We start from the raw sequence: 57,671 nt of genomic DNA, 5'->3' as shown, positions 1-57,671 counted from the left end.
CAAAACTGGAAGACATCTGGAACCAGTACTACGCCAACGTGAACCTCACCACTCCGTTCGGTGGTGACACTTCGCTGAACACCGACTTCAACATCTACCGCACCACCGACACCGGTAGTGCCGAAGCGGGCGACATCAGCAACACCACGTTCTCGCTGGCAACCGCTTTGTCGTTCCTCAAAGCGCACACCTTCACCCTGGCCTTCCAGAAGGTCAACGGCGACACCCCGTTCGACTACATCGGCGTGGGCAAGAACAACCGGGGTGGCGACTCGATCTTCCTCGCCAACTCCATCCAGTACTCTGACTTCAACGGCGCAGGCGAGAAATCTGTTCAAGCCCGTTACGACCTGAAAATGGCCGAGTACGGCGTTCCTGGCCTGAGCTTCATGGTTCGTTACGTCAAAGGTTGGGATATCGACGGCACCAACACTCCAGCGGGCAGCGCTTACGCCGGTCTGTATGGTGAAGATGGCAAACACCACGAAACCAACTTTGAAGCCAAGTACGTTGTTCAAAGCGGCCCGGCTAAAGATCTTTCCTTCCGTATTCGTCAAGCTTGGCACGTTGCCAACGCTGACGAGGGTGAAGGTGATGTCAAAGAGTTCCGCCTGATCACCGAGTACCCACTGAACATCTTGTAATTTGTCAGTGGTTAGTTTGGAAGCATAAAAAAAGGCCCATCTTGCGATGGGCCTTTTTTATTGCCTGTCACTTGCTATAAATGCCTGACCAACAAGTCAGGCATTTAATTAGCAACCTATCATTGTGCTGCCGATTCCTGAACCACGCGAATTACGCGCTGTGGAAAAGGAATATCAATACCGGCAGTCTTTAAACGGTCTCGCGACTGTTCGTTAAACATGAACATCACGTCCCAGTAGTCTGCAGTTTTAACCCACACACGCAGGGAAACAGTGATCGAACTGTCGCCCAAGGTCGAAATGACGGCCTGTGGCGCCGGATCCTGCAACACGCGCTCATCCTTGGCCAGATCCAGCAGCACCTGACGGGCCTTTTGCAGATCGGCTTCGTAATCCACACCCACATCAAACACGACCTTGCGGGTCGGCTGACGGTTGGTGTTGGTAATGATGCCGTTCGACAGGTTGCCGTTGGGCACGATGATGGTTTTGTTGTCGCCGGTACGCAGCACGGTGTGGAAAATCTGGATGCTGTCGACCGTACCCGCCACGCCTTGCGCTTCGATCCAGTCACCGATACGGAACGGACGGAACAGCAGAATCAGCACGCCGCCGGCGAAGTTCGCCAGGCTGCCCTGCAAGGCCAGACCGATCGCCAGACCGGCGGCACCGATCGCGGCAACGAAGGAGGTGGTTTCCACACCGATCATCGAAGCGACGCTGACAATCAGCAGCACTTTAAGAATGATATTCGCCAGGCTGCTGATAAAGCCTTGCAGCGCCAGGTCGGCGTTACGCAGCGCGAGCAGACCGCCGAGTTTCTGCGTGACCTTGTTGATCAGCCACCAGCCGATGGCCAGGGTAATCACCGCCAGCAGCACGCGACTGCCGTATTCCATGATCATTGGGATCCACGCCTGGGATGCCTTGACCAGGTTGTCCACCTCAGCATTCAAATCCATGTTCTATCTCCTGATTTCCGGCTTCCCGGGCTGTAAAAAATCAGCGGCAGAAAGACCGAACCCGCTGGGGCTCAATCGTTTCTGCCGTTGCTTGGGCCTCGGACGCTGAAAACGCCGAGAGGTTCCCCGACCGAAAAGCTTAGTCGCGGAAGTTGTTGAACTGCAGAGGCATGCCGAATTCCTTGGCCCGCAGCGCTGCGATGGCCTCTTGCAGGTCATCGCGCTTCTTGCCGGTCACGCGCACTTGCTCGCCTTGAATGGCGGCCTGCACTTTCAACTTGGCTTCCTTGATGTGGCCGACGATCTTCTTCGCCAGCTCCTTGTCGATGCCTTCCTTGAGCACGGCGTCCTGCTTCATCAGCTTGCCCGAGGCGAAGGCGTCCTTGACCTCAAGGCACTGCACGTCGATCTTGCGCTTGACCAGCGCCAGCTTGAGGATTTCGATCATCGCTTCCAGCTGGAATTCGGCTTCAGCGGTCAGGCTGACGGTGAGGTCTTTTTCCTTGAACTCGAAGCTGCCTTTGCCTTTCAGGTCATAACGACGATCGAGTTCCTTCACGGCGTTCTCGACCGCGTTGGTGAGCTCGTGTTTGTCCAGTTCGGATACCACGTCGAACGACGGCATGTAATCTCTCCAATAAAAAGGCGCGCTCGATGTGGATGGAGCGCGCTTGGCTTGCGGTTAAAATCGGGCTCATTATAACGGGTCTTTTCCCACCGACACGGCGAGCCGCACATGCCTGAACGCAATCGAGCAAAAAACTGATGTCCACTACCTGGCATGTACTCGGCGCCGGCAGCCTCGGCACGCTGTGGGCCACCCGCCTGGCTCGCGCGGGTCTGCCGGTCAGGCTGATCGTGCGGGATGCCGAGCGCTTGCGCAGTTATGAAGCCGTGGGCGGACTGACGCTGGTCGAACAAGGCCAGGCCAGCACCTACGCCGTGCCCGGGGAAACGCCCGACAGTCCCGAGCCGATTCGTCGTTTGCTGGTCGCGTGCAAGGCCTACGACGCCGAAAGCGCGGTCGCCCGCCTCGCCCCGCGCCTGACGGCCGATGCCGAGCTGATCCTTTTGCAAAACGGCCTTGGCAGTCAGGACGCCGTGGCCACGCGGGTGCCCCAGGCGCGCTGCATCAGTGCCTCGAGCACCGAAGGTGCGTTTCGCGATGGCGACTGGCGCGTAGTGTTTGCCGGCCATGGTTTCACCTGGCTGGGTGACGCTGGCCATCCAGTCGCGCCGGTCTGGCTGGACGATCTCGACGCGGCGAAAATTCCCCACGAGTGGAGTACCGATATCCTCACGCGGTTGTGGCGCAAACTGGCGCTCAACTGTGCAATCAATCCGCTGACCGTGCTGCACGACTGCCGCAATGGCGGATTACAGGAACATCATTGCGAAGTCGCCACGTTGTGCGCTGAGCTGGCCGAGTTACTCGAGCGTTGCGGCCAACCCGCCGCCGCCGACAATCTGCAGCAGGAAGTCGAACGGGTGATCCACGCGACCGCTGCCAACTATTCGTCAATGTATCAAGACGTGGCCAACCAGCGTCGCACCGAAATCAGCTATCTATTGGGCCATGCCTGCAAAGTCGCCGCGCGCCACCAGTTGAACCTGCCGCACCTCAATCAGTTGCAGCAGCGCCTGATCACCCATCTGCGCAGCCTCGGATTGCCCAGCGACTGAGCAGCGGCTACGCTGGCCACTTGTTCCTTTGTTGCGATAAACCTGATGCCATTGCGCCAGCGTCTCGAAAACCTGCCGGTCGGCCAGAAACTCCTGGCCGCCCTGCTGGTGCTGTTGACCACGGTCCTGCTGGTCGCCAACCTGACCTTTATCAGCGCCGCCTATTACATCTCTCAGGAAAGCATGGCGCCGCAGGCCTTGCAGACCATCGGCCGGCTGATTTCCAACCCGAGTCTGGTCAGCGAAGCCCTGCAGTCACCGCAAAGCGCCGAGCGTCTGCTCAAAGAACTCGACAGTTACTCACCGCTGCGCGCCGCCGCCCTTTATGACGGCAAGGGCGAACGCCTGGCGCAAGTCCAGCGTGGCGATAAACTCAACCTGCCGGAACGTTATCGGCACGTCGAAGCCTGGCAACTGACCGAATTTCGCAGCAATCAGTTGATCACCCTGCCCCGCCCCGGCACTGCACCGGGCCACCTGCTGCTGGTGGCCAGCAGCGAGCTGCCGATGGCGTTCTACACCGGCACCCTGACCGCGAGCCTCGGCATCCTGATTTTCAGCGTGCTGCTATGGCTGGTGATTGCCCGGCAGATCAAACGCCTGATCACCCGGCCGATTCATCAGCTTGAAGAATTGTCGCGCCAGGTCACCCGCGAAGAGAACTACGCCCTGCGCGCCTCGCGCGGCAATCATGACGAAATCGGTAGTCTTGCCGAGGCGTTCAACACCATGCTCTCGCGCATCGAAGCCCGCGAGCAGCAACTCAAGCGCGCCCGCGACGATTCGCAAGCGGCTTACGATCAGGCTCAGGGACTGGCAGAGGAAACCCGTCACACCAACCGCAAGCTGGAACTGGAAGTCCAGGTGCGCAGTAAAATCGAAAAGAAGCTCACCGGTTTCCAGAACTACCTCAACAGCATCATCGACTCGATGCCCTCCGCGCTGATCGCCCTCGACGAGCAGCTTTACGTTACCCAGTGGAACCAGGAGGCCAGCGCCCTTTCCGGTACACGGCTGGACGAAGCACTGAACCAGCCGATCTTCCTCGCCTTCGAGCCGCTCAAGCCGTTTCTGCCGCAACTCAAGCAGACCGTCGAGCAGCACACCGTGGCGAAAATCGAGCGAGTGACATGGCTCAAGGATGATGAGCCCAAGCATTACGCGCTAACGTTCTATCCGCTGATGGGGGGCGCCGGGCGTGGTGTGGTAATCCGTATCGACGACATCACTCAGCGACTGTCGCTGGAAGAAATGATGGTGCAGTCGGAAAAGATGCTGTCGGTCGGTGGCCTGGCCGCCGGCATGGCCCACGAGATCAACAATCCGCTGGGCGCGATCCTGCACAACGTGCAGAACATCCGTCGACGTCTGTCCGCCGATCTGCCAAAGAACCTCGAAACCGCCGAGCAATTGGGCATCGAGCTGGACGCAGTAAATCGTTATCTGCAGGGCCGCGAAGTGCCGCAACTGCTCGACGGCATTCAACAGGCCGGCGCTCGCGCGGCGAAAATCGTCACGCACATGCTCAGCTTCAGCCGCCGCAGTACCCGGCAAATGGCGCCGTGTGATCTGCCGGCGTTGATCGATCAAGCCGTGGAAATCGCTGGCAACGACTTTGATCTGGCCATCGGTTTCGACTTCAAGGGCCAGGCGATCATCCGCCAGTTCGACCCGGCGCTCGGCCCGGTGCCGGGCACCGCCAACGAACTTGAGCAAGTGCTGCTCAACCTGCTGAAAAACGCCGCGCAGGCCATCCACCAGCGCGAAGACGACAGCGAGCCGGGACGAATCATTCTGCGAACCCGACTCAATCCACCGTGGGCCGAGATCCAGGTCGAGGACAACGGCATCGGCATGAGCGAGAACGTACGCAAACGCACCTTCGAGCCGTTCTTCACCACCAAGGAAATTGGCCAGGGCACCGGGCTGGGCTTGTCGGTGTCGTACTTCATCATCACCAACAACCACAAAGGGCAGATGGAGGTGCAGTCAGCACCGGGCCAGGGCACCTGTTTCACCCTGCGCCTGCCGCTGACGCAACCGCTGCCCATTGCAGCCGAAACCAATTCATTATCGAGGTAACCCATGGGCTTTCGCCTGTCGAAAATCTACACCCGCACCGGTGACAAAGGCGAAACCGGCCTAGGCGATGGCCGCCGTGTGCCCAAGGACCACCCACGCATCGAGGCCATTGGTGAGGTCGATACGCTGAACAGCCAGATCGGCGTGTTACTGGCCGGGTTGCTGGCCGAGCGCGACACGTTTGCGGGGCTGAGTGAACTGATCGAGGTGCTGGCGCCTTGTCAGCATCGGCTGTTCGACCTGGGTGGCGAGCTGGCGATGCCGGAATATCAGGCGTTGAATACGGCGGAAGTCGAGCGCCTGGAAGCAGCGATCGATGTATGGAATGAGGAACTGGGGCCGCTGGAGAATTTCATTTTGCCGGGCGGTTCGATGCTGATTGCGCAGGCCCATGTCTGTCGCAGCCTGGCGCGCAGTGCCGAGCGGCGTTGTCAGCATTTGAATGCGCTGGAACCGTTGGCCGGGGTTGGGCTGGCGTATATCAATCGGTTGTCGGATTTGCTGTTTGTGGCGGCGCGGTTGATTGCGCGACGGCAAGGGATTGCAGAGATTCTTTGGCAACCGGCTGCCAAACCTTAGATTGGCAGTGATTTGACGGACGCCTTCGCGAGCAAGCCCGCTCCCACAGTTGACCGTGTTCCTTCAGTTGGAATGCAATCAAATGTGGGAGCGGGCTTGCTCGCGAAGAGGCCAGTAACCTCAATACACAATCATGCCTCAGGCCAGAACGCGCGAATCCCCGCCACACCTTGAGCTCCGGAACTCCAGGCCTTGTCCCGCTCAGCCGGGCCAACCCCGCCCAACAGAAACACCGGTTTGCTGAAGCCCTCGATCAATGTCGAAGCCTGCTCCCAGCCCAACGGCTGCGCATCGGGATGGGTCAAGGTCGGTTGCACCGGCGACAGCGTGACGAAATCCACGCCCATCTGCTCGGCCAGCTTCAGTTCTTCAGCGTTGTGGCACGACGCCGCCAACCAGCGCTCCGCTGGCAACGGACGCCCCGCCGCTGCGTATTTGCGCAATTGTGCAGAGGTGATGTGCCAGCCGGCAGACGGGAAATCACCGAGCCATTCGAACGGCCCTTTGATCATCAACTGCGCCTTGCCCGCACACAGGCCGGCCGCATCAACCGCCAGATCGCGATACTTGGGGTCGTAACCGTTCGGTGCGCGCAGCTGGATCAGTTTGATCCCGCCGGCAATCGCCTTCTGGATCCCGCGCAGCAGCGCCGGCGTTTCCAGGTCGTCCGGGGTAATCAGGTACTCCGCCGGCAAACGCGCGGCAGCAACAATCGGCTGGTTGGCGGCCGGGAACTCGTAGTTCGCCAACTCTCGGGGGGTCACCCAAGCCAAAGGCTGACCTTCGGCACCGTGCGGCTCGCCAGTGAATGCCGACACTTCCCAGACATCCAGCAACACTTGTTTGTCCGGGTAATCGTGGCGCACTTTGATCAGCGGGCGGGCAGCGCCAACGACGATACCCAACTCTTCGTGCAGCTCACGGGCCAGCGCGGTTTCGACCGACTCGTCCGCCTCGACCTTGCCGCCGGGAAATTCCCACAGACCACCCTGGTGCTGGGTATCGGCGCGGCGAGCGATGAGGATTTTGCCACTGTTGTCACGAATGACCGCAGCGGCGACGTGTACACGTTTCACGGATTCAACTCCTCCAGTCCAGCCTTTTGCCATGCCTTGAAGGCCGGCCATTGGTAGACGGTTTCTACATAGGCTTCGTCGACGGCCGGCAGCGTCACCTGATACGTGCGCAACCGCACGGCAATCGGCGCGAAGAAGGCATCGGCCAGACTGACGCGCCCAAATAGATAGGGACCGCTTTCGGTGGCGGCAGCACGGCACTCGGCCCACAGCGCGAGCATGCGTTCGATGTCGACCTTCACTTCCGGCGGCACCGGGTTCAGCGGCGCGTCATGGTTGAGGTTGAACGGCATGTGATTGCGCATGGCAAAGAAACCGCTGTGCATCTGAGCGCAGGCAGATCGGGCCTGAGCGCGGGCAAAAATGTCGGTCGGCCAGAGTTGTTCGGACGGGAACTGTTCGGCGAGGTATTCGGCGATGGCCAGAGAATCCGCGATGGTGCCGCGCGCCGTTTTCAGCAGCGGTAACTTGGCGGTCGGCGAGTGTTTGAGCAGCTGTTCGCGGGTGTCAGGCTTGCCGAGCTTGATCAGCTCTTCGCTGTAGGGTGCGCCGGTCAGCTCAAGCGCCAGGGCGGCGCGCAGGGACCAGGAGGAAAGCAGTTTGTCGCCGATGATCAGGTGCAGGGACATGGGTGTGGCGCCTTTTCGTCAGAGGGGAAAACTTTGGGCTTGCAGCGTCTGAACCGACGTATTCGCGGGCAAGCCCGCTCCCACAGGTTTTGCTGGTGTACACAAAATTTGTGTACAAACTCAATCACTGTGGGAGCGGGCTTGCCCGCGAAGAGGGCGGCCCATTCAACATTGATGTTGCCTGAAACCCCGCCATCGCGAGCAGGCTCACTCCTACAGGGAATTTGTGCATGACACAGATTCCTGTGGGAGCCAGCCTGCTGGCGATGCAGGCGACTCGGTCCCAGGTTAGATCAGGTGCGGTATTCCGCATTGATCTTCACGTACTCATGCGACAGGTCGGTGGTCCAGATGGTTTCGCTGCAATCGCCGCGCCCGAGTTCGATACGGATGGTGATCTCTTCCTGCTGCATCACCGCCGAACCCTGGGCTTCAGTGTAGGTCGCCGCGCGGGCGCCACGGCTGGCGATGCACACGTCACCGAGGAACACGTCAATCTTGCTCACGTCCAGGTCCGGCACACCGGCGCGACCCACGGCAGCCAGGATGCGGCCCCAGTTCGGATCGGAAGCGAACAATGCAGTCTTGATCAGCGGCGAGTGCGCCACGGTGTAGCCGACGTCGAGGCATTCCTGATGGTTGCCGCCGCCATTCACTTCAACGGTGACGAACTTGGTCGCGCCTTCGCCGTCACGCACGATGGCCTGAGCCACGTCCATGCACACGTCGAACACCGCTTGCTTCAGTTTGGCGAACAGTTCGCCTTCAGCGCGGGTGATTTCCGGCAGTGCAGCCTTGCCCGTGGCGATCAGCATGCAGCAGTCGTTGGTCGAAGTGTCGCCATCGATAGTGATGCGGTTGAACGACTTGTTGGCGCCGTCGAGCATCAGGTTGTGCAGCACGTCGCGGGAGACTTTGGCGTCAGTGGCGATGTAACCGAGCATGGTCGCCATGTTCGGGCGGATCATGCCGGCGCCTTTGCTGATACCGGTCACGGTGATGGTCACGCCATCATGTTCGAACTGGCGGCTCGCGCCTTTCGGCAGGGTGTCGGTGGTCATGATCCCGGTGGCGGCGGCTTCCCAGTTGTTTTCCGAGAGGTCGTCCAGCGCCGCTTGCAGTGCGCCTTCGATCTTCTCGACCGGCAGCGGCTCGCCGATCACACCTGTGGAGTACGGCAGGATCTGGTTGGCATCGACACCCGTCAGCTCAGCCAGCTTCGCAGTGGTGCGCTCAGCGGCGGCCAGACCAGGCTCACCGGTGCCAGCGTTGGCATTGCCAGTGTTGGTCAGCAGATAGCGCACAGCGTTCTGCACGCGTTTTTTCGCCAGAATCACCGGTGCCGCGCAAAACGCGTTCAACGTGAACACACCGGCCACGGTCGAACCTTCGGCACAGCGCATCACAACGACATCTTTGCGCCCGGGGCGCTTGATGCCGGCCGAGGCAATACCGAGTTCAAAACCGGCAACCGGGTGCAACGTTGGCAAAGGACCAAGACCAACAGCCATGAATGCGCTCCTTACTCAATGATGTCAGCACCGTCACTCGCAGCGACGGTGGTTTAAATGGCAAAACGCCGCGACGGCAGGAGCCGGTCGCGGCGCGGGTATTTCAGCGATTGAAACGGGTTTTACTGAATCTGCCCGTGGCAATGCTTGAATTTCTTGCCCGAACCGCAGTAGCACAGTTCGTTACGGCCCAGCTTCTGATCGTTGCGCACCGGCGCGGTGGCGAGGGCAACATCGACCTCTTCGCCCACCAGCGCTTCCGGTTGCTCCAGACCAGGAGCTTCGGCGTGTTCGAACTGCATGCGGGCAGCCAGTGCTTCGGCTTCCTCACGCAGACGTTGCTCCTCGGCTTCCGGATCTTCGCGGCGCACCTGGACGTGCGACAGCACACGGATCGAGTCGCGCTTGATCGAATCCAGCAGCTCGGAGAACAGCGTGAACGACTCGCGCTTGTATTCCTGCTTCGGGTTCTTCTGGGCGTAGCCACGCAGGTGGATACCGTGACGCAGGTGATCCATGGTCGACAGGTGGTCTTTCCACAGGTCATCCAGTACACGCAGCACGATTTGCTTCTCGAACGAGCGCAGTGCTTCGGCACCGGCCTGGTCTTCTTTCTCGTTGTACGCCGCCATCAGCTCGGTCATGAGCTTCTCGCGCAGGGTTTCTTCGTACAGGTGATCGTCTTCGTCGAGCCATTGCTGGATCGGCAGTTTCACGCCGAAGTCGCTGGCAATCGACGCTTCCAGACCGGCCACGTCCCACTGCTCTGGCAGCGATTGCGGCGGAATGTGCGCGCTGACGGTAGCGTTGAGCACGTCCTGACGGAAATCGGCGATGGTTTCACCGATGTTGTCCGCAGCCAGCAACGTGTTACGCATGTGATAGATCACTTTACGCTGTTCGTTGTTGACGTCATCGAACTCGAGCAGTTGCTTGCGGATGTCGAAGTTACGGCCTTCTACCTTGCGCTGCGCCTTTTCGATCGCGTTGGTCACCATGCGGTGTTCGATCGCTTCGCCCGGCTGCATACCCAGGGCTTTCATGAAGTTCTTCACCCGGTCAGAGGCGAAAATGCGCATCAGGCTGTCTTCCAGCGACAGGTAGAAGCGGCTGGAACCGGCATCACCCTGACGGCCGGCACGGCCACGCAGCTGGTTGTCGATACGACGGGATTCGTGACGCTCGGAGGCAATCACCTGCAGACCGCCCGACTCCAGCACTTGCTGGTGACGTTTCTGCCAGTCGGCCTTGATCTGGGCAATCTGCTCCGGGGTCGGGTTTTCCAGCGACGCGACTTCGACTTCCCAGTTACCGCCCAACAGGATGTCGGTACCACGACCGGCCATGTTGGTGGCGATGGTCAGGGCGCCCGGACGACCGGCCTGCGCGATGATTTCGGCTTCCTTTTCGTGGAACTTGGCGTTCAGAACCTTGTGCTCGATGCCTTCCTTCACCAGCAATGCGGACATGTGCTCGGAGGTTTCGATGGTGGCAGTACCCACCAGCACCGGACGACCGGCGGCCATGCTTTCCTTGATGTCCGCCACGATGGCCGCGTATTTCTCTTCGGCCGTCAGGAACACCAGGTCGTTGTAGTCTTTACGCGCCAACGGCTTGTTCGGCGGAATGACCATGACCGGCAGGTTGTAGATCTGGTGGAATTCGAACGCTTCAGTGTCGGCGGTACCGGTCATGCCGGACAGCTTGGTGTACAGACGGAAGTAGTTCTGGAACGTGGTCGACGCCAGGGTCTGGCTCTCGGCCTGGATGTTCAGGCCTTCCTTGGCTTCGATGGCCTGGTGCAGGCCTTCGGACAGACGACGGCCGGGCATGGTCCGACCGGTGTGCTCGTCGACCAGCACGACCTGACCGTCCTGCACGATGTATTCAATGTTGCGGTTGAACAGCTTGTGCGCACGCAGACCGGCATAGACGTGAGTCAGCAGGCCCAGGTTGTGTGCCGAGTACAGGCTCTCGCCTTCAGCCAGCAGGCCGACGCGGGTGAGCATGTCTTCGATGAACTGGTGACCGGCTTCGTTGAGTTCGACCTGACGGGTCTTCTCGTCAACGGTGTAGTGGCCAGCCTTGGTGACTTCGCCTTCGACTTCTTCAACGTGCAGTTCCAGCTGCGGGATCAGTTTATTGATCTCCATGTACAGCTTGGAGCTGTCCTCGGCCTGACCGGAGATGATCAGCGGGGTACGCGCTTCGTCGATGAGGATGGAGTCGACTTCGTCGATCACGGCAAAGTTGAGTTCGCGCTGGAATTTTTCTTCCATGCTGAACGCCATGTTGTCGCGCAGGTAGTCGAAACCGAATTCGTTGTTGGTGCCGTAGGTGATGTCGGCGGCGTAGGCAGCGCGCTTCTCTTCCGGCGGCTGGAACGGCGTCACGACGCCGACGGTCAGGCCGAGGAATTCATACAACGGGCGCATCCAGTTGGCGTCACGGCGGGCCAGGTAATCGTTCACCGTCACAACGTGCACGCCCTTGCCGGACAGTGCGTTGAGGTAAACACCCAGGGTCGCCACGAGGGTTTTACCCTCACCGGTGCGCATTTCGGCAATCTTGCCTTCGTGCAAGGTCATGCCACCGACGAGCTGCACGTCGAAGTGGCGCATGCCCATGACGCGCTTGCCGGCTTCGCGGGCGACCGCAAAAGCTTCCGGCAGCAGCTTGTCGAGGGTTTCCCCTTTGGCGATGCGGGCTTTGAACTCATCGGTCTTGGCGCGCAACTGATCGTCCGAAAGGGCCACCATTTGCTCTTCGAAGGCATTGACGAGCTGCACCGTCTTGAGCATGCGTTTGACTTCACGCTCGTTCTTGCTTCCAAAAAGTTTCTTTAACAAAGGCGCAAACATATCGGCAGGATCTTCCACACTAAAGGGATGGAGGGCGGCCCCGTGAGCGTCGCCCGTGCAGCCCTCATGGCCGCATGCGAACGAGCATTCTACCCGGAAACGGAAGTGAGGAAAGTGGCGATGTTCCACGATGCTGGCACTGCGCTTTGACGGGGCTCACTTAAAATAGGGGCGTTTTGCTCAACTTCAAGTCATACAAGGAAGAAGTTAGTCGTTGATTTAATGGGCAAAGCAGGGGCAAAAGCAATGGGCGAGTGAAATGGGTGCTTTCTGCTACCATGGCGTTTCTGTTACTTCAGGTGTTCGAACATGGCATTTCGCCCTCTTACGGCCAGAGCACCCGCCGTTTTGCTACGCGAAGCCAAGCCGCTCAAGGCTATCCTCGGCCATGCCCAACGACTGGGCCATTTGCAGCGCCTGCTTGAAAGCCAACTGCAGCCTGCCGCCCGCGAACACTGCCATGTGGCGTCGTGGCGTGAGGGTAGTTTGCTGTTGATTGTCACCGATGGCCACTGGGCCACACGCCTGCGTTATCAGCAAAAACGCTTGCAGCGCCAGTTGCAGATGTTCGATGAGTTCGCCAGTTTGACGCGGATTCTGTTCAAGGTGCAGCCGCCGACCGTTCAACGCGGGGCCACCGGGCACACGATGGATTTGTCGACGGATGCAGCGGCGACGATTCAGGCCACGGCGGACGGCATTACTGATCCGGGTTTGCGCGCGGCGCTGGAGCGGCTGGCGGCGCACGCCAAAAGCAAATCCTGACTTCTAGATAAATGTGTACGCATTTCCAATGTGGGAGCGAGCTTGCTCGCGAAGAGGTCGTGTCAGACGACATCAATGTTGGATGACAGGCCGCCTTCGCGAGCAAGCTCGCTCCCACAGGGTTTAGCGGCGTTTGCTGCCACCGAGCAATGAGCCCATCAAACCGCGCACCAACTGCTTGCCAAGGTTATTGGCCGCCTGGCGCATCGCTGATTTCAGCGCCTGCCCGGCTGCCGTCCCGAGAAACTCCCCTGCCCTGTCGGCAAGGCTCGGCTCTTCAGGTGCAGGTTTACCGGCCGGCACGTCAGCCTCCGGCGCCAGCCCTTTGCGCCCCATCAGAATTTCATAGGCCGACTCGCGGTCAATCGGCTTGTCATAGCGCCCCTTGAATGGCGAGCCGGCGATCAGCACTGTGCGCTCGGTTTCGCTCAACGGCCCGATCCGCGATTGCGGCGGCGCGACCAGCACGCGCTGGACCATTTCCGGCGTGCCTTTCTCGGTCAGCGTGCCGACCAGCGCCTCGCCAATCCCCAGCTCCGTCAACACCGACAAACTGTCGAACGCCGGATTCGGCCGGAAGCCGTCGGCCACCGCGCGCAGGGATTTCTGCTCTTTGGCGGTAAACGCGCGCAAACCGTGCTGGATGCGCAAACCCAGCTGCGCCAACACGTCATCCGGCAAATCCGCCGGCGATTGCGTGACGAAATACACGCCAACCCCTTTGGAACGGATCAGGCGCACCACTTGCTCGAGCCGCTCCTGCAAGGCTTTGGGCGTATCGCCGAACAACAAATGCGCCTCATCAAAAAACAGTGCCAGCAGCGGTTTGTCAGCATCGCCGCGTTCCGGTAACTGCTCGAACAGCTCGGCCAGCAGCCACAACAGGAACGTCGCGTAAACCTTCGGCGCCTCATGCACCAGACGACTGGCGTCGAGCAAATGAATGCGCCCACGGCCATCGGCGGTCGGTTGCAGAATGTCTTCAAGTTGCAGTGCCGGTTCGCCGAACAAGGCTTCAGCGCCCTGCTGCTCGAGGATCGCCAGGCGACGCAACAGCGCCTGACTGGAACCGGTCGTCATCAGCGCGGCGTCTTCGCCCAACAGCTGCGGATTGTCCTTGAGGTGATTGAGCAGCGCTTTCAGATCTTTCAGATCCAGCAGCAACAGGCCTTCGCGGTCGGCGACTTTGAAGGCTGCGTAGAGCGCCGATTGCTGGCTGTCGGTCAGTTCCAGCAGGCTGCCGATCAATAGCGGGCCCATTTCACTCAAGGTGGTGCGCAACGGATGACCGGACTCACCGTGGATATCCCACAAGGTCACCGGATACGCCTGCGGCTTGTGGTTGAGCCACGGCATCCCGGCGATACGTTCGGCCACTTTGCCCTGCGGGTTGCCGGCAGCGCCGAGGCCACACAGATCACCCTTGATGTCAGCGGCAAATACCGCGACCCCGGCGTCACTGAACGCCTCGGCCAAACGCTGCAAAGTCACGGTTTTACCGGTACCGGTGGCGCCAGCGACCAGTCCGTGGCGGTTCGCCAGGCGCATGGCCTGAGCAATCTGTTGCCCTGCGAGATCAGCGCCGATTACGAGTTGCGAGGAGTCAGGCATTTTGTCACCCAATGGTTAATCTTTGATTACGCATGGCCGATACAGAAGAGTGAGAGACCCGACCACCAGTCAGGCCGGACATTTCCCTAAGGAGAGACGGAAATATCAGCTTGTTGTCACCCTTGCCCATTTTGCGCGCTTCTATAAAAGCACGCCCGGGACATTAAGACCTTAGCGGAACCCCAAGCCATGAACAAAAATCTGCGCTTCAGCCATAAAATTTTGCTTGCCGCCGCCCTCATCGTCATCGCCGCCTTCGCCTCGTTTACGTTGTACAACGACTGGTTGCAGCGCAACGCGATCCGCGATGACCTGAACAACTACCTCAACGAGATGGGCGAGGTCACTGCCGGCAATATCCAGACGTGGCTCACCGGCCGCATTCTGCTGATCGAGAACGCCGCCCAGAACATCGCCATCAACCCGGAACAGACCAACGTCGCCAGCCTGCTGGAACAGAAAGCCCTGACTTCGACGTTCATGGCGTCCTACCTCGGTGACGCCACCGGCCACTTCACCATCCGCCCGGATGCGAAGATGCCGGACGGTTTCGATCCACGGGTGCGCCCTTGGTATAAAGGTGCCGAGAGCAGCAGCACCTCGACCCTGACCGAACCGTACATCGATGCCGCTACCGGCCAGTTGATCATCTCCATCGCCACCGCCTCGAAAAGGGCCGGCCAGAGCGTTGGCGTGGTCGGTGGTGACCTGAGCCTGCAATCGCTGGTCGACACCCTCGCCGCCCGGGATTTCGATGGCATGGGTTATGTGTTCCTGGTCAGCGCCGATGGCAAGATCCTCGTCCACCCGGACAAGGCCCTGGTGATGAAATCACTGAAGGAAGCCTATCCGCAGGATACCCCGCGCATCAGCAGCGACTTCAGTGAAGTGACTGTTGATGGCAAGACTCGCATCGTCACCTTCGCGCCGATCAAAGGCCTGCCGTCGGTGAACTGGTACATCGGCCTGTCGGTGGATAAAGATCAGGCGTTTGCGATGCTCAGCCAGTTCCGCACCTCGGCGGTGATTGCCACGGTGATTGCGGTGGCGATCATCATCGCCCTGCTCGGCATGCTGATCCGTATTCTGATCCAGCCGCTGCACGTGATGACCCGCGCCATGGAGGACATCGCCGACGGCGAGGGCGATCTGACCAAACGCCTGACCATCGTCAATAACGATGAATTCGGCATCCTCGGCACCGCTTTCAACCGTTTCGTCGAGCGCATTCACGGCTCGATCCGCGAAGTATCGTCGGCCACAGGCCAGGTCAACGAAGTTGCCCTGCGCGTGGTCGCGGCGTCGAACTCGTCGATGTACAACTCCGATCAGCAAGCTTCGCGCACCAGCAGTGTTGCCGCGGCGATCAACCAGCTCGGCGCCGCGGCGCAGGAAATCGCCCGCAACGCTGCCCAGGCTTCGAATCAGGCCAGTGACGCGCGCGGTCTGGCTGAAGACGGTCAGCAAGTGGTGGATCGCAGCATCAAGGCGATGAATCAACTGTCGAGCATGCTCAGCGCGTCGAGCAGCAACATCGAGTCGCTGAACAGCAAAACCGTGAACATCGGCCAGATTCTCGAAGTGATCACCAGCATTTCCCAGCAAACCAACCTGCTGGCGCTCAACGCAGCCATTGAAGCGGCGCGTGCCGGTGAAGCCGGCCGTGGCTTTGCCGTGGTGGCGGATGAAGTGCGCAATCTGGCGCACCGCACTCAGGAATCGGCTCAACAGGTGCAGACCATGATCGAGGAGCTGCAAGTCGGCGCCCGTGAATCGGTGAGCACCATGAGCGACAGCCAGCGCCACAGTCAGGACAGCGTGGAAATTGCCAACCTTGCCGGCGAGCGTTTGAACAGCGTCACCCAGCGCATTGGCGAGATCGACGGGATGAACCAGTCGGTAGCCACCGCAACCGAAGAGCAGACGGCAGTGGTTGAGTCGATCAACGTCGATATCACCGAGATCAACACGCTGAACCAGGAAGGTGTGGAGAACCTGCAGGCGACATTACGGGCGTGTTCGGATCTGGAGCAGCAGGCTTCGCGGTTGAAGCAACTGGTCGGCAGCTTCCGGATCTGAAGATCAAGAGCTTTACCCCCTCACCCCAGCCCTCTCCCCCAGGGGGGCGAGGGGGAAAGGGAGCAGATCTTCATGCTGTTCAAAATTCGAGTTCGACTGAAGATTTTCAGGTCGATGTATCAAGCCGACTACCTCCGTCAGTCCCCTCTCTCTAAAAAGGGCGAGAGGAAAGGGGGCCGATCTTCAAGCCTTTCAAAACCTGAGTTCGACTCAGGTCTCTCAAGTCGGTGTACCTCCAACATCCTCCTCGGTCAGTCCCCTCTCCCTCTGGGAGAGGGTTAGGGTGAGGGCGCTCTTCAGCTCCACCGCGCAATCCCGACCGAACATCTATTCTTGATAAAGGTCAACCAAGGGAGAACCAAGCAGCGGAGGGTTGATCACCGTGCACATCGCCGACATCACCATGTTCTACGCCCCGGCCAGCGGTGGCGTTCGCACTTATCTGGATGCCAAACACCGCCGGCTGGGCGTCAAGCCCGGCATTCGCCACAGCCTGTTGATTCCCGGCGCCCACTTTGGCGAACACGATGGTATTTACACGGTTCCCGCCCCCGCCCTACCCTTCGGCAAAGGTTATCGCTTCCCCGTACGCCTCGCGCCATGGCGCAATGTCCTGCAGGGTTTGCAGCCCGATCTGATCGAAGTCGGCGATCCTTATCTGACCGCCTGGGCTGCGCTGGATGCGCGGCGGCAGCTGGACGTGCCGGTGATCGGCTTCTATCACTCGGACCTGCCCTTGCTGGTCGGCAATCGCATGGGCCATTGGCTCACGCCGAATATCGAGGCGTATGTCACCCGGCTTTACGGCAACTTCGACCGGGTCCTGGCGCCCAGTCAGGTCATGGCTGACAAGCTCAGCGGACTCGGCGTACGCAATGTCTTCGTGCAGCCCTTGGGCGTGGACCTGCAGACCTTTCATCCAGACGCAGGCGACCGCAATCTGCGCGCGGAACTGGGCATCGCCGAAGAGACGCGCCTGTTGATTTTTGCCGGGCGCGGTTCGAAAGAGAAAAACCTGCCAGTGCTGCTCAATTGCATGAAACGCCTTGGCCCGCGTTATCACCTGCTGTTGGTCGGCTCATCGATGCCCGCTGCCGTGCCGGATAATGTCAGTGTGATCGATGAGTTCTGCCCGCCACACAGAGTCGCGCAATTGATGGCCGGCGCGGATGCCTTGGTCCATGCCGGTGACCAGGAAACCTTCGGCCTGGTGATTCTCGAAGCCATGGCCTGCGGCATCCCGGTGGTCGCCGTGGCCGCGGGCGCCTTTGAAGAAATCATCACTGAGTCCTGTGGCTTGCTCTGTGCGCCGAACAATCCGCAAGCGATGGCCAATGCCGTGCGTGAACTGTTCAGTCGCGGTTGCGTGAAACTCGGCCAGCAGGCGCGCGAGCATGTTGAACAGCATTACGCCTGGGACACGGTGGTCGACAGTCTGCTCGATCACTATCACGCCGTCCTCGGCCACACACTGCCACGAGTCGCCAATGGCTGAATCCATCAATCAACCAGCGGTGTTGCTGGTGCTGCACGACGTTGCGCCGGCGACCTGGGCGGATTATCAGCCGTTTGTCGCAGCGGTCGATGCATTGGGCACAGTGCCGATGACGTGGCTGGTGGTTCCGGATTTCCATCGGCGCAACGCCCTCGATGCTCACCCGGCGTTTCGCCGAGTGCTCGACGAGCGCGTTGCACGGGGCGATGAACTGGCCCTGCATGGTTATTTCCATGATGACCAGGAACCCGCGCCGACGACCGCGCGTGACTGGTTCATGCGTCGGGTCTACACCCATGAAGGCGAGTTTTATCGTTTGTCCCGCGAGCCCGCCCTCGCCCGCCTACGCGCAGGTATTGATGTGTTCCAGCGTTACGACTGGCCATTGCACGGGTTCGTCGCCCCGGCCTGGCTGATGAGCGACGGCACCCGCCAGGCGCTGCGCGAGTTGCCGTTGAGCTATACCAGCGATCCGCAGCATCTGTATCGGTTGCCGGAGTTCACCGCGATCAATGCTCCGGGTCTGGTCTGGAGTGCCCGCAGTGCCTGGCGCCGGGGCTTGTCAAAGTTGGTCTGCGAGCAGCGTGAACAGCGTTGGCGCCAGGCGCCGGTGATTCGTCTAGGCTTGCACCCGGTGGACATGCGCCACCGTTTCTCCCGTGATTACTGGCTGCACACCCTGGAACGACTGCTGATGGAAGGACGCGTACCGATGACTAAAATCGACTGGCTGGCGCAACGTTGCGGCCAATGGGAACGCGCCGCATGAGTCGCGGCATTCTGTTGTTGATCGGCCTGCTCGCAGCAGTGCTGATCCCGGTTGTGCTCGGCGGCAGCGAGACCTGGGCGCGCCTGCAGAGTTTTCCGCTGCAATGGCTATTGGTGATGTTCGGCATGATCCTGCTGTGCTGGGGGATCAATACCTTGCGCTTGCGTTTGTTGCTCGGCGATCAACGCGACCGCGTCACACCGCTGAAAAGTCTTGGCGTGGTGATGGCCGCCGAGTTCGCCTATTGCGCAACCCCGGGGGGCAGCGGCGGACCACTGACGATCATGGCCCTGTTGGCCCGATCGGGCGTGCGTCCGGCGAGGGGCAGCGCAGTGTTTGCCATGGATCAGTTGAGTGACCTGCTGTTCTTTCTCTGCGCCCTGAGCGGGATTCTGATTTATGCACTGTTTCAGCACCTCAGCGATCGCCTGGAATGGCTGCTGACCGTCAGCGCGGTGTCATTATTCGGCGGACTGTTCAGTTGCGTATTGCTCGCCCGTTATCACCGCGCCTTGATCCGCCTGAGCGGACGTTTGTTGGCGAGAATGAACGTCAAGGCCAGCACCCGGCGTCGCTGGGCGCGCAAGCTGCTGCATTTTCTCGCGGCGTTTACCGATACGCTGAAGTTGCCTTGGCAAACATTGATCAAAGTATTCGCCCTGACCTGTGTGCATTGGTTGCTGCGTTACAGCGTGCTGTATCTGGCGCTGCGTGGCTTGGGCGCCGACCTGCAGTGGGCCTGGAGTTTTCTGGTGCAGATGCTCTCGCTGGGCGCCGGCCAGTTCAGTCTGTTGCCGGGCGGTGCGGGTGCGGCGGAGCTGACCTCGGCGGCATTGTTGGCACCGATGGTGGGGAAATCCACCGCAGCGGCGGCGATTCTGATCTGGCGGGTGGTGACGTATTACTTTTATCTGCTGGTGGGTGGTCCGGTGTTTTTGTTGATGCTGGGGCGGCCTTTGCTGAAGAAGCTGATGAAAGTCAGGCAGGCTTCTTGACGTCGTCCTGCTCCTCCTTGAGTTGTTCCCACAACTCGGCTGCGCCGGGAAACTCGGTACCATCTTCCGGGCTCATGTCATCCGGGTCATAGCGGCTCAGGCATCCTTCACCGAGGGTGGCAGGGGCTTTGGATGTGGCTTTGTCCAGCGGATCGCTCATGATCTTTTCCTCGGTCAGAAACGGCGAAGGGGTTTAAATGACAAAGGGTCTGAACGAATGAACGCCCGGACCCTTCGTTTTACAAGCCTGTGTGGTTGAGATCAGAACACCACGGTCTTGTTGCCGTGCACCAGCACGCGGTCTTCGAGGTGATAGCGCAGGCCGCGCGCCAACACCATTTTCTCGACGTCACGGCCGAAACGCACCATGTCTTCGATGCTGTCACTGTGGCTGACACGCACCACGTCCTGCTCGATGATCGGACCGGCGTCCAGTTCTTCAGTCACGTAGTGGCAGGTTGCGCCGATCAGCTTCACACCGCGCAGCGAGGCCTGGTGATAAGGCTTGGCGCCGACGAACGACGGCAGGAAACTGTGGTGAATGTTGATGACCTTGTGCGCGTATTCACGGCACATGTCCGGCGGCAGGATTTGCATGTAGCGCGCCAGCACCACCACTTCAGCGTCGTGCTGCTTGACCAGGCGTGACACTTCGTCGAAGGCCGGCTGCTTGTCCTGCGGATTGACCGGGACGTGGTAATAAGGAATGCCGTGCCACTCGACCATGCTGCGCAGGTCGTCGTGGTTGGAAATCACGCAGGAGATTTCGCAGTCCAACTCATCACTGTGCCAGCGGTGCAACAAGTCGGCGAGGCAGTGGGATTCGCGGCTGGCCATCAGCACAACGCGCTTTTTCTGCTCGGTGTCGGTGATGCGCCAGTCCATCGAAAACTCTTCGGCGATCGGCGCAAACTTCTCGCGCAATACTTCAATACCGAAAGGCAGCGAATCGGCACGAATTTCGTGACGCATGAAAAACCAGCCCACCTGGTTGTCCGAGTGGTGGCTCGCTTCGGTGATCCAGCCGTTGTGGGCTGCCAGAAAATTACTGACTTTGGCAACAATGCCAACGCGGTCCGGGCAAGATATCACCAGCCGAAAAGTGCGCATGAGGGGGGAACTCCAGAACTTCGCAAAGGCCGCCATTCTAGCGGCTGCGCAGCAAAACTGCAGTATTGATCAGCGCACGCCCGGGCCAAGCCGTGCACCACGCTTTTTTGATGGAGTGACCTCCAACCTGATGGCGGTCCTGCCGCATCGATCGATCAGGCAACTGTGAATATCTGTGATGACGGGTTCACACTATTTAACTGAATATTCAATAGAGAGCAGTTTCTCGTAACTAATTTAAATAAAAACCCCGGTTAAATGTTTACTTGATGAAACAGCCTGACTATTATTGCGACACTGTACCCCTGCCATCGCGCTCTCTACTAAGGTAGTAATCATGTCCTTGATCAACGAATATCGCGCCACCGAAGAAGCTATCAAAGAGCTGCAAGCTCGTTTGAAGAATCTGTCCCAAGACGACAAACTGCAAGCCGAGCTGGAATTCGAAGGCAAACTGCGCACCCTGATGGGCGAATACTCCAAATCCCTGCGTGACATCATCGCGCTGCTGGATCCGGATGCAAAAACCAAAGCGCCACGCGGCGGCGCAGTAAAAACTACGGGCACCAAGCGCGCTCGCAAAGTTAAACAATACAAAAACCCGCACAACGGCGAAGTCATCGAAACCAAAGGTGGCAACCACAAAACCCTGAAAGAGTGGAAAGCCAAGTGGGGCGGTGACGTGGTTGAAGGTTGGGCTACCCTGCTGGGCTAAGCCGCAACGCCTTCGCAGAGCGATCCGCGAAAAACAAACGCCAGCGAATGCTGGCGTTTTTTTATGCCCGGCATTTAAGCCCGGTCATGTTCGATTTCAAAGATTCAAACGTTTGCGCAATGCCTGGACATAATTCTGCCATTCATTGAGCACCTCAATCTGCATCGGCGTGGCATTAACCGACCACTGCTCTGCCGCCTCGGTAAAAGATTTCAAGGTATTCGGTGCGCCACACTCCGGCGCGGACAAACGCTGCTGACAAAATTGTCTCCAGCGTTCTTGCTCTTCGAAATTCAACGTCTCGGGAAAGTTGCGTGCGCGATATCGAAAGAGTAATTCAGGCAAACGTTCGTCATCGAACGGCCATTGCTCTTGCGCTAGTTGTGCGGGGTCAGCGCTCCTCACTTGCTCACATAGACGTCGGTCGCGGTCACCGATAAATCCGTCGTACAACTGTTGTTCCGGATCCTCGCTCGGAATGAAATCTTCGCTGACATAAATCTCGGCAACTTTATCTTTCCAAACTTGTTGTGCGTCAGTTAGCCGCAGTGCGCGCTGTTGATACAGCGCCATGTCCAGCCCCAGACGCTGCTGATCCTGCGCGCGCAAAACCGAGAGCGGCGCCACCACCGGGCAACGGTTGATGTGAATCAGCTTGAGCGGCACCGGCAGCTCGCCTTCCAGCAAATCATCGCGACGCGTGTAGAAACGCTGACGCAAGGTTTGCGCGTCCAGATCGAGCAGGCCCTGCGGATCGAGGTGCAGGTCGCAGACGATCAAGGCATTGCGGTTTTTCGGATGCCAGGCCAGTGGCAGCACCACACCGACATAACTGCGCGCCGCCGAAAAACGCCCGGAGACATGCACCATGGGCTGCAACAGACGAATCTGATCCATGACTTTTTGCTTGCTGCGCAACTGGAACAGCCAGTCATACAGTTTCGGTTGTTTCTCGCGGATCAGCCGCGCCAGCGCGATGGTTGCGCGCACGTCGGACAAGGCTTCGTGGGCGTGTCCGTGATCGATCTGGTTGGCGGCGGTCAGGCGTTCGAGCTTGAGCGTCACCCGGCCTTCGTCATCGGTCGGCCAGACCAGACCGTCAGGACGCAACGCATAGGCAGCGCGCACCACATCGATCAGATCCCAGCGACTGTTACCGCCCTGCCACTCCCGGGCGTACGGATCGAAGAAATTGCGATACAGGCTGTAACGGGTCATTTCGTCGTCGAAACGCAGGGTGTTGTAGCCCGCGCCACAGGTCCCGGGGGCGGCCAGTTGGGCATGCACGCGAGTCATGAAGTCCGCTTCGCTCAAACCCTTTTCGGCGAGCTGACTCGGGGTGATGCCGGTGATCGCGCACGCCGCCGGATGCGGCAGGATGTCTTCGCTGGGCTGGCAGTAGAGGTTGACCGGTGCATCGATTTCGTTGAGCGCATGGTCAGTGCGAATCCCGGCCACCTGCAACGGGCGGTCGTTACGCGGATTGATGCCAGTGGTTTCGTAGTCGTACCAGAAGATTGAAGTCACGGGCGGTTCCTGAACTGAAGATCGGCGAAGTCTAGGCGCTCGACCGCGCTCGCGGCCAGCCTCACGTCATTCAAACACTTCGTGCTTCACGATGTGCAATACATAGTTATGTCGTTTTCCCCCGAGAGGCTGCTAGCATCGACCTCACTTGCACCCCGGACAGGCGAACATCAGGTAGCCCATGCTCGAGCCCACAGCACCGCCAAGGAAAGCACCGCTGGCCCCGCCGCTGGATACGCGGCATCAGGTCGAAACACCGGAAGGTATCGATTTGCCGTTGCGTCCCGCCGGTTTGATGGTGCGTGCCGTGGCCTTCGCGATCGATCTGGCCCTGCGCGGCGTGATCATGGGCGTACTGTTCATCGCCCTGGCGTTTCTCGGCAAACTGGGCATGGGCCTCGGGTCGCTGCTGCTGTTTGCGATCAGCTGGTGGTACATGGTGCTGTTCGAAGTGCTGCGACAGGGGCGCTCGCCGGGTAAACAATGGATGGGGTTGCGCGTGGTGCACGACGACGGCACACCGATTGGCTGGTCGGCCTCGCTGCTGCGCAACCTGCTGCGTTTTGTCGATCTGCTGCCCTTTGGCTATTTCCTCGGCACCCTCAGTTGCCTGCAACACCCGGCCTTCAAACGCCTCGGCGATATCGCGGCGGGCACACTGGTGATCTACAGCGAACGCCCGCTGACTCGCCCACAACTACCTGAAGCCGAACCAAGGCGTTTGCCCGTCTCCCTGACGCTCGCGGAACAACGCGCCGTGCTGGGTTTTGCCGAGCGCCAAGGTGAATTATCGCCAGCACGGGTCAATGAACTGGCGGCGCTGCTCGCCCAACCACTGCATATTTCCGCGCCCAAAGCTGTCGCTGAACTCAACGGCATCGCTCGCGGCTTGTTGGGGCCGACATGAAGCAAAGCCTTTTCGAAACGCGGCACAAGGCCGAATGGGAGCGTTTTGCGCTGGCCCTCGAACGTCTTGAGCGCGGCAAGGACTCCTCGCAAGTCGCCGGTTTTCCCAAAGCCTACCGCAGGCTTTGCCAACATCTGGCGCTGGCCCAGGCACGCGGCTACAGCAGTTTTCTTATCGACTCACTGCAGCAACAGGTGCTGCGCGGCCATCAACAGCTGTACCGTCATCGCAGCCGACTCGGCGCCAATCTGCTGAGTTTCATCCTCGTCGACTTCCCCCGGCTGGTCCGTGCCGAATGGCCCTTTGTGCTGGTCGCCAGCCTGCTGTTTTTCGGCAGCCTGATCGGCGTCGGCGTGTTGGTGTATGTGTTTCCCGAACGGGTCTACAACCTGATCCCCGCCGACCAGGTGCGCGAGATGCAAGGCATGTACGACCCGGTCGCCGGTCATCTCGGGCGCCCCGCCGAACGCGCGGCCAGCGAAGACTGGGTGATGTTCGGTTATTACGTGATGCACAACATCGGCATTGCCTTTCAGACCTTCGCCAGCGGCCTGTTGCTGGGCGTGGGCAGCGCATTCTTTCTGTTCTATAACGGCATGGTCATCGGCGCGGTCGCCGGGCATCTCAGCGAGATTGGTTTCGGCCAGACCTTCTGGTCATTCGTCATCGCCCACGGCGCCTTTGAACTCAGCGCCATCGCCCTCGCCGGGGCCGCCGGCCTGGAACTCGGCTGGGCCTTGATTGCGCCCGGAAGGCTGAGCCGCAGTGAAGCGCTGCAGCGGGCGGCGCGCAAAAGCGTGTTGCTGGTGTGCGGGGTGATGTTGTTCCTGTTGATTGCCGCGTTTATCGAAGCCTATTGGTCGTCGAAAACCAGCGTCACGCCACTGACCAAGTATCTGGTCGGCGCCGGGCTTTGGGCATTGGTCGCCGCCTATCTGTTGTGCGCCGGCAGGACCCGTCATGCGCCTGAGTGACGCCACCGTGGTGATCCGTCCGCGCACGACCTGGGAAGCCATGGACCTGGGCGTGCTGATGAGCCAGCAACATCGGCGCCTGCTGATGACCAGTTGGGCGATCGTCACCCTGCCGCTGTTCGCCTTGCTCAGCCTGTTGCTGTGGGATTCGCCATCACTGGCGGTGTTTATTTTCTGGTGGCTGAAACCGGCGTATGAACGCCTGCCGCTGTACATCCTGTCGAAAGCGCTGTTTGGCGAAACGCCGACACTCAAGCAAGCCCTGCGCGAATTTCCGCGTCTGCTCAAACCGCAACTGCTGGCCAGCCTGACCTGGCGCCGCCTCAGTTTCAGCCGCAGCTTTCTGCTGCCGGTGGTACAACTCGAAGGCCTCGACGGCAGCGCCCGGCAACAGCGCCTGCATGGGCTGCTGCGACGCAACGCCGGCGCCGCGCAATGGCTGACCATCATCGGCGTGCACCTGGAAACCGCACTGTGGATCGGCTTGATGGTGCTGTTCTACATGTTGCTGCCGCAGCAAATCGAAATGGATTGGAGCTGGCAGTCGCTGATACTCGCGGCGGATCAAGACTGGCGCTGGCTCGAACACCTGACCAATGCCTTCTACGCGCTGGTGCTGGTGGTGTGGGAACCGATCTATGTCGCCTGCGGCTTCAGCCTTTACCTGAACCGACGCACGCAATTGGAAGCCTGGGATATCGAGCTGGTGTTCCGCCGCTTGCGTCAGCGTCTCAACACCGGTGTGCCGGGATTGCTGCTGGCGGTCTGTCTGGTGCTGCCTAACGTACCGTCGGCCTGGGCGGCCGAACCGGATGACAGTCCACAGGCGCCGCGGTTGTTGAATCAACCGCTGAGCAGCCAGGCCTCACGGGACAGTATCAAGACACTGCTTGAACAACCGCCGTTCAAGAACAAGGAAATCGTCACCCGCTACCGTTTTGGCGACGACCCGGCGAAACCTGCCACAGCACAAAAACCCGGTGACGCGCCGCAGTGGCTGAAAACCCTGCTGGACTGGCTCGACGGGCAACACCTCAACATTCTGGCGAAGCTCATTGAAGTGGTGTTGTGGGGGGCGGTCATTACTGCATTCGGCTGGCTGATCTGGCGTTATCGCGAATATCTCCAAACTTTCGTCAGCCGCCGCCCGCGATTGCCAGCCAGGCCGAAACGCCCGTTGCCACAGCAGGCTTTCGGTCTGGACGTAAGCCGCGACACCTTGCCTGACGACATTGCCGGCAGCGCCGAACAACTCTGGCAAAGCCAGCCCCGTGCAGCGTTGGGCCTGCTGTATCGGGGGCTGCTCAGCCATCTGCTCCACGACTTCGACATGACGCTGAAACCCGCCGACACCGAGCTCCAGGTGCTGGCGCACGTTGAACAATTGCAGCGCCCGGAACTGCTCGCCTTCAGCCGCAACCTCACCACCCATTGGCTGAACGTGGCCTACGGGCATCGCGTACCGGCCCCTTCCCTGAAACAGGAATTGTGCGATGGCTGGCGCGCCTTGTTTGGCCCCGGAGCCGCCCGTTGAATCGCCGGACAATGTGGTGGGGCGGTGCGTTGATCGTCCTGTTGATCGGGACGCTGAGCGTGTTCCTGTACCTCAAGGCCAAGCCTTATCAGGAAGAAGTCGATCACGGCCCCTCGCCCACCGCGCAAGCCAATCCTTATCTGGCAGCGGAGCTGTTTTTGCGTGAGCGCGGCCTCAACGTCAGCCATGCTGAAAGCCTCGCGGTGCTCCCTGATATCGATCCGCGCCGCCACACATTGCTGTTATTCAACGACCGTTCAAGCATGACCCCGCGTCAGGTTGACCAGGTATTGAACTGGACGCGGGCCGGCGGGCGACTGGTGTTCGTCGCCGAATCGCTGTGGGATGAGCAGACGAAACAGAGCAACGACCTGTTGCTCGACCGGGTGCAACTGCATCAATCCCTCAGCAAGGATCTGCAGGATTTGCCCGCCGATGTTGAACCCGAGCGCTTCCCGAAACTGACCAGGCTCTATCTGGAAGACGAAGACGCACCGGCCTACGCCGGTTTTGACACCGACTTCCATCTCGACGACCCGAAGAACCTCGCACAAGCCTGGGCCAACAGCGCCAAGGCCACACACATGATGCAACTGCCCTACAGCCTTGGCACGATCACCGTGGTCACCGACGCCGAATTGTGGAAAAACAACGCCATCAGCCAATACGACAACGCCTGGCTGCTCTGGTATCTGAGCGCCGACACCGACGTCACATTGATCTACAACACCGAGCACGATGGCCTGCTGACCTTGCTCTGGCGCTACTTCCCACAAGCCATCGTCGCCCTGCTCGCGTTGATTGGCCTGTGGCTCTGGCATGTCGGCGTACGCCACGGCCCGCTTCAAGTACCCGCCCCGAGGGGACGTCGGCAATGGCAGGAACACCTGCGCGCCAGCGCCGATTTCCTGTTGCGCCACAACGGCCAACAGGCGCTGCTGCAAGCACTGCAGCAGGACGTGTTGCGCCGCGCCCGCCGCCGTCACCCCGGCTTTGACCAATTGAACGTTGCCGAACAATGGCTGGCATTGTCGCGCCTGACACGGCAACCCACCCGCGCTATCAGCCAGGCTCTGAGCCCGGTGCCGGAGCGGCGCTTGTCCCGCGCCGCTTTCTGCCGCCAGGTCGCCCACCTGCAAACCTTGAGGAACACGCTATGACTGAACAGATCGAGCCCGGCAGCGTCAGCCACGCCGCCCAGCAACGCCAGCGTGCCAGCCAGTTGGCGCAAGCGGTGCGCGGCGAATTGCAGAAAGCCCTGATCGGCCAGAACCAGGTGATCGACGACGTGCTGACGGCGCTGATTGCTGGTGGCCACGTACTGCTCGAAGGCGTGCCGGGGTTGGGCAAGACCCTGCTGGTACGCGCATTGGCCCGTTGCTTCGGTGGCGAGTTTGCGCGGATTCAATTCACCCCGGACCTGATGCCCAGCGACGTCACCGGCCACGCCGTGTACGACCTGCAAACCGAGCAGTTCAAACTGCGCAAAGGCCCGCTGTTCACCCATCTGCTGCTGGCCGACGAGATCAATCGCGCCCCGGCGAAAACCCAGGCAGCCTTGCTCGAAGCGATGCAGGAACGTCAAGTCACGCTCGAAGGTCGCGCCCTGCCGATCGCGCAACCGTTCATGGTTCTGGCCACGCAAAACCCGATCGAACAGGAAGGCACCTATCCCCTGCCGGAAGCCGAACTCGACCGGTTCATGCTCAAGGTACGCATGGATTACCCCGACGCCGATCAGGAGCTGAACATGGTGCGTCAGGTCAGTCGCTCGACCCGCGCCGATATGCTCGATGTGCAACCGCTGCGCACCGTGTTGCAAGCCAAGGATGTGCAAGCCCTGCAACGGATTGCCAGTGACTTGCCGCTGGACGATCAGGTCCTCGATTACGCCGTGCGCCTGGCACGCAGCACGCGCACCTGGCCGGGACTGACTCTGGGCGCCGGGCCGCGCGCCTCGATTGCCCTGGTGCGTTGCGCCCGCGCCCGCGCCTTGTTGCGTGGCGGCGAGTTTGTGATCCCGGACGACATCAAGGGCTGTGCGCTGGCCGTGCTGCGTCATCGCGTACGCATCGCCCCGGAGCTGGACATTGAAGGGCTGCAGGTCGATCAGGTACTGCTGCAACTGCTCGACCAGATTCCGGCGCCGCGTCTGTGAGCCAAAAAGATCTCAGCCTTCGGCAGCTCCTACAGGGAGTGAACGCATGAAACCGTCGAAACTGCTATTGATCTGGTTGGCATTACTGCTGGTCATCGGCATTGTGCTGGGGACGTTGCGCGCGCTGGAAATCGACATTCCGGCGAGCCTGATATCGATCAACTGGGGTTTGCTGCTGGCGTTACTGGCCCTGGCGGCGCTTGATGCCCTGCGACTGCGACGGCTGCCAACACCGCGCATCACCCGGCAGATGCCAGGCAGTCTGGCGCTCGGCCGCTGGAGCGAGGTGCGGCTGGAAGTGGAACATGACTTCGCTGAGCCGATGCACATTGAACTGTTCGACCACCCGCCAGAAGGTCTGAAGTTCGAAAACCTGCCGCTTTCGATTGAACTGCAACCCGGCCAGCGCAGCCTGCTCGGCTATCGCCTGCGGCCGCTCAAGCGCGGCCATTTCAGCTTTACCCATTGCGAAGTCAACCTGCCCAGCCCTTTGGGTTTGTGGTCAGGCAAACGCCTGCTCAATGTCAGCGACCAGACCCGCGTCTATCCCGACTTCGCCCGTCTCTACGGTGGTGAACTGCTGGCCGTGGATAACTGGCTCAGCCAGCTCGGCGTACGCCAGCGGCAACGCCGCGGACAAGGCCTGGAATTCCATCAACTGCGCGAATTCCGTGAAGGCGACAGCCTGCGCCAGATCGACTGGAAAGCCACCGCGCGCCAACGCACACCGATCGCCCGTGAATACCAGGACGAGCGCGACCAGCAAATCATTTTCCTGCTCGACTGCGGCCGACGCATGCGCAGTCAGGACGATGAACTGTCGCACTTCGACCACGCGCTCAATGCCTGCCTGCTGCTCAGTTATGTGGCGCTGCGCCAGGGCGATGCGGTCGGTCTGAGTACATTCGCCTGCGAACCGCCGCGCCATCTCGCGCCGGTCAAAGGCACAGGCCAGCTCAACGTATTGCTCAACACCGTGTACGACCTCGACAGTACCCAACAGCCTGCCGATTACCAGGCTGCCGCCAACCAGTTACTGGCCCGACAAAAACGCCGGGCGCTGGTGGTGCTGGTGACCAATCTGCGCGATGAAGACGACGAGGAACTGCTCAATGCGGTCAAGCGAATGAGTCAGCAGCACCGGGTGCTGGTGGCCAGCCTGCGCGAAGAAACCCTCGACACGCTGCGCAACACGCCAGTGCAAACATTGCCCGACGCGTTGGCTTACTGCGGGACGGTGAGTTATCTGAATGAGCGCGCAGAACTCCATGAGCGGTTGAGTGCTCATGGGGTTCCGGTGGTGGATGTGCGGCCCGCGGAGTTAGGGGCCGCACTGGTGACGCAGTATCTCAGTTGGAAACGCAGTGCAGCGTTTTGATCAATTCACCACCTTGACCTGTACGCTGCCAGCGTCCGTAGAGCCATCAGGGTTTTCGACCTCGACCGCCAGAGACATGACTTGAGGTGCCAGCATAGGCCTGCCGGTATGGGAGTATTTTCCCGAGCTGTCGGTATGCACCTCGGTAAAGGAAGCATTGTTGTGTGACGCCAGGATCTTTCTGAATGGCATGGGCTCTCCGGATTGCTTGTCAACGATCTGCGCCGTCATCGTTACCAACTCATGGACCCGAACCGGATTGGGTATACCGACAACCGACTGGACGGCCGCATAACGCGACTCGACGACATTCAGGACCAACGTCCTGACGTGCCATCCTGCTATCCCCCCCGCCACCGACGCCCAAAGTGAAGTGCTGTCTGATACGCCAAGGGCGAAATGTACCGTTGCCTTGCCATCGGCATCCGTCAGCGTGCTCGGTAACGATGCGTTGTCGTATTCCCACATGACTTCTACGTCGGCCACAGGCTCGCCAGTACGTGCCGACACTACCCACGCCTGGGCAGTTTTCTCCTGGCCGGGATAGCCACTCGGTTCATCGATGAGCAACACGCTGATCTGCCGAGGGTCATCAAGAACATACCCCAGCACGATCGAAGCAGGATTCTGCTCGTTGTCCAGCGACGCCGTCAGTTCAAAGGCTCCCGGCATCACAGGCGCGAAACGGATACTGGCCACGCCATGAAAATTGGTGACCGAGGACGCCACACCCAATTCAGGACTGCGCCAGGTCACCGTGATGCCTGACATCGGTTTGCCGGTGGTGGCCGAGACGACTGTGACGTCCTCCTTCACCTCGGCGCCCCACGGCAACGTCTGGTTGACGCGCGGGCGTTTGGCGAATGTGCTGATGCTTTCGCCAGGGCCTACCGACATGGCGTTGGCTGGCGACAGACTCGCCAGCCGCTCAGAGGCAAGACACAGGTCAAAGGTGCCGTCAGTCTCGTCACCCACTGTGAAGTAATAGTCCAGTCCCACACTGCTGAAAGTCCTCGGAGCACCCAGCGCATAGCCACTGAAGTGAATACCCAGGTTCGCCGGTTCGGTCGCGGTCATCCCCAACATCAGGCGATGACCATACAATGGGCTGTTATGCCCGGCGGCTACGTTGATCCTGTATTGCCCCTTGTGGCGCGGAAACAGGGTCCGGCCCCAAGGCCGTTTCGACGCGCCGTCAAATTCGATCGTCAGCGCGTCCCACGGGTCGTTATCCAGAGCGCGGACGATCATCACCCGTGAATCTTCATGGTCATCATAGGGGCTTCTCACCCGACACTCGATCGGTTGAGGCCCCGCCGTGACCGGTTTGAAAGGGTAACCGCTCCAGCCTGCGTCAGCGGTGGGTGTTTCATGGGGCTGGCCGTCGACGATCCATTGCACCGGCACTCCATCCACAGGTGCTCCGGTGATTGCCGAGGTGACCTGCGCCCACATCCACGCGGGCTCCTGGCCCACGACCGGGTAAACCGGGGATTCGCGCGTGGCGGCAATGCTGAGTTTGTTGTGGTCCAACCGCAATGCAGTCCCGGTGGTAAATCCCAAGGACGTGAGGAAGCGCAGCCCGAAGGAGCCCGGTGTGAGGCTACGGGAGCAATCCAGTGTCCAGCTCGCGCCCCCATCACCTAATACTTGCCCTCCGGTGTTCAAGGGAGGATCGATCGTGATGTCCAATTGCTCCGGCGACCCTCCGCCTCCGGTTTCATACCATTGCAAAGAAAGCTCTATCCCGACCAAGGGGCTCAGCGCATGGGGTCTGAGGATAAAGCGGTGGCGTCCCCCCAGACACGGATACAACAACTTCCACTCCATAGCTGTCGTCTGATCCAGCAACATAGACACTTCATCGTTAATGTCGGACAACATCAAGCGTCCGAACAACTCCTTGTCTTCGAACCCGTCAGTCGTCAACTTCAACTCAAACAGGCTGCTGGTACTTCTTATGTCGGAGGACAGCGTCCAGAACAACGGTTCCTCTTCGCGTAAAACCTTTGGAGTGCCAATGTCACTGATATCCAGCCCGATGCGCGGGTTCTCCTTGCGCCAGTCAAGCGTAAGGGACTTGCCGATCAGGGGGCTATCGGGCAACGCCTTGACTTGCAAGATGTTTGATTCACCTCGCTTACACAACATTCCGCGATGAGGCAGGCTGGACCATCCGCCCTCGAACGTGATCTCGACCTTATCTTTCCAGGCACTGTTTTCGATCGACTTGACTTCAAATTCACGTGTAACCGGCCGCGCCCCCGGGTGCGCCCTGACACTTGCGATAACGGTCTGCTCGCCGATGTATTTTGGCCCGTAAAGCAGACTGGCCCAGCCGCCGGATCCGGTATGGGTCGTAAAAGGACCGTCTTTGGTTTCCCATTCGACTATCGCATCGATAACCCCCTCGCCAGTGCCGTCCTCAGTCTTGTGCACCACTTGCAAGCGCACCAGCACCCTTTCCCAATCCGCCACCACCGCTGTATTGCTCGCCTCGCGCACGTCGCCAATTTCCACTTCATTGCGTGCCAGCGACATGGGGCGTTTCGGCGACGGCGCCTGCAACTTCGAGCAGACCAGAGAGAGGTCGAACTCGCCGTCAAGGCGATCGGCGCTGATCAGCGTCCACACCAGATCTTCACCCTCGTAGGGCACCGGCAGGCCAAGCTCCGGACGCACCTCGACACCGAGTTGGCCCTGAGGATCACCGCTCCAATGCAGCGACAGCGTCGACCCCTTCAAAACCGTGGCGGCAGGCAAACGAATCTGCACGGTATGCACAGAGCCGCGGTTGGGATAACCGGTCGATGTCCAGGGCTGTGCCACGCCATCGACTATCGCCACCAGCTCATCCCATGGATCGCTGGCCAGCACGCTTAACTCGAAGAGTTCGGTTGTGCAGCCGCTCTGGTAATAAGGGCTATCAACCGACGCTTCGACGACCACATCACCCACCGTATCGGTCTGATAGTCAAACCAGGCCCAGCCTTGATCATTGGTGACCGTGGCGCTTTTCACACTCTGCCCATTCACCGCCCAGTTCACCGTGCGTCCATCAAGGGTCTGGCGGGTGTAATAAGAGCCGATTTGCACCCCCAGGCGTACGCTTTGCCCCAGCACCGGATAGTATTCGGCGCCCTGCGTGTCGATAAATGCCAGACGGTGGTGCCCCAGCGAAACGGCAATCGGGTAACTATCGGCGTCATATTGATTGCGCAGGCTCAGCGAGAGCGGATACAGCTCCCCACCGATCAGCGGGCAATCGATCGTCCATGTTTGTGTGAGTGACTGATTCTCATCGGGACCTGGAGTGACGATAACCGCGCCATCAGGGTTGTCGATAACCGCCAACGAAGCCGCAGTGTCCGCCCAGGCGTTGCCATCACTGGGCACGAACCTCAACTGGTGAGCAAAAGAGCCTGAAGCCCCCAGACAAAGGTGCAGCAGAAACCCCTGATCCGGCTCCGGGTTAAAGGTCTCCCAGTCCGCATTCAACGCTTGCAGTTGCAACGGCTCCAGTTGCACTTGCAGGTCGATGCGGGTGATGCGGATTTTCGAGTGATTGTCTCCCTGATCATTCTGCGGGCTGAAGATTTCGAGGCGCAGGTTATCGCCGGCGACGAAAGACGTGCCCAGTTCCAGCCGGCCGAATTGCGGCACGAATTCATCAAAGGCCGCGCCACCCTGCACCGGTTCCTGCTGGGGGCGGGCCGGGGCCGTCGGCCTCAGCTCGTACTCGTGCAACAGCGTCTGGTCCTTGAAAATGCGCAGCCAGCCCGACCGGGTGTGGAGGGTTTCCCAGAGGAATGTCAGCGAGTACCGTGCACTGTTGCTCGGGGTGAGGGGGATCTGGAACGACTGACTGACCCCGCTTTCCTTGGCAAGGGCGAGAGCCTGGATCCGTGCTTCCTCAAAGTCCAGATTGTCAACGCCGATGTAGATGCCGATTTTTTTCCACTCTCTCGTGCCATTGCTGAAGTCACCATTGAGCACAAGGTTCTGCTTCGCTTGAATGATCGGTTCAGGCATGATCTGCCGCTCCCTGGCTTTTGCCGGACACTCTGGCCTCCTCGGCCGCGCAGACCAGCTCTTCGACTGCTTTGCAAAAGGTCAGGTCGCCAGCCTTGGCCGTGTAGTGGATACGAATGACGGCGTTGGTCAACGACTTGAGCATGCTCGCCTGCGGCTCTTTTGTAGCCCGCGGAAAGCACAGGCGCCAGGTTGAAACACAGCCGGTGCATTCAAAGGCATTGAGCAAGCCCTCATCGGGCTTCAGGGTGGTCATGCCATTGTCGGCAATCCCGACCGACAGAGCGATCTGCTGGGCGCTGCGGATGTTGACCAGTACATCCATCGGCATCTGCCCGTCCGGGGCGTGCAGGTACCGCACCGTTTGCGTCGTGGGGCGGATCGCCGTGTAACTGCCGATCTGTACCAGGGTGGCGCGAACATCCTCGTAAGGCCCGAGCAGCACCGGAAAATCGATTTGCACCGAGCTGATCTGTCGGCAGTAATGCCCCGGATAATCGCGATCGAACAGCAACTGCGACAGCCTGAATTCCAGACAGCCGCTGGAGAGTAAATGCGCCCGTGCCTCTGCCCAGCTGGCGTGGTCGGGCTGCGGGTCGAGCGGGTCGTCAAACAATCTGCACAGCGAGACGGTTTTAACCAGTTCCAGCCGTCGCTCGTAGCGTTGCAGATACTCACGCTCCATGCGCAGCAGATGCGCACGCAAATGATCGCCCGCCGTCAGCCCGTGCCGCTGATCCAGCCACACCCTGGGCAGTTGAATCTGTGCGTCATAATCGCCGGTTTCGGCGTTCATCGAGGCCTGCGCGCTGACGCACAGACTGATCACCGCGTCGTAAGCCTGATAATGCAAGGCCTTCATCTGGCCCAGCATCCAGTCGAACAGTTCGGCATTGGTCGCGCGTTTTTTCAGGAAGTTGTAGATCGTCAGCGCCTGATCGTTGCCCCGCAACGTTTGCTCCAGGTTCGTCCGGGCGACCGTGACCGCATGTCGCTGTGCCTCGATCTGGTCGTCGAAGGCGGCCACATCCCCCAAGGCCTGATCGCGTTGCATCTTCCAATCATGGCGGCGGCGGCGGTAGCCTTCGGTCGTGGCCTGGACATCGGCATCGATCTGCTGCATCTGCGAAGCGAGCTCCAGACCGAAACTCACCGCCTCGACGGCGTTTTCCGGCTTCATGCCACCATTGGAAGTACCTACAATTTTTGGAATCGCGGCAAGGGCAGCCGCGGTACTCTTGAGTACTTTCGCCTGCAAGGCCATCGTTTTCGATGAGTTCAGGCTGGCCATGACCTGATACTCGACCGGGGATATATGTTCCTCAAAGAGCTGTGCATAGGCTTGCGCCCGCTGCTGCGCCACTTCCCGGCTCTGCATCAGTGCCGTCAAACTGGTTTCCAGCTGCGTGATCGTTTGCTCCTGCATCTTCCTGGCGTAGCTGCCCAACTCCACCAAATGGGCCTGCTGCAGCTCTTCCTGCTGGGCGCGATCCCGGCGCTCAAGCAGATTGAGGACCTGGCCGCCCCATTCCTGCAGCGCCTGTACCGCACGCAGCGCAATCTCGAACGTCACGCGCCAGCGGAACGCATTGACCACCGGCCGGCCGCCCATCGGCCGCGCCCCGCCAATTCCGCCAGCCGCCAGATCGGCGAGCAACTGGTTAGGGTCCGTCGGCGGGTTGAACAAGAGAATATCCATCGGTTTGCCATCGATGGTCATGTTGTTGCGCAGTGTGTACAGGCGCCGTTCAGGCGCGGAGTACAGGTCGAGCAAAGGCTGATTGAGCGGTGCCCTGAACGGCTCGCAACCCAGCAGCCCGAGCATCGGTGCGACGTCCGAGCCCCCCGGCACATCCGCCAGATCACATTCCAGTGTCTGCTCGAATGCCTCAAGCGCCGTACGCGTGCAACTCATCTCCAGCAGGCGTTCCACCGTCTCGGTTTTCCAGTTCGTCACGGCGCGGGCCAGCGGCGGTTTGCCCATCAGCGATGCCGCCTGCACGTAACACAGCTTGGCAGCGACCAGGCTGTCGCGGGTCAGTTGACGGTAATACCAGTCGCCCCACTCCATGAGGTTTTTCACGTACTCGCAAAAGATTACGATCTTGAAGTGCCGGGGTGCCGCGTAGCCGATGGCATCCGGGTCGATGGGGGCGAGCACTTCAATGCCGGCATTGCCTTGGTCGGTGGCCAGTGGACGGCAGCGCCAATAATCGACTTTTGGCACTGTCTGTGAAGGCCCCGCAACGGCTTGCGGGTCGAATATGTAGCGTAACCAGGCTTGCGCCTCGGCAAAGCGTTCTTCAGCCCGCAAACGGGTCGCCACCAGGTGCAGCACATGGAAATACAGCTCCCAGAAATACCGGCCGTTGGCCCCGTCAAAAAAACCGTTGGGCTCGCTGAGCGTTTTCCCCGTGGGGGGCGGCTGGTCGATAAACTGCGTATCCCAATCCAGAATGGCATCCACAGAGATGTTCGCGCGCTGCACCAGTTCCGGGCCGAACAGCGAGTTCAGGCGCGTATATTTCAAGTAGGGATCCGGCAGATTGAACGCCAGAAACTGTGCGCCGTCGCCTGCATTTTTCAGCAGCACGGGTGCCGGCCAATACTCAAGATCGACAATCTTCAGTTGAAATTCGCGTCCGCCATGAGCCGCATTTTCAGCCTTGAGGGTGATCCTGGCAGGGTTTGGCCACGTGCCTTTGGCACGCTTGAATGTAAGTGAGGCGGTTTCCCAGCCACCGGCGATCGGATAATCTTTTTCGTCTGCAGGTGGATCGCCGTCAGCGGGGTTCACCAGGGTCAATTTGAAAGACGAATTGTCGCCTCCCGGCAATCCGGTAAATCGGCAATAACCACTGACGACCAGAACATCGTTCGTGTCCGTTTCGTCCCGCCGGGCCGTGGCTCTGAGCATCAGATAATCTGACATCAAGCCTTTGGGTGATTCCGCGGAAGTCATCTGCACCTGGCTGGTGAGTGAATGCTGGACCGTCTCCGGTGTCTTGAACCGATCATTGGCGGCGTCGACCAGCCAGCCAGCGTCGGAGTCCTCGTCCAGACGCATCAGCACATCGAAAACTCTGGTTTCACAAAAAGGTGTGTCTTTAACCGCCTTCCGTCTAATCAAGATCCCCAACTTGCCTTTGGGATCCACATTATCGATGCGCACGATGGCAGTCAGGCGAAAGCCTATTGCATCCTCTCGGACAGCATCCGCACTGTAGACACTCAGCGGCGCTGACCACTGGCCATTTTGCGTCATGAACGCGAGGTTGACGTCCAGCTTGTACGGCAGGGTTTCGCCCGTCGTCCCCTTCACCTCGTCACGCCACTCCGCCCAGACCACACACAGCCGGCCATTCCAGAATACCGGGCGCATATCTATCACCCGATTGGCCGGCTGAACCTCCACGGGCTGCCATTCACCCCAGGCCGCAGGATTGACCGCTTTGCTGGTGGGGGTGAGCTCAATATCGGCCTTGCGCCAGTAATACTGGTAGGGCGGCACACGCTGGCGCCCGATAAAGTAATAGCGGGCGTCCTTTGGCGTAGCGCCGTCCATGTAGCAACTGACCACTTCCAGATCGCACGTCTGCTCGAACGCCTGCAGGTAATTGCGCATGGCAGCCTGCACCGAATCGATGCTCAGGCGCGCTTGGTTGAGGTCGTTTTCAAGTGCCTTGAACAGGCTGGTTTTGCCTTGCCGGACAAACGGATTGATGTAGTTTTCCGGGTAAATCGCGATCAGCTGTACCGCGGCCCAGTCGGGATAATTGTTGTAGAGCGTCCACTGTTCGAGATCCTCGGGGGAAAACTCGTACCCTGCGAAACCGGGTTCCTGACCACCGAAAACAGCATGCAGGCACTGCTGCGCGAAGCTGACCTTCTCGGCCACCGGAGAGCTTTTCACAGCGAAACTGTCAAGCGGATCGATACGCAACAGCTCCCCCAGATCGGCCGGCGTCTCGACATGATCGTAGTTATTTCGGGTGGCATGGCCGATGCAGAATTCGAGCAGCGCCAAACGCCGCAATTCCAATAGAGGGCCAATGCTGCTCAATGCCATGATCTTGCTCCTTGCGAAAAAATTCCGGGTTTTAACGCGGCTCGACCGATTTATCACTCCGATGGTTGATCATTGGCGAACGTAATCGGATCGAACTCGATCATCTTGCCGCTCCTGTCGCAAATCGCGCTGACGATGATCTCTGCGGCACTGTCGCTGGAGACAAAAACCCGGGCGAGGCCTTCCTTGTCGGTCCTGACCTGATTAGGACGGATCGAAACGACAGTTCGCTTGTTTGCCTGCCGATGCCCCCAATGGACGATTTCGTCCACCCCGATGTTGTTGTAGTTGTCGCCAAGTTTCGCGTAGAGCTCAATCTCCTGCCCCACGGGAATGAGACCGGATGGCGATGGCGATCTGGACCCCAGAACGAAGTGCAAACTTTCATGATCGGAAATCAGGTCAATGGGTGTGGCATTTTCGGGCTCGAACAGGTCCAGCCAATAGATCGGTGTGTCTCTGCCCATGGTCTTGCCAGGGATGTAAGTCACCTTGACGCTGCCGTTCGTGTCGGTGTAGTCACTGGCAGGGAGGGTGCCCAGGCTTGCGCGGAAATTGACTCTGACACCGCTCAACGCCTCCCCTTCGGCGTCCTTGACGGTGACCGTGTAGACCGCGGTCTGGCCGGAGCCTGCGACGACAGTCGTAGGGTCCACGGTGGATTCGATCGTCACCAATTGCTTGAGATCCGCTGCCGCCTGGACCTGCGGCACCCGTGCTGTGGAAGCGCTGAGCAAGGCCAGTTCAGCGGCGCCGGCATAGGCGGGCCGGTTGTTTGCATCGACCACTTCCGGCAGGTTGCCGATCTCAAAAATCGTCCGCGCATCCATCCCCGTAACGAGGGACAGCTTGCGTACCCGCATCAACGCATCGAGTTGGGTCAAGTTTTTCAGCACCGGCAGGTCCGGACTCAGTTGGCGGAGACATTCACGGACCTCCTGCACGCTCCAGCCGCATATGGCGGCCACCCGGATGGCCGAGACCTCTTGCGCCAGCAGCTTGGCATGCCCTCCCAGCCCGGCGGGAAGTTCATGAGCATCGCGCAAGTAATCGAGCACTTCCTGCTCCGCTTGCGCGCTCGCCCCGATGACCTGGGTCAGCGTCATCAAGCCGTACAAGGTATGCACCGAAAATTCTTCCTCGTCAGGCCGTTCCAGCCAGGCCTCACGCCCGTAATCCAGGAAGGCCTGCAACGCAGCGGCGCTGATGCCCAATGCCGCCGTGACCTCGGCAAGCCGGCGGATTTCAGGCAACCGTCGGGCATCCTTTTCCGAATGGGCGGGACGCCTGCGTTGCGATGGCTCGTCCTCGGGTTCAACCAGGTCGCAGACTTGCCGCAACAGGTCATAAACCGTTGACTGTGCCCAGTTCAATACCGGTATGGCCAGGTCGACACCGACCCCGGCATACACCGCCAGCGTTTCCTTCACCAGCGACACTTGAGCATCGCGGGCATCCAGAAGCACCTTGAGCAGGGCATTGATGATCGCGGCGCGCAAATCTTCCTCCATGCTGCCAAGGGCGTTGTCGACCGCCCATTCGATCCGCTTGCGGGCCTCATCCTGATAAGCTGGCGTCGTCAGCACGCTGGTCAGAACCAGCCCGTCGGCATCGACAACATTCGGCACGCCGTTGACTTCCTTCGCGAGGAAGTGCAGCCAGTCGGACGCCCCGGCGGCAGGAACTCCGGCCATCATTACCGTTGCATGGGTCAGGAGCGCCGTCGGCAGCAACCTGCGGATCTGATCGAAGAATTGCCGATCCGGCTCGGACAGCTGGGACGCGGGCTGCGACGCGGCGACATGTTGCAGCATCCACGTCACGTCCAGCTTGTTATCCCCACACCATTGCACACAGGTCTGCATGGCCCCGATGATGTTCAACACATCCGGTGCAACCTTGTCGCTGGCGTGAATCACCGGGGTGCCCGCCATCCCGCTGAGCCAAGCGTCCCCGCCGAACATAGCGAGCATCAGCACGCCTTCGACGGGGGTGATCCCGAGCAAACGCGGCAAGTGAACCAGACGGTAAAAACTGGAAATGACTGGCAGGCTGCGAGTAAGCATCGCACCGGTGCCATGCGCCCTGGCCACCGTCACCGCCAGGTACTCATAGGTCTGCGGATCGATTGACAGGCCTTCACGCAGTCGCTCGATCGTCAGATCGGGTTGACCCGGTAGTGGCGTCACCGGAAAATCCTTGCCGTCCAGCTGCAAAGGGATGGCGTAGGCCGCGCGACTGTTGAACAGCTGGTCGAATTGCGAAAGCGTCTCCCCACGCCCATAAATCGATAGTTCATCGATAAATACCGCGAAGTCCGCAGCGCTGCAGCTATAGCGATTACGCAGCATCCGAAACAGACCGAGGGCATGTACGACGTTGTCGGTAATCCACCGCCTGGATGTTTCTCCACCCCGCACATCGGCCCTGATCGCAGCAGCGAGCAGCGCATCCACCTGCTCACTCGGCAACTCCAGCCAATTGCACAGGCGAATCATGCGATTCATCCGGTCGAATGCATCCAGGCCCTGCTCTGATCTGATGATCACAGAGAGGCGATGCATAAAAGGATTGTCTGAATCGCCCTCGATAATATCAATGGGTTTATCGGCATCGGCATTGATGTAGAACGAGCCAGAAAGGCCGCTTTGCGATTTTTCAGCCAACCAGGGAAGTAGCGGCGCATTCGGTGAACGCACGGTTGAGAAAGCGCGAATCGATAACAAACGCTCTATTGCAGTTGTATCGAGTTTAGTGCGATCGGCAAAGAAATTGACTTGGGGCAGGTTGGGAACTTGCAGTGCGGTGGTACCAAAGTTTTCCTGACAGAACTTGTTGACAATCTCCGGATCATTGCCAAAGACAGGCCCTGGCTCCGTCAGCAATTTGCGTTGGTAAGGCCCCAACCGCGAAGCATGCGCCAGGGCTCTATCGAAATGTGTCTCGCGAACTTCGGCGCGCAGGAAATACGGATAGGCCAGATCGATTGCCTGGGCAAAATCCCCGACCGAACAATTTTTCAGCCCCGTGATGCCGTCCACCGTGACCCAATGCTGGTAATAAGGCAGACCATTGGGGTAACGCGCCACGATCATGGCGTCCTCGATCTTGTCCTCCGACAAGTTCAGTTGCGCCATGATAAACGCCTCCAGCGCCTTCACGATAATGTCTACCGAGGACAGCGACTGAAACACCGCATTGAAATCGATCTGCTGTTTCTTCACGTCCGTACGACGCAGGTCGATAGCATATTTTTTTGCCGCCTCTGCACTGCGGCAAGGCTCGATCCTGAAGAACAGCCAGCGCAACAGGTCAAGCAGATAAGCCACGGGCGATGCCAGCGATTCCAGTGCATCAACCGGACACATGCGATCAAAGCCTGGGTTGATTAACGTTTCAAACCTCGGACCATCGACCATCGGCACCCGAGTGCTCTGCTCTTGGCTACCGCTGAGTTCTTGTTCGATATACCGGCGGCGCAGGTAGGTCGCCAGGCTGTTGGCGCGGCGCAAATACCGTCGAGCATCCTCGGGACTGACCTTGTACTCCCGGAGCAGGCCTTGTACGCCGCTTTCCACGAGCGGGAAAATCGAACCACCGTCTTCAAGGTAGGTTTCAAGCGCTGACAAACCGGAGGTTTCGGCTATCTGCTTTTCCGGGAATACCTGATGGAACAGTTGCAAGCCGGGAAGGCGCGGTTGAGCCATGATCAGTTTCCTTGAGTCGACAGCAGACCTGAACTGCCTGACGTCAATGCCAGACAATCGATTCGGTGAACCCCATTTGGCGCCGGTTGCCGATCAAGGTCTACTGTCATATCTGACAGGTTTTATAACCGTTCGTCGGACTCTCGACTCAGCGTTTTCCGTCGGAACCACCGCCGACTTCAAACCGCGCACTCTGCACCCAGTCCGACAGCTGACTTGTGCCCCCGCTCAGGGTCTGCCGGAACCGGCACCAGTTACCGCCAACAGGTAATGGCACCGCGGATGCGCCACGCCAGCCCTGCCCGGTGACCGCCAACGGCGCCGTCCACTTCACTTGTGGGTCGTACCAGCTCACGACCTGACCCTCGCCGTCGCGGCCCTGTCCGGCGAAAGACACCGGATCACTGACCCACCGCCCGGGCGCCGGCTCTTCGATGACCGGCTGATAAACGCCCACCACCAGCGCCCGTTCGACAACATCGGACTTCAGGCCCATGCACTGCGCAGTCACCTGCAACACGCCATCGCCATCTGGCAAATCGTGTTGCACGGCTACCGACCAGGTGCCGTCGCTCGACACCACAGCGGTTTGCGTCACGCTGCCCAGTGTCACGTTGATGGTGTCGCCCGCCACGCCAAAACCGGATACCACCGCCCGCCGGCCGATGGACGCCCCGGGCGCCGGGGTTTCGATCGCGGGCATGAGAGGCACCACGTCAAAAGACAGTGGTTCTGAATCGCCTGATTCAAGCAACCTGCCAGCATCCATGAAGGTCTGCAGCGCCCAGAGGATCTGGGGGCCCGTCGGCAACGCCACGTCGACTTCCCAACGGCTCGACCACCAACTGTCGGAGACCACCGGAATATCTCTGACCAACGGTTCGGCGAGCCCGTCCAGAAAGACCGTGACGTGCCCGCCGATCTTGCCTACCCCTTGGAGCCTGGCCGCGCGGGTCACCCTGCCGCCAGGCGTGGGGTGGTTAATGTGCGGCGGCAGCAACACCACTTCAAAATGTCGCAGCGGGCTGCGCTCGGAAAACCGGCCGCGGAGTTTCTGCTGCGCGTCGATGCTGTACCTTCTGAACGCCAGCCCGTCGAGACTGGCAGCCCAATGACCATCTTTGTTCAAGGTGATTTCCGGGCCCAGATCAACCTGAAATTGCGCATCACGCAACTGCAACGTGGCGCCCTTTATTGCGCCGGTGCCGCGGATCACCACATCGCTGCCGACCTCGGCATCGTCGAGCTCCGGGAAGAGGATCAGCGGCTGCCGGACAGGCAATTCAATCGTGAAGGTTCGCGAGGTCGCTTCGGAGGTTTGCCCCGCCGCTTTCTGAGTCACGGTGACGGTGTGCTCAAGGTCCCCGGCGAATTCTTTCTCGCGCTGAAAGGTCCATTTATCAGTTGCCACGTCCGCCTTGAACGTTTCGGGGTCATCACTGAAAGCGACAGTCACCTCGGCGCCGGGCCAGCAGGTGCCGCCGAACACCGGCCTGGTATCCGACACGGGAATCGTGTCCAGACCCGGCGCGAGCGGCGGGATGGTGACAGGCAGCTTTACCCAATTGTTTGGAAGATGATCGCCCAGGACCTGCCTGATATGCACTTCCCGATTGCATGAAGGTCCCCATACCTCAGACGCCCGGCTTGACCAGATACCGTCCCGCACAACCACCGGCGGGGCGGCCGGCGGCTCAAAACCGCCGGGGTGGTAAAGCTGCACGGTAGCCCCGGTATGACCCTTGCCAAAGAAGTTGGGTTGATAATTTTCGTCGGCGCTCAGGTCAAATACATCGGGCATTTCGTACTTGACTTCAAACGAACAGCATTGCGATTCGATCCAGCCGCTGGCGTTGTCGGCGATCTTTTGAATCACCTCCACGCTGTACGTGCCGAATGACCAGTCCGCCGCGGTCGTTTCCCAACTGCCGTTGTCTTTGACAACGGCGTTGGGTGGAGCAGTGCCAGGACCACTTTTTACAACGAACTGCACCTGGGTTTCGAGCAGGGGGTCGTAATGACCGGTGCCGGAGAACCTCGCCGTCCGGACAGCGGGAAACGTGACATCAGGTATTGCCAGCGTCGGCGGGCGAACTCTGAAGCTGATGGCCCTGGAGCGATCGCCTGAGTCATCAAGACTGGAAGTGAGCGCCACAATGCTACGTACGCCAGGCTCGAAATTGACGGGGTCCAAGGCCCATGAATAATCATCAGCGGGAGAGACTTGACCAATAAGATCATCGCGCTGATCGAAATAAACCTTTACCCAGTCGCCACGCACAGAGTTTCGTGGTATCGAACCTTTGACTGAGAGACGGCTTGCATATGTAACGCCTGCTTCCGGGAAATCTATAACCGGAATACCGAGCGGTGCAACTGTGAACTCTATGATGCGACTGTCAACAGAGTTTGACTGACCTTCTAGAACCCGGGCATAAATCCGATTAGTCCCAAAGTTCATATATACGGGCACCATACTCCACGACACTACTTTCATGCCATCCGGATAGTCAGGATCTGGAAAAGGTATGGGGATAGTTGTACCCAGTCCCAGCAATTGGTCTCTGCCATCATCGTTTATCCTTCGGACGGTAATAACGGTACCCATCAACATTCCATTCACCAGCCCGTCTACGCCGACCCGGCGCCTGTAGAGGAGCTGTTGCGGTGAAGGTTGCTTTATCCGAATGACCATGTCGTCTGTCTGTTCAATATCTTGCCGATCATCTGTCATAAGTTTGCCTGCGCAGGTTCGGTGATTTAGCAGAGGTCAGGTCGGACACGTTAGTGGATCACTCGATACCCATGACACCTGTAAAATCTGACAGTCCCGACAGACGGTAGCCCTCCACACGACGCGGACACGTTTCCGCAGGCGAGTATGCTGCGAGATCTGGAGACAAGCCGCGACCTGGCGATGGCGCTCGATCAATTGAGTGGAATGGATGTGTGGCTGGCGGAGAAGGCGCTGGATAACGAGGAGGGAATTGCCGTTACCTGACCTTAAAGATGAGTTATCTGTAATGACGACTTAGCGAGCAAGCTCCCACAAGGGCCGTATTCCACCCGTTGAATTGCAGGGATGAATCAGGCCGACGCCGGCAACGGCTGAAAACTGAAATATTGACGCAGTGCCTCGACCAGTTGCCCATATTCCGGCGGCGGTCGCAGCAGGCTGAACCCGGCGTCGTAATGCAGCGGCGTTGCGTCTTCGTGGCACCACAGACAAGACGCGGTCAGGTCAATTACCTGCTGACAGCGATCGTCAAAGGGAATTTTCAAACGCAGATGAAAATCCACACCGATCATCATCGGCAAGTGGCTGATCAGCATCAGCCCGTCTTCGGACACATTGCCGAGAAAACCGATGGGTTTGTCGGTGACGCTGTTGAATACTCTGAGAAAGTACGGCAACTGATGCCGTTCGATTCGGCGGTCGGTAAACATGCGCAGTTCGCCATGCAAGGCTCCATCACAGAGCCGCACCTGAGCTTCGGAACGCACCGATATTGCCGGCACGCTCTCCCCGCTTCCGGTGTGACAGTCACTACATCGCTGTCACCTTACAACGGCCAGTCGCAGGTGTTGCTCCGGATTCAGAAACGTGGCTGAACCCGGGTTATTCGACTATAGCTCAGCTTGTACACACGGCCAGATTTTGTAGGACAACCACTATCAGAAACGGGTCGGGCGCACCACGGCGGCGGCGCTGCGCGTCGGGTAATGGCCCAGACTCTGCAAGGTTTCCAGACGGGCGCGGGCGCGGTAGGCGTATTCGCTGTTCGGGTACGAAGCAATGATGAACTGGTAGGTTTGCGCCGCGTCGACAAACATTTTCTGCCGTTCCAGGCACTGGCCGCGCATCATCGACACTTCCGGCCACACATACGGGCGGGCGCGACTGGCGCGTTCGACCTTGGACAGTTCGAGCATGACCTGCTCGCAATTGCCGCGATCATAGGCGCTGTAGGCGTTGTTCAAATGATGGTTCATCGACCAACGGGTGCAACCCGTGACGGCGAGGACGCTGAGGGCAAGGGCGGCAATGGGCAACAATCGCATGGGGGTTCTCCTGTCTTGTGTTCTGTATCGACCCCTGGTCGGAAATCTTCAGGCGCGTTTGGCCCAAAGTTGCCGCGTTCAATAAAGAAAACGATAAGTAGTGCAAACGAACAATGACTACACCCTTGGAGCATAGTAGCCTTCGCTGGCGCTTGAACTCAGGAGTCTTTGCATGTCCGTCCGTCGTACCAAAATCGTCGCTACCCTTGGCCCGGCCAGTAACTCGCCGGAAGTTCTCGAACAGCTGATTCTGGCTGGTCTGGACGTTGCCCGTCTGAACTTCTCCCACGGCACCCCCGACGAGCACAAGGCTCGCGCGAAGCTGGTGCGTGACCTCGCCGCCAAACACGGCCGCTTCGTCGCCCTGCTCGGTGACCTGCAAGGCCCGAAAATCCGTATCGCGAAATTCGCCAACAAGAAGATCGAGCTGAAGATCGGTGACCAGTTCACCTTCTCCACCAGCCATCCGTTGACCGAAGGCAACCAGCAAGTGGTCGGCATCGACTACCCGGATCTGGTCAAGGACTGCGGCGTGGGTGACGAGCTGCTGCTCGACGACGGCCGCGTGGTGATGCGCGTTGAAACCGCCACCGCCACCGAACTCCACTGCGTCGTGACCATCGGCGGCCCGCTGTCTGACCATAAAGGCATCAACCGTCGCGGTGGCGGCCTGACCGCACCGGCCCTGACTGAAAAAGACAAGGCCGACATCAAGCTCGCCGCGGAAATGGAAGTCGACTACCTCGCCGTGTCCTTCCCGCGTGACGCTGCCGACATGGAATACGCCCGTCAACTGCGCGACGAAGCCGGCGGCACTGCCTGGCTGGTGGCGAAGATCGAACGCGCCGAAGCCGTGGCCGACGACGAAACCCTCGACGGCCTGATCAAGGCCTCCGACGCGGTAATGGTTGCCCGTGGAGACCTCGGTGTGGAAATCGGCGACGCCGAGCTGGTGGGCATTCAGAAGAAAATCATTCTGCACGCACGCCGCCACAACAAGGCTGTGATCGTCGCGACCCAGATGATGGAGTCGATGATCCAGAACCCGATGCCGACCCGCGCCGAAGTGTCCGACGTGGCCAACGCCGTGCTCGACTACACCGACGCCGTGATGCTCTCGGCCGAATCCGCCGCTGGCCAGTACCCGCTGGAAGCTGTGCAGGCGATGGCACGTATCTGCGTCGGCGCTGAAAAGCACCCGACCGGTAAAACCTCCAGCCACCGTATCGGCAAGGAATTCACCCGCTGCGACGAAAGCATCGCACTGGCGACCATGTACACCGCCAACCACTTCCCGGGCGTCAAAGCGATCATCGCCCTGACCGAAAGTGGCTACACCCCGCTGATCATGTCGCGTATCCGTTCTTCGGTGCCGATCTACGCCTACTCGCCACACCGCGAGACCCAGGCGCGTGCAGCGATGTTCCGTGGCGTGTACACCATTCCGTTCGACCCGGCTTCGCTGGAACCGCACGAAGTCAGCCAGAAGGCGATCGACGAGCTGGTCAAGCGCGGCGTTGTGGAAAAAGGCGACTGGGTCATCCTGACCAAGGGCGACAGCTACCACACCACCGGCGGCACCAACGGCATGAAGATCCTGCACGTGGGTGATCCGCAAGTCTGAGTGACACGCTGAAAAACCAAAGCCCCGGCATGTGAGTGTCGGGGCTTTTTATTTTCTGATCCAGGAAATGTGACGACTGATCCGACGCCATCGCGAGCGGGCTCACTCCTACAGGGGTACGCATTTCAAATGTAGGAGTGAGCCTGCTCGCGATGGCGTCAATCCATACAACAAATATCTCAATGTCGTTTAATAAACCCGGTCAGCGCCGCCAACGCTTCCGGCGAGCGCAGCCTTTGAGTAAACAAGGCGCCCTCCTCTTCGATCACCCTACGGATCAACTCACGATCCGGCGCCTTCATCAATTGCTTGCTGATGCGCACAGCTTCGGTCGGCAATTCGTCAAAACGCAGCGCCATCTCCCGCGCCTTGGCCAACGCCGCATCGCCACTGTCCAATGCTTCGGAGGCAATCCCCCACTGCGCAGCCTGTTCACCGGTAAAGCCTTCGCCCATTAACAGAAGCTCCGCCGCTTTGGCCTGCCCAAGCAAACGCGGCAGAATCAGGCTGGAAGCGAATTCCGGACATAACCCGAGATTGACGAACGGCATGCGCAACCGCGCATCGCGGCTGACGTAAACCAGATCGCAGTGCAGCAACAACGTCGTGCCGATGCCCACCGCCGCGCCCGCCACCGCGGCGATCACCGGTTTGCGGCACTCCAGCAAGTTGAGCATGAAATGAAACACCGGGCTGTCGAGGTCGCTCGGCGGTTGCTGGATGAAGTCGGCGATGTCGTTGCCGGCAGTGAAGCACTCGCTGCTTCCCGTGATCAGAACCGCGTTGATCTCTGGGTCGCCATCGGCCTTTTGCAGCGCCTCAGCGAGGCGGCTGTACATGGCGCGGGTCAGGGCGTTTTTTTTGTCCGGGCGATTGAGGCGCAGGGTCAGCAAACCGCGCTCGCGTTCCAGCAGGATGGCTTCGGTCATGGCGTGTCTCGCGTCTTGAATATCAGCGTTCAACCACGGGACAGGAACTCGTCAGCCAGCAGTTGATTGCGCGGCAATCCGGCCAGGTACAGACGTCGGGCGAAGGCGTCGACGCTGGCCGTCGAGCCGCAGACTAAGGCCAGGGTTTGCCGGGAAACAAGGCGCAGTTGCGCCAAAGCGGCGGCTGACTCGGCCGCTGTCCACAGCTCTATGCTGAGGTTTTCCCGCTGTGCGGCCAGCGCTGCAAGGGGTTTGGCCAGATAGTGCTCACGCGCGTCATGGGCCACGTGAATGATGCGTATCGCGCCCTGGTGATCCTGACGCAAGGCTTCGCGCAGCACACCGAACAACGGACCCAAACCGGTGCCGGCAGCCAGCAGCCAAAGCGGCCGACTATGCCAGTCGGGATCGTAGTGCAGCGCGCCCCCGCGCAGTTCGCCCAGGCGAATCGGGTCGCCGATCTGCAAGTGCCGGGCGGCATCGCTGAACTCGCCGCGCTGACGGCAATCGAGGTGGAACTCGAGAAAGCGGTCTTCTTCCGGCAGGCTCGCCAGGGAATACGGCCGCGCAATCTGCCCGATCCACAACACCAGATGTTGCCCCGCGCTATAGCGCAGCGGCCGTTGCGGCGTCAGACGCAAGCGCAGCACGCTGTCGCTGAGCCAGTCCAGCGCCTCGACCACTGCCGGACGTCCGTCGGTGATCGGGTCAAAGGTGTGCACCTGCAAGTCTTCGACGACCTGGCACTGACAGGCCAGACGCCAGCCTTGCTGACGCTGTTCTGCGCTCAAGGCGTCTGGTCGATTGTCGGCGGGCAGGCCCTGCACGCATTGCACCAGACACGCATGACAGCTACCGGCGCGGCAGCTGTAAGGCACCGCGACGCCGTTCTGATTGAGCGCGTCGAGCAAGTTGCTGCCCGCTGCCACCGACCATTGTCGTTCACCGACGCGAAGTTCAGGCATCGACGTTTTCCCATGCGGCCGCACAACGATTGCGTCCGTCACGCTTGGCCCGATACAAAGCCTGGTCGGCGCGCTGCAAGGCGTCGTCCAGATCATCGCCCAACGTCAACAGCGTCATGCCGGCCGACAGGCTGAGGTTGCGCACCTTCAGGCCGACCAGTTCAACGTCGGTAAAGGCGATACGCAGACGCTCACAGCAAGCGGTCAGCCGTTCAGCATCGCAATCGGGCAGCAGCACCACGAATTCCTCACCACCATAACGCGCCAGCACATCGCCGTCGCGCAGACACGCTTGGGCAACACTGGCGAAGGCCTGCAAGACCTGATCGCCGGCGGCATGACCGTGCAGGTCGTTGATGCGTTTGAAGTGGTCGAGGTCAATCAGTGCGAGGCCGTGGACGATATCGTCGTCCATTGCATTGAGTTCACGCGTGGCCAGGCGCAGAAAATGCCGGCGATTGAACAACCCGGTCAGCTCATCAGTGGCGACCAGGTCCTCGAGCTGGCGCATCATCCCGCGCAGCGTGTCCTGATGCGCCTGCAAGGCAAACCGGCGCTGGCGCTGGCGTTGCCGCGAAACCTGGACGAAGCGTGCGTACAGCACCAGCCACGCCAGCACCATTGCCAGAATGCACACCTGCAATGCCGAGAGCGCCGGCTCACGCAAGCGAAAGTGGTAGCCGTCCCACAACGTGATGGCACAGAAGCTGAAGAACACCAGCAGCGCACAGCGTATGAACGCCCGTCGGCTGAGATGGAACAGGCCGAACAGCAGGATCAGCACGTAGAACACCAGAAAAGCGCCGCGGGCTTCATTCAGATGAGCGATCAGCCAGGTCTGCCAACCGAGACCGATCAACACCTGCGCTTCGGTCAGGCTGGGATCGGCAAAGCGCAGGTTGCGTCCGCTCCAGAACAGCCCGAACAGCACCGACTGGCTGATCACCACCAGCGCACTGCCGATGGCCACCCCACTCAGTGGCTGCTCGTAGTGCCCGGTGAAAAACGCCAGCCACAGCAGCAGCAAAGCCAATCCATAGGTGGCCGCAGCGAGGGCAAAGCGTTTGAGCAAAAGACGTTGAATGGCGTTATGGGTCAATCGTTGACTCACCGTGCGATAAGAGGCTGACCGAGTGTCCTACTCTACAGACCGGCTGCCACTTTAGAGGCGTAGTCGATAAATGACCACCGATTTTCGGGCTCGAAATTTGACGTCAAAAGTGTGGCCTGCGCATACCGCCAAAAGCCCCTCACCCTAGCCCTCTCCCAGAGGGAGAGGGGACTGTCCGTGTTGTTTGTTCGAGATACGCCGACCTGAAATACCGAGCTGAACTCAGGTCTGAACAGCATGAAGATCGCTCCCCCTTTCCTGAGTCGAGCTCAGGTTTGAACAACATGAAGATCAGCTCCCTTTCCCCCTCGCCCCTGGGGGAGAGGGCTGGGGTGAGGGGGTGGATCTTGAACTGCAAACCCGCTGACCGATATTCGCCCACCCATCCGACCAACGAATGACTGCCGGCGCGTGTACGCCCCATCGAGGCGCGGTATACTGCCGCGCCTTTTTAGCGTCGCGCCAGCAGCCCCGGCGTGCCTTGAAAGGTGCTTGCGACCGACCGATGCACCCAAGCCGCAGGCACCTTATTGAATGTTCCCGTCTTTTAGAGGAGCGCGACTCATGACCGTGATCAAGCAAGACGACCTGATTCAGAGCGTTGCCGACGCCCTGCAGTTCATTTCCTATTACCACCCCGTGGATTTCATCCAGGCGATGCACGAAGCCTACCTGCGCGAAGAATCGCCAGCGGCCCGTGACTCGATGGCGCAGATCCTGATCAACTCGCGCATGTGCGCCACCGGCCACCGCCCGATCTGCCAGGACACCGGTATCGTCACCGTGTTCGTGCGCGTCGGTATGGACGTGCGTTGGGATGGCGCCACCATGGGCCTGGACGACATGATCAACGAAGGCGTGCGTCGCGCCTACAACCTGCCGGAAAACGTCCTGCGTGCCTCGATCCTCGCCGACCCGGCGGGCGCTCGGAAAAACACCAAGGACAACACCCCGGCGGTCATCCACTACTCCATCGTCCCGGGCAACACCGTGGAAGTGGACGTAGCGGCCAAGGGCGGCGGTTCCGAGAACAAGTCGAAAATGGCCATGCTCAACCCGTCCGACTCGATCGTTGACTGGGTACTGAAGACCGTTCCGACCATGGGTGCCGGCTGGTGCCCACCGGGCATGCTCGGCATCGGCATCGGTGGCACCGCCGAGAAAGCCGCGGTGATGGCCAAGGAAGTGTTGATGGAGTCCATCGACATCCACGAACTGAAAGCCCGTGGCCCGCAGAACCGCATTGAAGAAATGCGTCTGGAGCTGTTCGAAAAGGTCAACCAGTTGGGCATCGGCGCCCAGGGCCTCGGTGGCCTGACCACCGTGCTCGACGTGAAGATCATGGATTACCCGACTCACGCCGCCTCCTTGCCGGTGTGCATGATCCCCAACTGCGCCGCCACCCGTCACGCGCACTTCGTGCTCGACGGTTCCGGCCCGGCCTCGCTGGAAGCGCCACCGCTGGACGCCTACCCGGAAATCGTCTGGGAAGCCGGCCCGTCGGCCCGCCGCGTCAACCTCGACACCCTGACCCCGGAAGACGTGCAGAGCTGGAAGCCGGGCGAAACCGTCCTGCTCAACGGCAAGATGCTCACCGGTCGCGACGCCGCGCACAAGCGCATGGTCGAGATGCTCAACAAGGGTGAAACCCTGCCGGTGGATCTGAAAGGTCGTTTCATCTACTACGTCGGCCCGGTTGATCCGGTCGGTGACGAAGTGGTGGGTCCGGCTGGCCCGACTACCGCCACGCGCATGGACAAGTTCACCCGGCAGATCCTCGAGCAGACCGGCCTGTTGGGCATGATCGGCAAATCCGAGCGCGGCCCGACCGCCATCGAAGCGATCAAGGACAACAAAGCCGTGTACCTGATGGCTGTCGGCGGCGCCGCTTACCTGGTGGCTCAGGCGATCAAGAAGTCGAAAGTGCTGGCGTTCGCCGAACTGGGCATGGAAGCGATCTACGAGTTCGAGGTCAAGGACATGCCGGTCACCGTTGCGGTCGACAGCAAAGGTGAGTCGGTGCACATCACCGGTCCTGCGATCTGGCAACAGAAAATCAGCGAAAGCCTGGCAGTGGAAGTTCAGTAAGGTTTATCGCTACACATAAAAGGCCGGCCCGTCACATGACGGGCCGGCCTTTTTTATGCCTGATCAACTGACGAAAAAACCTCGCAGAGGCACAAAAATCGATCTGGCGCACCTGTCAGGTTTGACAGGTTACGCCCCGGCTCAAACTTGGTAGCGTCAATCCACCCACGCCACCGTATCTGCACCGGACGCAATCATGGTCGACCAAGAGCTGAGCATCGTCACTCCGTCCATTGCCAAAAGCTCGACGATCGCCACCATCGGCAAGAGCTGGGGAGCCGTCGGCCCGACCGGTGCCGCCACGTTCGAGTTGCCGTTGCCCACGTCCGCCGGGCGTGGCTGGGATCCGCAACTGATGCTGACGTACAGCAATCAGGCCGGCAATGGCCCGTTCGGTATTGGCTGGGGGTTGAACCTGAGCCAGATCAGTCGACGCACCAACAAGGGTGTACCGCGCTATACCGATGACGATGAGATCATCGGTGATGACGGTGAAGAGTGGATGGCCGAGCGCGAGCCTGATGGCACGCTCATCTATCGCGTTGAATCGCAATACGGCGAATTGAGCATCGGACCACACCGCGTGGTGCGTTACTGGCCTCGCGTGGAAAGGGATTTTTCCTTGCGTGAACGCTGGCAGCCGGAGGACGGGTCCGCCCCATTCTGGCTGATCCATGGCGCCGATGGCTCGCTGCGCCTTTACGGCAAAACCGCTGACTCCCGCCGCGAGGAACCAAAGGATCCAGAGCAGCCAGAGGCGCCCCAACGTATCAGCGCCTGGTTGTTGTGCGAAAGCATGAACGCGCACCGCGAACATATTTGCTACGTCTACAAGTGCGATGATCAGGACGCCGATTCAGCAACGGGCTACTCGGCTCAGCGTTATCTGGAGCGGGTGTGCTATGGCAATCTCGACGCCAACGAAGACTTGTATGCCTGGACCGTGGAGGACCCTGCCGGACTTGCCTGGCTTTTCCAGCTCATCTTCGACTATGGCGAGCGCACGGCATTGCTGACTGAAGTCCCGGTTTACGATGGCGATACCTTGCAGCCGTGGCTGCTTCGCCCGGACCCTTTTTCCACCCACGGCCAGGGCTTTGCGATCGGTACGCGCCGGCTCTGTCGACAAATACTGATGTTTCACCACATTCCTGAAGAACCGGGAAATGAACCGACGCTGGTCAGACGCCTGCTGCTGGAATATCACACTCCGCCAAACACCACCCGATGGTCCTACAGTCTGATCAGCGCCGCTCATTATCAGGCTTTCGATGCCTGGGACAGCGTGGAAAACACGCCGCCGGTGGAGTTCGAATACTCCGCCTTCGAGATCAACAAAACACCGACACGCCTGTTTGAAAGGGAGAACCAGCCGGGCATTGAAGACGGCGGGGCCTACCAATGCGTCGATCTTTATGGTGATGGTGTGCCGGGCTTTCTCTGCCGCTATGTCGACGGCTGGCATTACCGCGAACCGGAGCGCGCAGGCTCGGGAGGTGACGCCATCGCCTACGGCCCATGGACGGCGCTGGAGCAGATTCCGCTGACCGATAGCAACCGGGTGGTGAAACAAATGCTCACCGACCTGAGCGGTGACGGACGCCTCGACTGGGTCAGCGCACAGCCGGGTTTGAGCGGCTTTCACGCCATGACCGCGCAGCGCCAGTTCGCCCCCTTCGTCGCCTTCAACAAATTCCCGCTGGAATTTTTCAACACACTGTCGACCCTGGGCGATCTGAGCGGTAACGGTTTGAACTCGCTTACCGTGATTGGCCCGAACTCGGTGCGCCTGTACGCCAACCGCCGCGAAGAAGGTTTCGCCCCCGCTCAGGATGTACCGCACGAGCCGGCAGAAGACCGCCTGCCACTGTTCAGCAACACCCCCAGCGAACTGGTGCTGCTCGGCAATCTGCTGGGCAGCGACATGCCCGAGCTGTGTCGCATCCGCCACAACGAGATCCGCTGCTGGCCCAACCTCGGCCACGGTCGATTTGGCAAAGGGTACAAGATCAGTGACCTGCCCTTCACCTACGAACAATTCGACTCATCGCGGGTACGCCTGGCGGATCTCGATGGCTCCGGCGCACCGGCGCTGATTTACCTGCAATCGGACGGCTTCGATATCTATCTGAATCGGGGTGGCAATGGCCTGGAGCAGATACCGATCAATGTGCCCTGGCCCGAAGGCGTGCGCTATGACCGGTTGTGTCAGGTCAATTTCGCCGACCTGCAAGGGCTGGGCTGTGCCAGCCTGATCCTGACAGTGCCCTATGACAAGCCACGGCACTGGCGTTACGATTTCGTTTCGGCCAAACCGTGGCTGCTGACCGCCAGCAACAACAATATGGGCTGCAGCGCCAGCGTGGTTTACCGCAGTTCGGCCCAGGAATGGCTGGATGAAAAACAGCTGATACGCAAACGCAAACGCCTTCCGGTGTCGCATCTGCCTTTCGCAGTATCGGTGGTGGTCAAGCAGCAACAGCTCGATGAAATCACCGGCAATTGCCTGACGCAGAGCTTCACTTGGCGCGAAGGCGTGTACGACAGCGAAGAGCGCGAGTTCCGCGGCTTCGGCCATTTGCAGCAGACCGACAGCGAAAGCGCCAGCGGCGACGACGATGTCGGTTTCACCGAGCCGGTGCGAGTCTGCACCTGGTTTCATACCGGGCAATCGATGGACCCGCCCCGCGATCAATACTTCAATCAGGACCAAGGTGCCGTCGCGCCGGGCAAGACATTGTTCAGCCTGACGCCCGCCACGGACGCGTTCGATGAACCCATCGACCCGCACAATGCCGACATCGACTACCAGATCCGCCGGGCGCTGGTCGGTTCGGTGGCGCGCATTGAAACCTACGCCGACGCAGAGATGGATGAACCGGGTATTGCCACGCCCTTCGCAGTAGAGGAATTTCGCTACCTGGTGCGCGAGGTGCGAGCGCAACAGCAGTACAGCGCTGCCGTGCTGTTACCGCTGGTGCTGGAAACCATCAGTTATCAATACGACCGGTTCATCGACGATCCCTTGTGCCGTCACGAGATCAACCTGCGCCGGGACCCGTTCGGTGCAGCAACCCAGGCGTTCACGGTGAGCTATGCGCGTCGCCTGACCGCGGAGGATCAGCCGCCCTTCGACGATCCGGATCAACAACAGTGGTGGCGTGACGCGCATGACGAGCAACAGCAGTCGTTTTATCTGGCTGAAAGCCGGGCGCAATACATCGACCGGCTCGATCGGCAGCAATGGCGACTGGGCTTGCCGTATCGGGCGCGTACTAACGCAATGGTTTTGCCAAAAGGCCAACTGCCAAACGGGCTGACCCCGGCACAGGTATCGTTTGAAACGTTCAAGGCTCAGCAGGATTCGGCGCAGTGGCAAACGGCGAGAGTCTTGACCAGCCAGTCCGTGCAGCGCTACTTGAACCTCGCAGGCGAGCCACTGCCCGACGGCGAGGCGACCTTTGAAGCACTGGCCGGGCCACTGGAGCTGGCTCAGTTCGACAAGGTCGCGCTGGCCGCTTACAACGTCGTGCAGCCGCCGATCAACATCCATGAAGAGCTGATCAAGATCGGTTACACGGCCATGGCCCCTCTGTTCGAACCTGCGCGCCCGGCCGATGCTGAGTCCGAACTGTATTCGACGCGTTTCAATTTTGCCGAGTACGCCGGCAGTGAAGAATTCTTCAAAGTCCTGCGCTACCGCGAAACGCCCAGCCACGGTTTTACCACCGCCGAGTACGACGACTACAGTCTGGCGATTACCCGTGTCGAACTGCCCGACCAGTGCAGGTATCTGATCGAATACGACTACCACGCCGTGCAACCGACGCGCATTACCGACCCCAACGACAATATCGAAGAGGCCACCTACGAGCCCTCCGGCCAGCCGTTGGCCACCAGTTTTTATGGCACTGAATACGGCATGGAAGAGGGATTCAAACCGCTCGATAACTACGAGCGTCCAGAAGATCACCGCCCGGATCCGGCGATTGCCGACCCGCACGCTGCCGTGCAGGAAGCCGCCAGTACCCTGCGCAAGGATCTGTTCAGCTGGATGGGTGAAATCCGTGGCCCCACCGATCTGATTGCACAATGGGCTGCCGACGGTTATCTGTTGCCCAGCGGCCATATTCGCGCCAGTGCGCGGCAACAGCATGCGCAGCGCAATACGCTGACCGCGTCGGAACAAGCATTATTCAAGGCGATCAACGCAGCGCATCGCGAACCCGTCCACACCGTGATGCTGAGCGCCGATCAATATCCCGGAAAGGAAATCGCGGCTCAGGTCCAGATCGTCAGGACCTGCGTGGACGGTTTTGGCCGGACACTGCAAACCCAGCAACGGGTTGATCCGGGCATGGCCTACAAGGTGGTCGATGGCGCCCTTGTCGTCGAAGACGGCCAGTATGTCGAAGTGTATGCCGATCCGCGCTGGTGGGTCAGTGGACGGGTCGAGTACAACAACAAGGGGCTGCCGGTTCGTCAGTTCCGGCCGTTTTTTGTCGATGCGCATGGCTACGTGAATGACCAGTCCCTGCGCGAGCTGGGCCATTTCGACCAGGTGTTCTATGACGCCCTTGGACGGCAGATCAAACTGATAAACGCCAAAGGCTACTTCGCCCTTACCGTCTACCACCCGTGGTACCAGACCGACGAAGACTTCAACGACACGGCTCAAGACACTGTCGAACCTTCGCCCGAAAACCTGGCGTCATCGTCGTGAACAACAGCGTGCACTGGCACACGCCGCTGCTCTCGGCCAACGATGGCCGAGGCCTGCCGGTGCGCCAGGTGGCCTACCTGCGTAGCACCGGTGAAGTCACCTCGCTCGTGAACCGTCAGCAGCATGATACGGCCGGGCATTTGGTATCACAGTTCGACCCGCGCCTGTCCATACCCAGCCTGACAACGATTTACCGTCTCGACGGCGAAGCATTGAAAACCAACAGCGTCGACGCCGGCTGGCGCTTGCATTTACCAGGTCTGGCCGGCGAACCGCTGCAACGCTGGGGCGAGGGCGACAACCATTGGCGCACGACG

General features: G+C 59.9%; 38 protein-coding genes and 2 pseudogenes (1 of these 40 running past the window's edge). 21 read left to right on the top strand and 19 right to left on the bottom strand.

The genetic code is table 11. From position 1 onward, the window contains the following. Positions 1–644, top strand: partial view of an OprD family porin gene (locus ACM6IV_RS00200; protein WP_414868261.1) — the 3' end only. It extends 706 nt beyond the left edge of the window; 644 of the gene's 1,350 nt are visible here — the last part of the coding sequence; its start codon lies off the left edge, out of view; it ends in the stop codon at positions 642–644. 119 nt (positions 645–763) lie between these two features. On the opposite strand, the gene ACM6IV_RS00195 is transcribed toward ACM6IV_RS00200, so the two are convergent. Next, the gene (locus ACM6IV_RS00195) at positions 764–1,606 is read right to left on the bottom strand and encodes a mechanosensitive ion channel family protein (protein ID WP_414868260.1); all 843 of its coding nucleotides are present in this window, start codon (positions 1,604–1,606) and stop codon (positions 764–766) included. Positions 1,607–1,745: 139 nt separating this feature from the next. After that, positions 1,746–2,231, bottom strand: coding sequence for a YajQ family cyclic di-GMP-binding protein (locus ACM6IV_RS00190; RefSeq protein ID WP_414868259.1), 486 nt, complete (start codon positions 2,229–2,231; stop codon positions 1,746–1,748). A gap of 140 nt (positions 2,232–2,371) precedes the next feature. Between ACM6IV_RS00190 and ACM6IV_RS00185 the strand changes: the two genes are divergently transcribed. From ACM6IV_RS00185 to ACM6IV_RS00175, 3 genes are read left to right on the top strand one after another with little or no spacing between them, the layout of a single operon-like run. Next, positions 2,372–3,289, top strand: a complete 918-nt coding sequence (locus tag ACM6IV_RS00185) for a putative 2-dehydropantoate 2-reductase (RefSeq protein ID WP_414868258.1) — start codon at positions 2,372–2,374, stop codon at positions 3,287–3,289. A 45-nt stretch (positions 3,290–3,334) separates the two neighbouring features. Then, positions 3,335–5,371, top strand: a complete 2,037-nt coding sequence (locus tag ACM6IV_RS00180) for an ATP-binding protein (protein WP_414868257.1) — start codon at positions 3,335–3,337, stop codon at positions 5,369–5,371. Positions 5,372–5,374: 3 nt separating this feature from the next. Continuing rightward, positions 5,375–5,950 carry a cob(I)yrinic acid a,c-diamide adenosyltransferase gene (locus tag ACM6IV_RS00175; protein ID WP_414868256.1) on the top strand — a complete coding sequence of 192 codons (576 nt, stop codon included), beginning with the start codon at positions 5,375–5,377 and terminating at the stop codon, positions 5,948–5,950. Between the two features lie 131 nt (positions 5,951–6,081). Here the strand turns inward: ACM6IV_RS00175 and ACM6IV_RS00170 are convergent, their stop codons facing one another. From ACM6IV_RS00170 to secA, 4 genes are all read right to left on the bottom strand, one after another. Next, the gene (locus ACM6IV_RS00170) at positions 6,082–7,026 is read right to left on the bottom strand and encodes a Nudix family hydrolase (RefSeq protein WP_414868255.1); all 945 of its coding nucleotides are present in this window, start codon (positions 7,024–7,026) and stop codon (positions 6,082–6,084) included. Then, positions 7,023–7,655, bottom strand: coding sequence for a glutathione S-transferase family protein (locus ACM6IV_RS00165; RefSeq protein WP_414868254.1), 633 nt, complete (start codon positions 7,653–7,655; stop codon positions 7,023–7,025). Before ACM6IV_RS00165 ends, ACM6IV_RS00170 begins: the two co-directional genes overlap by 4 nt. 293 nt (positions 7,656–7,948) lie before the next feature. Then, a complete protein-coding gene (gene argJ / locus ACM6IV_RS00160) occupies positions 7,949–9,166 on the bottom strand; it encodes a bifunctional glutamate N-acetyltransferase/amino-acid acetyltransferase ArgJ (protein ID WP_414868253.1) in 1,218 nt (405 codons plus the stop codon). Between the two features lie 122 nt (positions 9,167–9,288). Then, positions 9,289–12,027 carry a preprotein translocase subunit SecA gene (secA, locus tag ACM6IV_RS00155; RefSeq protein ID WP_414868252.1) on the bottom strand — a complete coding sequence of 913 codons (2,739 nt, stop codon included), beginning with the start codon at positions 12,025–12,027 and terminating at the stop codon, positions 9,289–9,291. Positions 12,028–12,336: 309 nt separating this feature from the next. On the opposite strand from secA, the gene ACM6IV_RS00150 reads away from it, so the two are divergent. After that, a complete protein-coding gene (locus tag ACM6IV_RS00150) occupies positions 12,337–12,792 on the top strand; it encodes a DUF721 domain-containing protein (RefSeq protein WP_414868251.1) in 456 nt (151 codons plus the stop codon). 123 nt (positions 12,793–12,915) lie between these two features. On the opposite strand, the gene ACM6IV_RS00145 is transcribed toward ACM6IV_RS00150, so the two are convergent. Beyond that, entirely contained in the window at positions 12,916–14,403 is a 1,488-nt protein-coding gene (locus tag ACM6IV_RS00145; RefSeq protein WP_414868250.1) for a helicase HerA-like domain-containing protein, read from the bottom strand. A gap of 189 nt (positions 14,404–14,592) precedes the next feature. On the opposite strand from ACM6IV_RS00145, the pseudogene ACM6IV_RS00140 reads away from it, so the two are divergent. The 5 genes and pseudogenes from ACM6IV_RS00140 to ACM6IV_RS00120 form a co-directional block, all read left to right on the top strand. Beyond that, positions 14,593–15,624 (top strand): annotated as a pseudogene (locus ACM6IV_RS00140) (cache domain-containing protein); the annotation flags it as partial. Between the two features lie 93 nt (positions 15,625–15,717). Further along, positions 15,718–16,482 (top strand): methyl-accepting chemotaxis protein, encoded by a 765-nt coding sequence (locus tag ACM6IV_RS00135; RefSeq protein WP_371043227.1) that lies wholly within the window; start codon positions 15,718–15,720, stop codon positions 16,480–16,482. A 382-nt stretch (positions 16,483–16,864) separates the two neighbouring features. Further along, a complete protein-coding gene (locus tag ACM6IV_RS00130; RefSeq protein ID WP_414868364.1) occupies positions 16,865–17,977 on the top strand; it encodes a glycosyltransferase family 4 protein in 1,113 nt (370 codons plus the stop codon). After that, positions 17,970–18,746 carry a DUF2334 domain-containing protein gene (locus tag ACM6IV_RS00125; protein ID WP_414868249.1) on the top strand — a complete coding sequence of 259 codons (777 nt, stop codon included), beginning with the start codon at positions 17,970–17,972 and terminating at the stop codon, positions 18,744–18,746. The genes ACM6IV_RS00130 and ACM6IV_RS00125 overlap by 8 nt, the downstream gene beginning before the upstream one ends. After that, positions 18,743–19,741, top strand: a complete 999-nt coding sequence (locus ACM6IV_RS00120; RefSeq protein ID WP_414868248.1) for a lysylphosphatidylglycerol synthase transmembrane domain-containing protein — start codon at positions 18,743–18,745, stop codon at positions 19,739–19,741. The genes ACM6IV_RS00125 and ACM6IV_RS00120 overlap by 4 nt, the downstream gene beginning before the upstream one ends. On the opposite strand, the gene ACM6IV_RS00115 is transcribed toward ACM6IV_RS00120, so the two are convergent. Beyond that, positions 19,725–19,901 carry a hypothetical protein gene (locus tag ACM6IV_RS00115; RefSeq protein ID WP_414868247.1) on the bottom strand — a complete coding sequence of 59 codons (177 nt, stop codon included), beginning with the start codon at positions 19,899–19,901 and terminating at the stop codon, positions 19,725–19,727. The genes ACM6IV_RS00120 and ACM6IV_RS00115 overlap by 17 nt on opposite strands. A 101-nt stretch (positions 19,902–20,002) precedes the next feature. Next, positions 20,003–20,851, bottom strand: coding sequence for a formyltetrahydrofolate deformylase (purU, locus tag ACM6IV_RS00110; protein WP_007912774.1), 849 nt, complete (start codon positions 20,849–20,851; stop codon positions 20,003–20,005). A 337-nt stretch (positions 20,852–21,188) separates the two neighbouring features. On the opposite strand from purU, the gene mvaT reads away from it, so the two are divergent. After that, positions 21,189–21,566 carry a histone-like nucleoid-structuring protein MvaT gene (gene mvaT / locus ACM6IV_RS00105; protein ID WP_038366705.1) on the top strand — a complete coding sequence of 126 codons (378 nt, stop codon included), beginning with the start codon at positions 21,189–21,191 and terminating at the stop codon, positions 21,564–21,566. Between the two features lie 96 nt (positions 21,567–21,662). Here the strand turns inward: mvaT and sbcB are convergent, their stop codons facing one another. Next, positions 21,663–23,093, bottom strand: coding sequence for an exodeoxyribonuclease I (gene sbcB / locus ACM6IV_RS00100; protein WP_414868246.1), 1,431 nt, complete (start codon positions 23,091–23,093; stop codon positions 21,663–21,665). Positions 23,094–23,274: 181 nt separating this feature from the next. On the opposite strand from sbcB, the gene ACM6IV_RS00095 reads away from it, so the two are divergent. From ACM6IV_RS00095 to ACM6IV_RS00070, 6 genes are read left to right on the top strand one after another with little or no spacing between them, the layout of a single operon-like run. Next, the gene (locus tag ACM6IV_RS00095) at positions 23,275–24,000 is read left to right on the top strand and encodes an RDD family protein (protein WP_414868245.1); all 726 of its coding nucleotides are present in this window, start codon (positions 23,275–23,277) and stop codon (positions 23,998–24,000) included. After that, positions 23,997–24,974 carry a stage II sporulation protein M gene (locus ACM6IV_RS00090; RefSeq protein WP_414868244.1) on the top strand — a complete coding sequence of 326 codons (978 nt, stop codon included), beginning with the start codon at positions 23,997–23,999 and terminating at the stop codon, positions 24,972–24,974. Before ACM6IV_RS00095 ends, ACM6IV_RS00090 begins: the two co-directional genes overlap by 4 nt. Continuing rightward, on the top strand, positions 24,961–26,508 hold the full coding sequence (locus ACM6IV_RS00085; RefSeq protein ID WP_414868243.1) for a DUF4129 domain-containing protein: 1,548 nt from the start codon (positions 24,961–24,963) through the stop codon (positions 26,506–26,508). The genes ACM6IV_RS00090 and ACM6IV_RS00085 overlap by 14 nt, the downstream gene beginning before the upstream one ends. Before the next feature lie 11 nt (positions 26,509–26,519). Next, the gene (locus ACM6IV_RS00080; RefSeq protein ID WP_414868363.1) at positions 26,520–27,668 is read left to right on the top strand and encodes a DUF4350 domain-containing protein; all 1,149 of its coding nucleotides are present in this window, start codon (positions 26,520–26,522) and stop codon (positions 27,666–27,668) included. Beyond that, entirely contained in the window at positions 27,665–28,666 is a 1,002-nt protein-coding gene (locus ACM6IV_RS00075) for an AAA family ATPase (protein ID WP_414868242.1), read from the top strand. The genes ACM6IV_RS00080 and ACM6IV_RS00075 overlap by 4 nt, the downstream gene beginning before the upstream one ends. A gap of 46 nt (positions 28,667–28,712) precedes the next feature. Continuing rightward, a complete protein-coding gene (locus tag ACM6IV_RS00070; protein WP_414868241.1) occupies positions 28,713–30,044 on the top strand; it encodes a DUF58 domain-containing protein in 1,332 nt (443 codons plus the stop codon). Here the strand turns inward: ACM6IV_RS00070 and ACM6IV_RS00065 are convergent, their stop codons facing one another. The 6 genes from ACM6IV_RS00065 to ACM6IV_RS00040 form a co-directional block, all read right to left on the bottom strand. After that, complete coding sequence (locus tag ACM6IV_RS00065) at positions 30,045–34,076, bottom strand: Ig-like domain-containing protein (protein ID WP_414868240.1); 4,032 nt, start codon at positions 34,074–34,076, stop codon at positions 30,045–30,047. Further along, positions 34,069–38,145: a neuraminidase-like domain-containing protein gene (locus ACM6IV_RS00060; RefSeq protein WP_414868239.1), complete on the bottom strand. Its 4,077-nt coding sequence runs from the start codon at positions 38,143–38,145 to the stop codon at positions 34,069–34,071. The genes ACM6IV_RS00065 and ACM6IV_RS00060 overlap by 8 nt, the downstream gene beginning before the upstream one ends. Before the next feature lie 53 nt (positions 38,146–38,198). After that, the gene (locus ACM6IV_RS00055) at positions 38,199–41,852 is read right to left on the bottom strand and encodes a Tc toxin subunit A (RefSeq protein WP_414868238.1); all 3,654 of its coding nucleotides are present in this window, start codon (positions 41,850–41,852) and stop codon (positions 38,199–38,201) included. A 148-nt stretch (positions 41,853–42,000) separates the two neighbouring features. Continuing rightward, entirely contained in the window at positions 42,001–44,586 is a 2,586-nt protein-coding gene (locus ACM6IV_RS00050) for a hypothetical protein (RefSeq protein WP_414868237.1), read from the bottom strand. 353 nt (positions 44,587–44,939) lie between these two features. Continuing rightward, the gene (locus ACM6IV_RS00045) at positions 44,940–45,299 is read right to left on the bottom strand and encodes a PilZ domain-containing protein (protein WP_414868362.1); all 360 of its coding nucleotides are present in this window, start codon (positions 45,297–45,299) and stop codon (positions 44,940–44,942) included. 228 nt (positions 45,300–45,527) lie between these two features. Further along, on the bottom strand, positions 45,528–45,914 hold the full coding sequence (locus ACM6IV_RS00040; RefSeq protein WP_042560673.1) for a tetratricopeptide repeat protein: 387 nt from the start codon (positions 45,912–45,914) through the stop codon (positions 45,528–45,530). Positions 45,915–46,086: 172 nt separating this feature from the next. On the opposite strand from ACM6IV_RS00040, the gene pyk reads away from it, so the two are divergent. Further along, on the top strand, positions 46,087–47,538 hold the full coding sequence (pyk, locus tag ACM6IV_RS00035) for a pyruvate kinase (RefSeq protein ID WP_414868236.1): 1,452 nt from the start codon (positions 46,087–46,089) through the stop codon (positions 47,536–47,538). Between the two features lie 179 nt (positions 47,539–47,717). On the opposite strand, the gene ACM6IV_RS00030 is transcribed toward pyk, so the two are convergent. The 3 genes from ACM6IV_RS00030 to ACM6IV_RS00020 are packed head-to-tail and all read right to left on the bottom strand — an operon-like array spanning position 47,718 to position 50,531. Continuing rightward, on the bottom strand, positions 47,718–48,467 hold the full coding sequence (locus ACM6IV_RS00030) for an enoyl-CoA hydratase-related protein (protein WP_414868235.1): 750 nt from the start codon (positions 48,465–48,467) through the stop codon (positions 47,718–47,720). A gap of 29 nt (positions 48,468–48,496) precedes the next feature. Further along, on the bottom strand, positions 48,497–49,432 hold the full coding sequence (locus ACM6IV_RS00025; RefSeq protein WP_414868234.1) for an iron-sulfur-binding ferredoxin reductase: 936 nt from the start codon (positions 49,430–49,432) through the stop codon (positions 48,497–48,499). Further along, positions 49,425–50,531, bottom strand: a complete 1,107-nt coding sequence (locus ACM6IV_RS00020) for a diguanylate cyclase domain-containing protein (protein WP_414868233.1) — start codon at positions 50,529–50,531, stop codon at positions 49,425–49,427. Before ACM6IV_RS00020 ends, ACM6IV_RS00025 begins: the two co-directional genes overlap by 8 nt. Before the next feature lie 576 nt (positions 50,532–51,107). On the opposite strand from ACM6IV_RS00020, the gene ACM6IV_RS00015 reads away from it, so the two are divergent. The 3 genes and pseudogenes from ACM6IV_RS00015 to ACM6IV_RS00005 form a co-directional block, all read left to right on the top strand. After that, positions 51,108–52,631 carry a fumarate hydratase gene (locus tag ACM6IV_RS00015; protein ID WP_007916251.1) on the top strand — a complete coding sequence of 508 codons (1,524 nt, stop codon included), beginning with the start codon at positions 51,108–51,110 and terminating at the stop codon, positions 52,629–52,631. 196 nt (positions 52,632–52,827) lie between these two features. Next, on the top strand, positions 52,828–57,354 hold the full coding sequence (locus tag ACM6IV_RS00010; protein WP_414868232.1) for a SpvB/TcaC N-terminal domain-containing protein: 4,527 nt from the start codon (positions 52,828–52,830) through the stop codon (positions 57,352–57,354). After that, positions 57,351–57,671, top strand: a pseudogene (locus ACM6IV_RS00005) (toxin); the annotation flags it as partial. The gene ACM6IV_RS00010 and the pseudogene ACM6IV_RS00005, both read left to right, overlap by 4 nt.

The organism is Pseudomonas sp. IT-347P, from assembly GCF_949768005.1.
Lineage (GTDB): Bacteria > Pseudomonadota > Gammaproteobacteria > Pseudomonadales > Pseudomonadaceae > Aquipseudomonas.
The sequence above is the reverse complement of the archived record's forward strand: the minus strand, read 5'-3'. Positions and strand labels throughout refer to the sequence as shown.

What these genes read in the sequence shown, in the direction of transcription:
- ACM6IV_RS00195 (WP_414868260.1), bottom strand. Translation starts at nt 1,606, where the DNA reads ATGGATTTGAATGCTGAGGTGGACAACCTGGTCAAGGCATCCCAGGCG.
- ACM6IV_RS00190 (WP_414868259.1), bottom strand. Translation starts at nt 2,231, where the DNA reads ATGCCGTCGTTCGACGTGGTATCCGAACTGGACAAACACGAGCTCACC.
- ACM6IV_RS00185 (WP_414868258.1), top strand. Translation starts at nt 2,372, where the DNA reads ATGTCCACTACCTGGCATGTACTCGGCGCCGGCAGCCTCGGCACGCTG.
- ACM6IV_RS00180 (WP_414868257.1), top strand. Translation starts at nt 3,335, where the DNA reads ATGCCATTGCGCCAGCGTCTCGAAAACCTGCCGGTCGGCCAGAAACTC.
- ACM6IV_RS00175 (WP_414868256.1), top strand. Translation starts at nt 5,375, where the DNA reads ATGGGCTTTCGCCTGTCGAAAATCTACACCCGCACCGGTGACAAAGGC.
- ACM6IV_RS00165 (WP_414868254.1), bottom strand. Translation starts at nt 7,655, where the DNA reads ATGTCCCTGCACCTGATCATCGGCGACAAACTGCTTTCCTCCTGGTCC.
- argJ (WP_414868253.1), bottom strand. Translation starts at nt 9,166, where the DNA reads ATGGCTGTTGGTCTTGGTCCTTTGCCAACGTTGCACCCGGTTGCCGGT.
- secA (WP_414868252.1), bottom strand. Translation starts at nt 12,027, where the DNA reads ATGTTTGCGCCTTTGTTAAAGAAACTTTTTGGAAGCAAGAACGAGCGT.
- ACM6IV_RS00150 (WP_414868251.1), top strand. Translation starts at nt 12,337, where the DNA reads ATGGCATTTCGCCCTCTTACGGCCAGAGCACCCGCCGTTTTGCTACGC.
- ACM6IV_RS00145 (WP_414868250.1), bottom strand. Translation starts at nt 14,403, where the DNA reads ATGCCTGACTCCTCGCAACTCGTAATCGGCGCTGATCTCGCAGGGCAA.
- ACM6IV_RS00135 (WP_371043227.1), top strand. Translation starts at nt 15,718, where the DNA reads ATGTACAACTCCGATCAGCAAGCTTCGCGCACCAGCAGTGTTGCCGCG.
- ACM6IV_RS00125 (WP_414868249.1), top strand. Translation starts at nt 17,970, where the DNA reads ATGGCTGAATCCATCAATCAACCAGCGGTGTTGCTGGTGCTGCACGAC.
- ACM6IV_RS00120 (WP_414868248.1), top strand. Translation starts at nt 18,743, where the DNA reads ATGAGTCGCGGCATTCTGTTGTTGATCGGCCTGCTCGCAGCAGTGCTG.
- ACM6IV_RS00115 (WP_414868247.1), bottom strand. Translation starts at nt 19,901, where the DNA reads ATGAGCGATCCGCTGGACAAAGCCACATCCAAAGCCCCTGCCACCCTC.
- purU (WP_007912774.1), bottom strand. Translation starts at nt 20,851, where the DNA reads ATGCGCACTTTTCGGCTGGTGATATCTTGCCCGGACCGCGTTGGCATT.
- mvaT (WP_038366705.1), top strand. Translation starts at nt 21,189, where the DNA reads ATGTCCTTGATCAACGAATATCGCGCCACCGAAGAAGCTATCAAAGAG.
- ACM6IV_RS00095 (WP_414868245.1), top strand. Translation starts at nt 23,275, where the DNA reads ATGCTCGAGCCCACAGCACCGCCAAGGAAAGCACCGCTGGCCCCGCCG.
- ACM6IV_RS00090 (WP_414868244.1), top strand. Translation starts at nt 23,997, where the DNA reads ATGAAGCAAAGCCTTTTCGAAACGCGGCACAAGGCCGAATGGGAGCGT.
- ACM6IV_RS00085 (WP_414868243.1), top strand. Translation starts at nt 24,961, where the DNA reads ATGCGCCTGAGTGACGCCACCGTGGTGATCCGTCCGCGCACGACCTGG.
- ACM6IV_RS00080 (WP_414868363.1), top strand. Translation starts at nt 26,520, where the DNA reads ATGTGGTGGGGCGGTGCGTTGATCGTCCTGTTGATCGGGACGCTGAGC.
- ACM6IV_RS00075 (WP_414868242.1), top strand. Translation starts at nt 27,665, where the DNA reads ATGACTGAACAGATCGAGCCCGGCAGCGTCAGCCACGCCGCCCAGCAA.
- ACM6IV_RS00070 (WP_414868241.1), top strand. Translation starts at nt 28,713, where the DNA reads ATGAAACCGTCGAAACTGCTATTGATCTGGTTGGCATTACTGCTGGTC.
- ACM6IV_RS00065 (WP_414868240.1), bottom strand. Translation starts at nt 34,076, where the DNA reads ATGCCTGAACCGATCATTCAAGCGAAGCAGAACCTTGTGCTCAATGGT.
- ACM6IV_RS00060 (WP_414868239.1), bottom strand. Translation starts at nt 38,145, where the DNA reads ATGGCATTGAGCAGCATTGGCCCTCTATTGGAATTGCGGCGTTTGGCG.
- ACM6IV_RS00055 (WP_414868238.1), bottom strand. Translation starts at nt 41,852, where the DNA reads ATGGCTCAACCGCGCCTTCCCGGCTTGCAACTGTTCCATCAGGTATTC.
- ACM6IV_RS00050 (WP_414868237.1), bottom strand. Translation starts at nt 44,586, where the DNA reads ATGACAGATGATCGGCAAGATATTGAACAGACAGACGACATGGTCATT.
- ACM6IV_RS00045 (WP_414868362.1), bottom strand. Translation starts at nt 45,299, where the DNA reads ATGTTTACCGACCGCCGAATCGAACGGCATCAGTTGCCGTACTTTCTC.
- ACM6IV_RS00040 (WP_042560673.1), bottom strand. Translation starts at nt 45,914, where the DNA reads ATGCGATTGTTGCCCATTGCCGCCCTTGCCCTCAGCGTCCTCGCCGTC.
- pyk (WP_414868236.1), top strand. Translation starts at nt 46,087, where the DNA reads ATGTCCGTCCGTCGTACCAAAATCGTCGCTACCCTTGGCCCGGCCAGT.
- ACM6IV_RS00030 (WP_414868235.1), bottom strand. Translation starts at nt 48,467, where the DNA reads ATGACCGAAGCCATCCTGCTGGAACGCGAGCGCGGTTTGCTGACCCTG.
- ACM6IV_RS00025 (WP_414868234.1), bottom strand. Translation starts at nt 49,432, where the DNA reads ATGCCTGAACTTCGCGTCGGTGAACGACAATGGTCGGTGGCAGCGGGC.
- ACM6IV_RS00015 (WP_007916251.1), top strand. Translation starts at nt 51,108, where the DNA reads ATGACCGTGATCAAGCAAGACGACCTGATTCAGAGCGTTGCCGACGCC.
- ACM6IV_RS00010 (WP_414868232.1), top strand. Translation starts at nt 52,828, where the DNA reads ATGGTCGACCAAGAGCTGAGCATCGTCACTCCGTCCATTGCCAAAAGC.